Genomic DNA, 56,574 nt, shown 5'->3' with positions numbered 1-56,574 from the left:
CCCGGTGTTGTCGTTCCCGCCCATCGCCGTGAGCGTGACCACGGCCGCGGCGGTGAGACAGAACCCGAAGGAGACCATCGCGCGCGGCCCGAATCTGCGCAGCAGTTTCGCACCCGCGAGACCGGCGGCCATCGCGGCGACGGTGAGCGGCAGCAGCCGCAGCCCGGTCTGGAGCGGGGAGAGGCCGAGTACGAGCTGGAGGTACTGGGCGGCGATCAGTTCGAGGCCCACCAGGGCGAGCATGGCGAGGACGATGCAGCCCACCGACGTGCTGAAGGCCGGGCGGGCGAACAGGCGCAGGTCGACCAGGGGGTGCTCGCGCCGCCGCTGCCGCCGTACGAAGGCGGCCATCAGCACGGCGCCGATGAGCAGGGAGCCGAGAGTGAAGGCGCCGAGGGGTGCCTCGCCGCCGCCGAGGCGCTTCACGCCGAGGACGAGTCCGAAGAGGCCGGCGGCGGCCATGAGCGCCCCGACCACGTCCCAGGGGCCGTCGCGGTCGCCGTGGGACTCGGGCAGCAGCAGCCGTCCGATCGGCAGGCTGACGATCATCAGCGGGATGTTGACGAGGAAGACCGATCCCCACCAGAAGTGTTCGAGGAGGAAACCGCCGAGGAGGGGCCCGACCGCCGCGCCGACGGCGGCGACGGCGCTCCAGATGCCGATCGCGAGCGCCCGCTCGCGCCGGTCGGGGAAGACCTCGCGCAGGATCGACAGGGTGGCGGGCATGATCATCGCGCCGCCGACGCCGAGCAGGGCGCGGGCGCCTATCAGGAGCTGCGCGTTCCCGGAGAAGGCCGCGAGGCCGCTGGCGACGCCGAAGAGGGCGTATCCGAGGAGCAGGACCCGCCGTCGGCCGATCCGGTCACCGAGCGTGCCGAAGAGGATGAGGAGCGAGGCGCAGACGAGCGGATAGACGTCGACGATCCAGAGCAGTTCTATCGCGCCGGGCTTCAGGTCCTCGGTGACGGCGGGCACCGCGACATGGAGCACGGTGGCGTCGAGGGCGACCAGCAGCAGGCTGACGCACAGGACGACGAGGACGACCCAGCGGTTGGCACCGGCTCCGGTCTCCCGACGGCATCGCGTGGCGGCCGTGGTCGTCCCGGACATGTACGTACCTCCAGAGGTTCCCTCGCGTTCTGCGGATCCGCAGGGTGGGGACTCCCTGGGGCTGCGGCCCGGAGAGCGGAGTCCCGGGCCCACGCAGCAAAGGCGAGTGAGCCGTCAGCGTACGACAGTTCTCTCCCGGGACACGTGGCGGACCTCTCACGTTCGCTGACCAGGCATGTGGCGTACGCCACGCGGCCCGCATGTCGACATGCCGAACACGCCCGGCGGGTTCCGCGGTCCGCCGATAATCGAGCCCGTGACCGATCCGCAGAGTCCCGCCGAGACGCCCCGTGTGGGCGCCCTGCGCAGAGCCGCGCCCGCCCTGCTCGGGTACGCGGCGGTGCGCGCGCTGGGTCTCGTCACGCTCGCCGTGTGGAGCGCGGCGAACGACGGGAGCGCCCACCGGCTGCTGTCGGAGCGGTGGGACTCGCTCTGGTACACCCGGGTCGCCGAGCTGGGCTACGGCTACGAGGTCCGCCTCCCGAACGGTGACGTGCACGCGAATCTCGCGTTCTTCCCGCTGCTGCCCTGGCTGGAGCGGATCGTGCACGCGGTGTCACCGCTGTCGTACGCGGACGCCGGTCTGCTGGTCTCCGCGGTGGCCTCGCTCGCCGCGGCGTGGGGGATCTTCGCGGTGGCCGACCGGGTGCACGGCGGCCGCGCGGGGGTGTGCGCGGTGCTGGTGTGGGCGGTCCTGCCCGTCGGCGTCGTGCAGTCGATGGCGTACAGCGAGTCGCTGTTCACGGCGCTCGCCGCGTGGTCGCTGTACGCGGTGCTGACCGGCCGCTGGCCGACCGCCGGACTGCTCGCCGCGCTCGCGGGGCTGACGCGGCCGGTGGGGGTGGCGGTGGTGGCGGCCCTGTGGGTGGCGGCGATTACGTCGTTCGTGGGAGAACACCGGCGCGGCGGGTGCACGCCCCGGACGGAGGGCGCGCGTCCGTGGCGGCGCGCCCTGGCCATGATCATCGCGCCGCTCGGCGCCGCCGGTTACGTGCTGTGGGTGGGGCACCGCACCGGAAAGGGCCCGCTCGGCTATCTCGACGTCCAGGCGGGCTGGCGGAACGGCTTCGACGGCGGGTACGCCTTCGGACGCTTCGTGGCCGAAAAGTTCACCTCGTTCCCGTCCGCCCCGGCCGGCGCCGCCCTGATCGTCGGAGTGGTGCTGGTCCTGTGGCTCTACGTGACGTGCGTACGCCAGGGACAGCCGCCGGCGCTCCTGGTCTACACGGGGATCGTCGTCGCCCTCGCCCTGTGCGCGTCGAGCTACTTCGGCTCGAAGCCACGCCTGCTGCTGCCCGCCTTCCCGCTCCTGTTCCCTCCGGCGAGGGCCCTGGCCCGGCTGCGCCCTTCCAGGTCGGCGCTGGTGCTCGGGGGTGTGGCGGTGGCCTCGGCGCTGTACGGGGCGTTCTGGCTGAACGGCTCCGGGCCTCCCTGACCCGCCGCCCGGCACCCCGCGCCGGACCGGTGAGCGGGCAGCGAATTCCGCACCATCACCCGATGAACGAATATAAAAGTGCCATAAACTCGAAGCCTCTCGGTGATCAATGGAATTGAAGGCTCCACTGTTCCGGTATTAGCGATTCATTGGAAATGAACATGATCCTGAGAGGAATCCCACATCACATCGTCATCACAAACCGAGTGAATCGGCCTGGAACGCAGCTCACTCGCTGTAACGTCGATTGAGTGCGTACCGAACGAAACCTCACCCGTCTGGACCGGGTCTTCGCCCGGCTGGACCGTGAGCCGGAACGACCGGCCCACATCGATGTGCCGAAGATGAGTCGGCACAGGGTCGTCCTCTTCGCGGCGACCCTGGCCTTCTACCTGGCGATCGTGTGGGCCGTGGCGATCACGTCGTGGCTGGTCCGGTTCGACTGGCAGGTCATGTTCTTCCGGCCCTACCAGCAGTGGCCGGAGATCCACGCGTTCCTTGACTACTACGTGGTGCTCGGCCAGCGCGGCCCCACCGCGGTGATGGTCGCCTCGTGGCTGGGCTGGCGCTCCTGGCGCCAGCACACACTGCGTCCGCTGCTCACCCTGGGCGCGTCCCTGCTGCTGCTCAACATCACCGTCGGGGCCGCGAAGCTGGGCATGGGCCGCCTCGGTCCGCACTACGCCATCACCATCGGCTCGAACGAGATGGGCCTCGGCGGCGATATATTTCCTTCGGGCCACACCGCCAACGCCGTTGTGACCTGGGGAATCCTGGCCTATCTGGCGTCGACCCCGAGAGCCAGACGCTGGCTCTCGGCGCTGTCCGCCGTGACCTCGCTCGGCGTCGGCCTCACCACCGTGTACCTGGGTACGCACTGGCTGAGCGATGTCCTGCTGGGCTGGGCCGCCGGCCTGCTGATCCTGCTGGCGCTGCCCTGGTGCGAGCCGCTGATCGCCCGCTCCGAGGCCGGGATCTTCGCGCTGCGCGACCTGTGGCGCGACCGTCGCGGCCGCATCGCTCCCGCCCCCGCCCCCGTTCCGGTCCGCGCACCGGTCCTGTCGCCGCGGGCCGCCGCCGTGGACAGCGAGGTGCCGGCCCGCGAGCCCGTCGTGCCCCGTCCGTCCAGATCCCCCGTCCACCTGGCTCCGGGCCCGCACACCGCCCGCTCGGAACGCACTCCGGTGACACCCGCGGGCAGCCGGCGCCCGCCGCACCCGGACCGTCCCGCCCGCGCGGCGGCCGGTGCCGCGGCGGCCCGCCCGCTGACGGGCGGCTGAGCACCGCGGGGCCGGTACGCACACCCTCGCCCCGCACCACGAAGGCCCCCGGCTCGACGAGCCGGGGGCCTTCTTCGCAAGTCGTCAGGCCGCGTCACAGCGACTCACGGACCCGGCCTAGCCCTTCCAGCAGCGCGTGACCGTACCGTCCGCGACCTCGAAGTTCAGCCGCCCCACCAGGTACTCCATGGTGATGATCGCTCCGGGCGGCAGCGAGCGGACCGTCGGCCAGCCCTGCTCGCGCGCACGCTCCTGCGCACGGCTCACCTCCAGGCCGACATAGCTCTCCGGACTGTCCTGCGGTTCTGCGCGCGCGGGGGGAATGGGTGCCATGACTGCCACGGTAGGCGGCCCGCCCTGGCCGGGGAAGCCCGATCGGCGACGAAGCGTCACCTGTACCCCGCCGGTCACGCTTCTGTCACAGGATCACGACACGCGTTTCGGCGAACTGCATCACCCGTTTGCGGTCCGCTTCCGTGTTCCGCACGCCTTCGAACGTAATTCGGAGTCACCACGCGGACGCCCCCCAATAGCCCTCGGTGAAAATGTGCGCGGCGGTGCGGCGGCGCGCACTTGAGGAGCTTTTCCCTTCGGGTCCGCCCGATTCCGCCGCGTGCCCCGGAAGCTGACGCCGCATAGGAAATACACCGTTCGAACACAGAACCCCCGCACGGGTCGCGGCGGAACCCGTTCTACGGAACAGGGTCCGGGACCGGCTCTCCCCCGAGGCCCAGCCGTTCGGGCCCCGGCCGCTCCAGCGCCCGGGACAGCCGGTCCCTGGCCGTCCTGATCGTGTCGCGGAGTTCGGCGGGCTCAAGGACCTCGAACTCGAAGCCCATCATCATCACGTGGATGACCAGGACGTCGAGGCTGGCCGCCCCGGTGCGCACGACGCAGCTGCCGTCCCCCTCGGCCTCCAGGGTCCCGGCCGAGGGCGAGATCCGTGCGGCGGCCTCCTCCAGCGGCACCAGCAGCCGGACCACGGCGTTTCTCGCGTAGACGCCGGTGGAGACCCCCTTGGAGACGTACGCGGCCAGGTCGCCGGCCGGTGGCGTGCGGGGCGTGAAGCGCGGCCCGTGCGGCGGCCGGGGCGTGATGCGGTCGGCGCGGAACGTGCGCCAGTCGTCGCGGTCGACGTCCCAGGCGACCAGATACCAGCGGTGCTCGGTGCACACCAGCCTGTACGGCTCGACGCTCCGGCGGGTCGCGGAGCCCCCGTGATCGCGGTACTCGAACCGCAGCCGCTCGCTGTCACGGCAGGCGTTGGCCAGTTCGGTGAGCACGGCCGGGTCGACGGCGGAGGACAGCGGCCCGCGCAGCATCGGCACGGTGAAGGCGTTCAGCGCGCCGACCCTGCGCCGCAGCCGGCTCGGCAGGACCTGTTCCAGCTTGGCGAGCGCGCGGACGGAGGACTCACCGATGCCCTCGATGCCCTGCCCGGCCGCCGTGCGCAGCCCCACGGCCACCGCGACGGCCTCGTCGTCGTCCAGGAGCAGCGGCGGCAGTTCCGCCCCCGCTCCGAGCTGATAGCCGCCGCCCGTGCCCGGGCTGGCGTTGACGGGATAGCCCAGCTCGCGCAGCCGCTCCACATCACGGCGGACCGTGCGCGCGGTCACGCCCAGCCGCCCGGCGAGGTCCGCGCCCGACCATTCGCGGTGGGCCTGGAGCAGTGAGAGCAGGCGCAGCAGTCGTGCGGAGGTCTCCAACATGGCGCCGAGTCTGCCAGCGCTCGCGGACAGCGGCTGTCCGCAAGGGGACGGTGTTCAGGGGCGGTAGGCGATCTGCGGTACGTCGAAGCAGTTCGTGTTCATGTCGCCCTGGGTGACCCAGCCCCTGCCGTCGCGCCAGCGGGCCACCGACAGACAGGTCCGGCGTGTCCTCGGCGGCTCGGGCAGCCGCTCGTAGGTGACGGGGAGCAGCAGCCCGCCCGCGGTGTAGGCCCTGCCCCGGTTCATGAACGCGTCGACGCAGGCCCGGGTGACGCCCGAAGGGGGGCAGGACTTCGCCGCGTCGGTGAACCACCGTGCCGCGGCCCATCCCTCCAGCTGCCACTGGGAGTGGGCCGGCAGCCCCTTGGTCGCGTCACGGAACTCCCGTACGGGGGCGTCGCCGACGTCCTCGTAGTTGCGGCTGGACCCCGTGGCCCACAGCGCGTTGCGGCAACGCGGCGCGTCCTTGTAGTCCTGGGGCACGGTGGAGGTCCAGTTCTGGACGTTGGTCACCTTGGCGACGACGTGGGCGCCGACGTCGTCCATGGCCTTGCAGAGCTGGGCGTTGCCGTGGGTGTCGAGGGCGTCGAAGACGAGGTCGGCGCCCTGGGCCTTGAGGTCGGCCGCGGCGGCGCGGAAGTCGGGCAGCGCGAAGTCGACCTGTTCGGTGACGACGCGGTAGCCCTCGGTCCTGAGTCCCTGGGTGACCAGCCGGGCGTAGGCGGCGGAGGCGGACTGGTTGTAGGAGACGACGGCGGCGGTGCGGGCGCCGTGGACGCGCTTGAAGTAGCGGTAGACCTCGGTGCCGCCGTAGAGCTCGCCGTTCCAGCCGGGGGTGCCCTCGCGCGGCGCGAGGCTGCCGTAGATCCCGTACAGGTGCGGATAGGTGTCGTAGGCGGCGCCGATGGGCTGGCCGCCGATGTCGGGCACACCCGCGCGGGACACCTGGGGTGCGCCCGCGTAGTCGAGGGCGGTGGTGGCGACGAGCGCGACGACCTTGTCCTCGTCGATCAGCCGGTGCACGCACGCGCTGTTGCCGACACCGCTGCCGCCGTCGTCGCACAGCCGCACCTCGACCTGCCGTCCGCCGATGCCGCCGTGGGCGTCGAGCCGGTCGAAGAAGGCCTTCGCCCCGTCCCGCGGTCCGGTGAAGGCGGCGGCGCCGACGGGGCTGGTGGAACTGCTGATGATGCCGACGCGGATCGGCGCGGCGGACGGCCGGGGTGGGGGCGTGGCGCGGTGCTCGAAGTCGCTCTCGGGGAGCCGGCTGCCGCAGGCCGTGCCGAGCAGGAGCAGCAGGCCCGCGACGGCGGCGCCCGTCGCTGTGCGCCGCACCGCGGGTCAGCAGCCCGGGACGGGGCTGGAGGACCCGTTGCCGCTCAGCTGGACCAGCGCGCAGAGCGTGTTCACGGAGACCTTCCAGGTGCCGTTCTGCTCGACGGCCGTGCCGGAGGCGTTCGGCAGGGCGGTCGCGCCTTTCAGGGTCAGCGTGTAGGTCACGTTCGCCTCGGTGGGCGAGGTGAACTCGACCTTGTTCACGGTGGCCTTCACCTGCTGACCGCGCTGGTCGCCGTTGAAGCCCTGGAGCACCTGGGCCATCCGGTCGCCGTTCTCCAGCACGGCCTGCTTCTCCTTGGCGGAGACGGCCGGGTCGAAGAACTTCTCCCAGTTCTGCCTGATCTCGTTCCCGGCCGCCGCCGGGTCGGCCGGGGCCGTGGCCGGCGGCACACCGGTGGACTGCTGCGCCGGGGGTGTGGACGACGCGGAACTCCCGCCGCCGCCGTTGTCGCCGCATGCCGTGAGGGCCGCGGCGAGGACGAGGACCGCCGCACCCGCCATCGCCCTGACGTTCCCCCGCCTGAGGTCGCTCCCGAGAACCATCTGGCTCACCACCGGGTGTCGGTCCGGGCCGAAAGCGCCCGTCGCTTTCAGGGTCGGCTTCCAGAAGGCATAGTGCAAGCCATCGGCCGGCTTGGACAGATACCCGACGTGTGGGAGTCCGGATGCGGACAGCTCGACCGCGCAGCGTGCACCCCGCCCTGTGGGCCGGCTGGGCCGCCCTGGCCGCCGGAGCGGTGTTGTGCGTGATCGGCTGGTACGGCGTCTCGGGCGAGCGGTACGCCGAACGCCAGCTGCCCTACCTCGCGTCCTGCACGGTGCCCGGCGCGGCGCTGATCGTCGCCGGCGCGGTGCTGCTCGCCCACGGCAGGAACGCCTCGGCGACGGCCCGCGTCGAGGAGCTGTACGGGCTGCTGGTGGCCGCCGACGCCGAGGAGCCGGGGCCGGCGGCCGGTGCGCCCGTGGCCGTCGGCGGTGATCTGCTCATGGTGCCGGGCGGCACCCTGTACCACCGCGCGGACTGTCCCCTGGTGGCGGGAAAGCCGGAGGCAGTGCCGGCCGACTCGCGGGTCCTGGCGAGCGGGGACCTGGGACCGTGCCCGATCTGCGAACCCGACGGCGGGGACGGCCCCTCCGCCGGCGGGCCGCCCTCCCCCGCCCCCGGCGGCCCGCCCCTCACCGAACGCCCGGCCGCACCGGAGCACCCTGCCGTCCCGGAGCGCCCTGCCGTCCCGGAGCACCGGGCAGCTCCGGAGGGCCCGGCCGCCCCCGAGCGTCCGTCCACCGGTCCGGGCGACTGATGTCCTCGCTGACCTACGACCTCACCCTCGCCGGTCTCTCGGTCGGCGGCGCGGCGGCGCTCACCGGGATCGGGCTGATCGTCACCTACCGGGCCACCGGGGTGCTCAACTTCGCGCACGGCGCGATCGCGATGGTGTGCGCCTATCTGCTGCGCCAGTTCACGGTCGGATGGGGCTGGCCGCTCGCGCTGGGCGCCTCGGTGACGCTGCTGGTGGTGGCCCCGGCCATCGGGATGGCTCTGGAGCGCTTCGTGTTCCGGCCGCTGTCCCTCCTCGGCGGCGACCCGGCGCGGACCCTGGTCGCGAGCATCGGGGTCTTCGTCCTGCTGGTCGGCGGCGCCGCGCTCGTGTGGGGCACCGGCGCCCGCGCGGACGCGCCGACGCTGGTGTCGGCGGACCCGTGGGGCCAGCTGGCGGTGGCCGTCGCGCTGGTCGCCGGCGTGGGCGCGGTGACCCGCTGGACCCGCTTCGGCACGGAGCTGCGGGCCGTCGTCGACGACCGCCCGCTCGCGGTGCTCGGCGGCATCGACGCCGACCGGGTGGCCGCGGCGGGCTGGGCCTTCGGCTCGTTCACCGCGGGCCTGACGGGCGTGCTCCTCGCCCCGTACGTGCGGCTCGACCCGTACGGGCTGCCGCTGCTGGTCATCGAGGTGATGGCGGTCGCGGTGGCGGCCAGGATGCGCAGTCTGCCCGTCGCCGTCCTGGTCGCGCTCGGCATCGGTGTCGCCCAGAGCCAGCTGACCCGGCTGCATCCAACGGGCTGGGCGGAGCCGCTGGTCGAGGCGGTCGGCGCCAATCTGTTCGTGGTCGCGCTGCTCGTCGCCGCGCTCGTGCTGCCCGGCATCGGCGGCCGGGACGCGCTCCCGCGCGGGGCGACGGTCCGCGGGCCGGCGCCGCCGGGGGCACGGGCGGCGGCCGTCGTACTGTTCCTGCTGCCCCTGGGGTTCGCGGGCTCGGACCTGTACACGGCGGTGCAGGTGCCCGCGCTGGGTGTCGTGCTCCTCTCGCTGGTCGTGGTCACCGGCCGGGGCGGCCAGATCTCGCTGGGGCAGGCCGCGTACGCCGGTCTGGGCGCCCTGTTCACGGCGCTGCTGGCCGCTGGGCGGTTCCCGGGGCTGCCGCGGCTGCCCGAGCTGGCCGCGCTGGCGGTGGCCGTGCTGCTGGTGGCCCCGCTCGGCCTGCTGACCGGGTGGCCGGCCATCTCACGGCACGGTCTGGCGCTCGCGGTGGCCACCTTCTCGGTGGGCGTGGGCGTCAGCCGGTTCGTCTTCGAGCAGCCGTACGCGGTGGCGGGTCTGTCCCTCGGCCGCCCGGCCGGATTCGGCGGCGACCGCGCGTACTACGCGCTCGAACTCCTGCTGCTGGCGGTGGCGCTGCTCGCGGCGCACACGCTGCGCCGGGGCCGGACGGGCCGGGCCCTGGCCGCCATGCGGGACCACGAGGCGGGCGCGTCGGCCGCGGGCGTCCGCGTCCCGGCCCTGAAACTGACGGCGTTCGTCGCGGGGGCCGCGCTGGCCGCCCTGGGCGGCGGCATGCTCGGCATGGGCCTGCGCGCCTTCGACGCCACCGCGTACGACCCCGTGCGCGGTCTGCTGTGGTTCGCGGCGGTCGTCGTGCTCGGCGCCGACAGCGTGCTCGGCGCGCTCGTCGCCGCCGCCCTGCTGGTCGGGCTCGACGCGGGAGCCCGTGGCGGGGTCGCCGCCGCCCTGATCGGGCTCCTCGCCGTCCTCGTCGGCCGCTTCCCCGAGGGCCCGTACGAGGCCCTGCGCACCGCGCTGTCCCGCCTGCGCCCCGCCCGCCACGCGACCCTGACTCCCCTGGGCACCCGCACCCGCATCCATCTGCGCACCACGGCGGACACCGTCGCCACGGCATCCGCCCCCGCCCGACAGGACTTCACCCCACCGACCCCGATTCCCACCGGGCCCGGCACGAGAAGAACGGCGGTCGCCGGAACGCAGGGCGCGGGCCCGTACGGCCGGTCCGTCGGCGGGGGTGCGCAGCCGCTCGGGGCTCGGTGGCTTCGGCTCGATCACGGTGGGTTCACCGCTCTGGACGGGGTGACGCTCGACGTCCCTCCCGGGCGGGTCATCGCGGTCGTGGGGCCCAACGGGGCCGGGAAGAGCACCCTCTTCCACTGTCTCGCGGGCACACTGCGCCCCTCGGGCGGACAGGTGCTGCTGGGCGGGCGTGACATCACCCGGCTGGCCGCACACGCGCGGACGCGGCTGGGCATCGCGCGGACCTTCCAGCAGCTGGCGGTGTTCCCGTCGCTGACCGTGGCGGAGAACGTGCGCGTGGGAGCGGAACAGGGCCGGACCACCGATCCCGGGGCTGCGGAGCGGGCGTTGCGGCTGCTCGGCCTCGACGGGCCGGTGCGGTCGCTGCCCGCCGCGGGGCTGCCGACCGGGACGCTGCGGCGCGTCGAGCTGGCCAGGGCGCTCGCCGGAAGCCCCCGGATCCTGCTGCTCGACGAGCCCGCGGCCGGTCTCGACACCGGCGAGGTGGCCGCGCTGGCCCGGGTGCTGCGGGCGCTGGCCGCGGACGGCATGGCCCTCCTGGTCGTCGAGCACGATCTCGACCTGGTGGCCGGTCTGGCCCACACCGTCCACGTCATGGCGGCCGGGCGGATCGTCGCCTCGGGTCCCGCCGGTCGCGTGCTGGACACGGGGGCCGGCGGATGAGCATCGCCCTGCGCGGCGCGCGTGTGCGCTACGGCCCCCTGGAGGCCCTGCACGGCGTGAGCCTGGTCGCCCCGGGCCCCGGACTCACCGTGCTGCTGGGCCGCAACGGCTCCGGCCGTACGACGGTGCTCCGCGCCCTCGCCGGAGTCGTCCCGCTGTCCGCCGGTGCCGTCGTCTGGGACGGCGTCGAGGTGACACGCCTTCCCGCGTTCGAGCGGGCCCGGCGCGGGCTGTGTCTCGTCCCGGACCGCCGGGCCGTGTTCGGTTCGCTGACCGTGCGCGAGAACCTGGAGCTCGGGGCGGCCGACCTCCCGGCGGCGCTGGTCGCCTACCCGCAGCTGGAACCGCTCCTGCCGCGCCGCGCGGGCACCCTCTCCGGCGGCGAACAGCGGGTGCTGGCCCTCGCCCACGCCCTGTCGTCCCGGGCCCGCGTGCTGCTCGTCGACGAACCCGCGCAGGGCATGTCACCGGCGGTCGCGGCCCGGACGTACGCGCTGCTGGGCGCCCTCGACGCGTGTGTGGTGATCGCCGAGCAGCGGCTGCCGCCGGGACTGCGCGGGCGGCCGGGCCGGACGACGTACGTCCATGAACTGCGCCGGGGCGCGGTCGTGTTCAGCGGAGAGGCGGGAGAGACGGCTGTACGAAGCGTCGGGCCGCCGGGTTCAGGGGTGGCCCGAACAGGGCGGGGGCACCGGTACGGGAGGCGCCCGCCGCCTTCGGGATGACGAGCTTGAGGCCCTTGACGAGCCGGCTCGGGCTGCTGCCGATCTTCTTCCTGTTGACGTTGTAGAGCGTCTGCCAGCCGCCCTTGACCCGGTACTTGCGGGCGATCGACGCGAGCGTCTCGCCGGTCTTCACCACGTGGAAGGGACCCTGGAGTCCGTACGACCTGGAGCAGTCGGGCCAGGCTCCCCAGCCCTGCTCGGCCAGCACCTTCTCGGCGACCTTGATCTGCTGGGCGCGGGTGGCGAGATCGGCGCGCGGGGCGTAGGAGAGCCCGCCGTACCGGATCCAGGTGGGCTGCCAGAACTGGAGCCCCCCGTAATAGCCGTTGCCGGTGTTGGCGTGCCAGCGGCCGCTGCTCTCGCACTGAGCGAGACAGGTCCAGGGCCACTCGTCGTTCGCGCAGTCGTAGGCTCCCCGGAGCGCCCCGGGGCCGGGCAGCGGGGGCGAGGCGGAGGCCTGCGCGGCGCGGGGCACGAGGGCGGCCAGTACGGCGGCGAGCACGGCCGCGTACCGCACACGTCCGCTCGGCAGCCGGGACGCGGTGCGTGGGGCCGGCGCGGTCCGCCGGGTCGGCATGAGTGACATCGGGCCACGCTAAGCAGCGCGTCCGGCCGGCCCGCCCAGCCCGCGCCCGGCACGCCCAGGGCCCCACCCGGTCGGACGACCGGATGGGGCCTTGTGCCCGGGACGAGGGGGAGCGTGGCTCAGATGTCGAGCCGCTGCCCGGGCACGATCAGGTCGGGATCACCGCCGATCACGGACGTGTTGGCGGCGTAGATCTTCCGCCAGGTGGTCCCGTGCCGCGCGGCGATGGCACTCAGGGTGTCGCCTTCGCGGACGGTGTAGTCGCCGCGGGACGAGCCGCGGTTCACGTGGCCCGGCGCCCGGGACGGCGTCCTTGCCGCTTCCCGCTTCGCCGGGACGGACTTCTGGGCCGGCTTCACGGCCGGCTTCGCGCTCGCGGACCGCGTCGACTGCCCGGACCCCGAGGAGCCGGGCGCGCTGTCGTAGGCCCCGGCGCGGGCCGAACAGGTGGGCCAGGCGCCCCATCCCTGGGCGCTCTGGACCTTGGCGGCAATGGCTATCTGCCCGCTCCTGGACGCCCTGTCGGCGGTGGGCGCGTACGCCGTGCCGCCGTAGGCGCGCCAGGTGCCGGCGGAGAACTGGAGCCCTCCGTAGTAGCCGTTGCCGGTGTTGATGTGCCAGTTGCCGCCGCTCTCGCACTGGGCGATGCGGTCCCACACCCCACTGTCGGCCGCGGTGGCGTCACCGGTCGCGGCGAGCACTCCCAGCGGGGCGAGCAGTGCCGCCCCGGCGAGGACCGCCGTCGTCCGTGTCCTGTTCGCCGTACGAGTCTTCTGGCCGTTCCCGTGGGTGGTGTCGGCACATGCGGACATGTATTTCCCTCTCGAAACACCCGGGGTCCCCCAGGAAGGGGCGCGATGGCCTGCGCGTTGGACGCGGCCGTTGCGCTCCGACCCGTCCACCGGTGGCTTGCTGTGATCCGGAAAGGGATCGGCCGGCGGACGTACCCGAGCGGTGCTCGTTGCACACGGCGCAGGAATCTATGGAGCGAGGCGCCCCGATATCAACCAACTCCTTGTCATTCGAGGCCAGTTAGCGGTTACCGTAGGGAACATCGATTTTCGGCCACCCATTTCGTAGGGTGATTTCCGGATTTGTCGACCCCCGACCAGCGCGACCTGTGACTCACTTCACCCGGTCAACTTCCTCCGGCCTTCTGGAAGTTGACTGGGAGTAACCGATTCCGGGGGCGCCTTCACCCTGGGCGTCGGATGGTTCGATTCCGTTCGCTCTCGGGCGTGACTCCGGCCACAGATCACCCGTTGACATCTTCAAGAGCCGGGAACCCCCGGTTCATGGGCCGGGAGCCACCCGGCACCGCCACGCACCGCATCCCGAGGAGCCACCGTGCCGCGCATGCTCGACGTCAGCGACGACGTACGCGCCGAGATCGGCGACGAAGAAGCCGACCGGCTGCTCGCCGGAGAGAACGCCCCCGGCAGTTACGACTGCACGTCGTGCCGCACCCCGGGCGACTCGGAACAGGAGCGCACCAGCACCGTCCTGTTCATCGGCGACGAGACCGCCGTCCTCGCCTTCGCCCACGCCACCTGCCTCCCCTCTCAGGTCGTGCAGGTCACCGAGGAACAACTCCAGGGCGCCGTCCGCTCGATCCACCCCGACGGCGCGCCCGCCGACCCCGTCCCCGAGCAGGCCGTGCTCGGGGTCACCAGCGGACTCGTCCTGATCAACGGCGAGTTGCACCCGGCGCTCGTCGTCGAGCCGACCGGTCCGATCGTGCGACCGGGCTCCACGGACATCGGCGACGACTTCCTGCCCTTGCTGATCGAGCAGGGCTTCATGCCCGCGACCCAGCTGAACTCGGTGCCGCCGGTCCTGCACGGCTGGTCCGTCCTGCTCGCCGCGGGCCAGCTGCACGCCGTGCTCCAGCCGGGCACCGGCGGCGGCTCTCCGGTCGCCTGGTGGCAGGCCCACCAGGCGCTCCAGGTCACCGACAGCTGGCGCGCCGCGGCGAACAAGCTCCAGCAGGTGCTCCTGTTCGCGGCGCCGGTCGGCTCGATCGGCCGTCAGCCGCGGGAGGACCTGCTGCGTGACGCGCTCGACAAGGCGGCCGCCAACGGCCTGCTGGTCGCGGCGGCGATGCCCCTCGCCGGCACGTGAGGGCGTCCCGCCGGGCCCCGGCCCGGCGGGACGCACCGTGGACCGGACGCCGGCGGGGCCGCGGAGGACGCGGGGGCGCGACGGAGAGCCGAGGCGGCCCGGCGGCCTCGGCCGCTCAGGGGTGCCCGTGCGGCGCTCCGCGCCCCCGCGCGCGCCGCTCACCCCCGACGGACCGCGAAATGACCGTTCCGACCGCATCTGTTGGGCGGCGGGGTCGTTGGCACGTACGTGCACACCTACGACGTCCCCGGCCACCGGCCCTTCCAGCCGGTCCCTTCCTCTGGCTCCTCCCTCCGTCCGAGCAGAGAGGTGACGGCGTCGCGGCCGGTGCATGACCCTCATCATCAGGGCGGCTCATCGGCCACCCCGATCTACGACGCGCTCTACGCCGAGTGGATCAGAGCGTTCAGGACCCTGCCCGGTGACCGGCACGGTGAGGAGAACCTGGAGTTCAAGGCCTTCGGGATCCTCGGGCGGGGCTCCAACTCGTTCAGCTCGTCGGGCACGTACAGCTCGTACAGCGCGGGAGCGCAGACCGCCCGGCAGATCTCCGCGCAGCACGGGCACACCACCACGACGACGGCCGTCTGGCAGCCGGGCACCCGCCAGCACGGCTCCGGGATGCACCACATCCCGGCCGCGCTGCCGCCCGCCCCGCGCAGGGGCCTTTGAGCGGCGGTTCCGTGAGAGGTCACGCGTGAGGGGCGGCTCCCCCGGGGGAGCCGCCCCTCACGCTTCGCCCGTGGGCGTTACTTCTTCTTGTTGGCGCCGCGCTTCTCGCGCACCCGCACCGAGATGTGGATCGGGGTGCCGGTGAAGCCGAACTCCTCGCGCAGACGGCGCTCGATGAAACGGCGGTAGCCGTGCTCGATGAAGCCGGAGGCGAAGAGCACGAACCGCGGGGGCTTGGTGCCCGCCTGCGTGCCGAACAGGATGCGGGGCTGCTTGCCGCCGCGGACCGGGTGCGGGTGGGCGGCGACCAGCTCGCCGAGGAAGGCGTTCAGACGGCCGGTCGGAACGCGGGTCTCCCAGCCGTCCAGGGCCGTCTCGATGGCCGGGACGAGCTTCTCCATGTGACGGCCGGTACGGGCCGAGACGTTCACCCGGGGTGCCCAGGCCACCTGGGCGAGCTCGGTCTCGATCTCCCGCTCCAGGTAGTAGCGGCGCTCCTCGTCGAGGGTGTCCCACTTGTTGAAGGCGAGGACGATGGCACGGCCCGCGTCGACCGCCATGGTGACGATGCGCTGGTCCTGCACCGAGATGGTCTCGGACGCGTCGATCAGGATGACCGCGACCTCGGCCTTCTCGACGGCGGCCGCGGTGCGCAGCGAGGCGTAGTAGTCGGCGCCCTGCTGGAGGTGGACGCGCTTGCGGATGCCCGCCGTGTCGATGAACTTCCAGGTGATGCCGCCGAGTTCGATGAGCTCGTCGACGGGGTCACGGGTGGTGCCCGCGATCTCGTTGACGACCACGCGGTCCTCGTTGGCCACCTTGTTCAGCAGCGAGGACTTGCCGACGTTCGGGCGGCCGATGAGGGCGATGCGGCGGGGGCCGCCGACCGCGGTGCCGAAGGTCTGCGTCGGGGCCTCGGGCAGCGCCTCCAGGACGGCGTCGAGCATGTCGCCGGTGCCGCGGCCGTGCAGCGCGGAGACCGGGTGCGGCTCGCCGAGGCCGAGGGCCCACAGGTACGAGGCGTCGGACTCGCCGCTCATACCGTCGACCTTGTTGGCGCACAGGACGACGGGCTTGCCGGCCTTGCGCAGCAGCCGGACGACGGCCTCGTCGGTGTCGGTCGCGCCGACCTTGGCGTCGACGACGAAGACGACCGCGTCGGCGGCCTCGATCGCGTACTCCGCCTGGGCGGCGACGGAGGCGTCGATGCCGAGGACGTCCTGCTCCCAGCCGCCGGTGTCGACGAGCTTGAAGCGGCGGCCCGCCCACTCGGCCTCGTAGGTGACACGGTCGCGGGTGACGCCCGGCTTGTCCTCGACGACCGCCTCGCGGCGGCCGATGATGCGGTTCACCAGGGTCGACTTGCCGACGTTCGGGCGGCCGACGACGGCGAGGACGGGCAGCGGGCCGTGGCCCGCCTCCTCGATCGCGCCCTCGACGGCCTCGATGTCGAAGCCCTCTTCCGCGGCGAGCTCCATGAACTCCGCGTACTCGGCATCGCCAAGTGCCCCGTGCTCGTGTTCCGCCGAGCCGTCGGGCTGGATGTGGTCGTTCATGAAGTCCGTACCTCGTCGTTCATCGTGGTGATCGGTGGACCATCCCTTAACGGGGTGATCCACTACTAAGTGTCGCCTAACGCCCGACGGGGCGCCCGGCGTTTTCCCGGCGTCCGGTCAGATGTCTGGCGTTGTCCAGGTGGGCGCTGAGCTGCTTCTGGATGCGGCCGGTGGCCTCGTCCAGCGCCTGTCGCGTGCGCCGGCCGCTGCCGTCGCCCGCTTCGAAGGGGTCGCCGAAGACGACGTCGACCCTGCTCCGCAGCGGGGGCAGCGCCTTCGTCAACCGGCTGCCGCGCTCGGAACTTCCCAGTACCGCGACCGGGACGATCGGCGCTCCGCTGCGTACCGCGAAGTACGCGAGCCCGGCCCGCAGCGAGGCGAAGTCGCCCTCGCCCCGGGTTCCCTCGGGGAAGATCCCGAGGACTCCGCCGGACGCCAGGACGCCGAGGGCGTCGGTGATCGCGGCGCGGTCGGCGATCTCCCGGTCGACCTTCAGCTGGCCGATGCCCAGCAGGAACGGGTCGAGCGGACCGACGAACGCCTCCTTCTTGATCAGGAAGTGCGTCGGCCTGGGCGCGACGCCCATGACCATCGGCCCGTCGATGTTGTGCGCGTGGTTCACGGCCAGGATCGCCGGACCGGTCGCCGGGACCTTCCAGGCGCCGAGCACGCGCGGCTTCCACAGCCCGTACATCAGGCCGACGCCGATACGGCGCCCGACCTCGGCGCGTCTCGCGGAGGGTGCGCTCACCTGGCGGCCCGCTTCTCCTCGACGAGGGTGACGACACACTCGATGACCTGCTGGAGCGTGAGGTCGGAGGTGTCCACCTCGACCGCGTCGTCCGCCTTGGCGAGGGGGGAGGTCTTCCGGCTGGAGTCGGCCGCGTCGCGCTTGACCAGCGCCTCACGCGTCGCGTCGATGTCCGCGCCCTTGAGCTCGCCGCTGCGCCGGGCGGCGCGCGCCTCCGGGGAGGCGGTGAGGAAGATCTTCAGGTCGGCGTCGGGCAGCACGGTCGTGCCGATGTCGCGGCCCTCGACGACGATGCCGGCCGCCGCGGACCCGGCGAGCGCGCGCTGGAGCTCGGTGATGCGGGCCCGCACCTCGGGGACGGCGCTGACCGCGCTGACCTTGGAGGTGACCTCCGGCGTACGGATGGGTGCCGCGACGTCGCTCCCGTCGACCGTGATCGTCGGCTCGGCCGGGTCGGTGCCGGAGACGATCTCCGGCTTGCCCGCGGCGGCGGCGATCGCGGAGGGGTCCGTGATGTCGATGTCGTTGCTGACCATCCACCACGTGATCGCGCGGTACTGGGCCCCGGTGTCCAGGTAGCTCAGACCGAGCTTCGCGGCCACGGCCTTGGAGGTGCTCGACTTGCCCGTGCCGGAGGGGCCGTCGATGGCGACAATCACAGCCGGAGCGGTACGGGCGGCGCCGTTTTCCACGGTGGGAACACCTTCCTGGTGCGGGGTGGAGGTCTCTGCGGGGCACGAGCGCGCCCCGCACAAGGTTACCGGCCCCGCGGACCCCGTATTACTGGCCCTTCCCGGCGGCCCTCTCGGCGGCGGTACGACGGTCCTTCGCGGCGGCGGTACGACGGCCCTTCGCCGCCGGGATACCGCCCCGGCGCCGGTCTCACTGGCGCAGGGCCCAGCCCCGCTCCCGCAGGGCCGCGCCGAGTACCGGCACCGCCTTCGGCTCCACCATCAGTTGCACCAGGCCGGCCTGCTGGCCGGTCGCGTGCTCGATGCGTACGTCCTCGATGTTGACCCCGGCCATCCCCGCGTCGGCGAAGATGCGGGCGAGCTGTCCGGGCTGGTCGTCGATGAGGACGGCCACGACCTCGTAGACGCGCGGCGCGGAGCCGTGCTTGCCGGGGACGCGGACCTGGCCCGCGTTGCCGCGCCGCAGGACGTCCTCGATCCCGCCGGCGCCTTCGCGGCGCTTGGCCTCGTCCGAGGACTGGAGGGCGCGCAGGGCCTGGACCGTCTCGTCCAGGTCGGCGGAGACGTCCGCGAGGAGGTCCGCGACGGGGCCCGGGTTGGCGGAGAGGATGTCGATCCACATCCGGGGGTCGGAGGCCGCGATCCGGGTCACGTCGCGGATGCCCTGCCCGCAGAGCCGTACCGCCGTCTCCTCCGCGTGCTCCAGGCGCGCGGCGACCATGCTGGACACCAGGTGCGGCATGTGCGAGACGAGCGCCACGGCGCGGTCGTGGGCGTCCGCGTCCATCACGACGGGCACGGCACGGCAGTGCGAGACCAGTTCCAGGGCGAGGTTCAGGACCTCGGTGTCCGTGTCCCGGGTCGGGGTGAGCACCCAGGGCCGGCCCTCGAAGAGGTCGCCGCTCGCGGCCAGCGGACCCGACTTCTCGCGGCCCGACATGGGGTGCGTGCCGATGTACGCGGTGAGGTCGAGGCCGAGCGCCTCCAGCTCGCGGCGGGGACCGCCCTTGACGCTGGCGACGTCGAGGTAGCCGCGGGCGAGGCCGCGCCGCATGGCGTCCGCGAGGGTCGCGGCGACGTGCGCCGGCGGTGCGGCGACGATCGCGAGGTCGACCGGCCCCCCGGACGGCTCCTCCGTGCCGGCGCCGAGCGCGGCCGCCGTACGGGCCTGCTCAGGGTCGTGGTCGGTGAGGTGGACGACGACGCCGCGGGCGGCGAGCGCGAGGGCGGCGGACGTGCCGATCAGCCCGGTTCCGATGACGAGGGCGGTCCTCACTGGGCGATGTCCTTCCGCAGCGCGCCGGCGGCGCCCAGGTAGACGTGCACGACGTCGGCGCGCGGCCGGTCGGACTCGATGTGCGCGAGGACACGGACGACCCGGGGCATCGCGCCCTCGATGTCCAGCTCCTGCGCGCAGATCAGCGGGACGTCGACGATGCCGAGCTTGCGCGCCGCCGCGGCCGGGAAGTCGCTGTGCAGATCGGGCGTCGCCGTGAACCAGATGCTGATGAGGTCGTCCGTGGTGAGCGCGTTGCGCTCCAGGATGGCGGTGAGCAGCTCGCTGACCTGCTCGTCCATGTGCCCGGCCTCGTCCCGTTCCAGTTGGACGGCGCCCCGGACCGCTCGTACCGCCACGGTGATGCTCCTCGCTGATCTGTGCTGATCTGTGTGCGTGTCGTGTCACCCCAGCGTAGTCAGCCCCCCGGGCGCGGGTGCGCGGCGCCCGCCTGCCGAGACGGGGACCGCGTGCCCGATCCGGCGGGGAACGGCCGCCCGGCAGCATCGATGTCACCCGAATCGCCCCATTCCGTCACCGTGGGCGAGAACGCGCCCGTGCGCCTCTGGACGCGGGGGCGCTCGTCCGCTCTGATGGCAGGAGACCCGCCCCCGGGGGAGGACCGGATGAAGCGACCAGGACCCCTGCTGACCCTCCTAGCGGGGCTCGTGCTGGGCGTGATCCTGCTGGCGCTCGACACGACGACGGGGACGAAGGGCACGTCGAACCCGTACCGGCAGGCGTCGCCCGGTGTCTCGGTGTCGGCCACCGCGCCGACCGCCTCCGCCTCGCGCTCGGCGAGCCCACCGACGAGCCCCTCGCCCTCCCGCACGGCCGTCCCCAACGGCGACTACGCGGGCCGCACCGACGACGACACCTCCGCGGTCGCGGTCTCCCTGCGGGGCGGCAGGGCGATCGCGTACTTCTGCGACGGACACGACAAGGAGTCCTGGCTGAAGGGCGACGTCGCGGACGACGGCAGCCTGAAGCTCACCGGCGGCGACGGCGACGAGCTGAACGGAACCCTCCGGGACGACCGGCTGATCCGCGGCACCGCCGACGTCGGCGGGCAGCGGTACGCCTTCACGGCGGACCGGGCCGTCAAGCCCTCCGGCCTGTACCGGGCGACGGCCACCGTGCGCGGCGCGAAGGTCGACGGCGGCTGGATCGTGCTGCCCGGAGGGAAGCAGGTCGGTGTCGTGGAGCGCGACGGCGCTCCCTCGGCGGCGCCGGAGATCGACCCGCGGACCGGCGCCGTGACGATCGACGGCCAGAAGATCACCGCCCGTCCTGTCACCCCCTGACCTCCTCTGTCACAGGAGCCGTTCATGACCGTGGACCCGAACGCCGCCACTCAGGGCTTCCCTCCCCCGCCGCCCGGCCGCGACCGTCCGGGCGCGGCGCGCTATCTGGTCCCGGCCCTGGTGGCCGCGGCCGTCGCGGTGGGACTCGGTGTCTACGGAAAGGTCCACGACCCCACGGGCACGGCCTTCGACCTCGCCGGTTTCAGCAGTACCGGCGCCGTGAAGTCCTGGATGGCGACGACGGCGTTCTTCTTCGCCCTCGTCCAGCTCGTCTCGGCGCTGATGATGTACGGAAAGCTGCCGGGCCCGGGGTGGTCGGCGGCGCTGCACCGGTGGTCGGGGCGGATCGCGTTCCTGGTGGCGGTGCCCGTCGCGGTGCACTGTCTGTACGCGTTGGGCTATCAGACGTACAGCACCCGGGTCATGTGGCACTCGCTCCTGGGGTGCTTCTTCTTCGGTGCCTTCAGTGCCAAGATGCTGCTGCTCCGCTCGGAGCGCCTGCCCGGCTGGCTGCTTCCCGTCATCGGCGGCCTCGTCTTCGCCGTGCTCACCGCCATCTGGCTGACGTCCGCCTTCTGGTTCTTCCGTACGTTCGGAGTGACGACATGACCAACCGCTCGACGCGGCGCACGGTGATTCTCGCCACGGGGGCGTCCGCGCTGCTCGCCGGGTGCAGCCAGTACGACAGCGGCGGCGGCTCATCCAGCGCGTCCCCGAACACCTCGGGCGGCGGGGCACTCGCCACGACGGGCGACATCCCGGTCGGCGGCGGCACGGTCTTCGCCGACCGGAAGGTCGTGGTCACCCAGCCGACGAAGGGCGACTTCAAGGCCTTCTCGGCGATCTGCACCCATCTGGGGTGCCTGGTGAACAAGGTGGCGGACGGCACGATCGACTGCCCGTGCCACGGGAGCAAGTTCAGTGTCGAGGACGGGGCGGTCAAGGCCGGCCCCGCGCCGCGTCCGCTGCCAGCGGAGAAGATCACCGTGGAGGGAAACTCCATCCGCCTGGCGTGAGAGGGCCCGTACGCTCCGGGACATGAGCTCCGAGCCCCAGGCACACCAGGCACGGCAGGGACCCCGGACGCATCCGGCGCCGGTGTCCGTGTCATCCACACCCTCGTCCACGCCGGCGATCCCCGAGTCCGGACTCTCACTGGTGCGGGACCACACGATCTACTCCTGCGTGATGGGGTCCCGCGCCTTCGGCCTGGCCACGGAAGACAGTGACACGGACCTGCGGGGTGTGTTCGTCGCCCCGACCGCGTTGTTCTGGCGCTTCGAGAAACCGCCGACGCATGTCGAGGGCCCGGCACCGGAGCAGTTCAGCTGGGAGCTGGAGCGGCTGTGCGAACTCGCGCTGCGCGCCAACCCGAACATCCTGGAGTGCCTGCACTCCCCGCTCGTCGCGTACGTCGACGACACCGGCCGCGAACTCCTCGATCTGCGCCGGGCGTTCCTCTCCCGTCGGGCGCACGAGACCTTCACCCGCTACGCCCTGGGCCAGCGCAAGAAGCTGGAGGCCGACGTCCGTACGCACGGCGCCCCGCGCTGGAAGCACGCCATGCATCTGCTGCGTCTGCTGAGAAGCTCGCGCGATCTGCTGCGCACCGGGTCCCTGACGGTCGACGTCGGGGACCAGCGCGAGCCGCTGCTCGCGGTGAAGCGGGGCGAGGTGTCCTGGAGCGAGGTCGAGCGCCTGATGGTCCGGCTGGCGGCGGAGACCGACGAGGCGGCCGCCCGCAGCCCGCTCCCGCCCGAGCCGGACCACGCGCGCGTGCAGGACTTCCTGGTCCGGGTCCGCCGCGCCTCAGCGCTGCGGGACCCCGCCGCGGACCGGTAGCGCCTCCCCGGCCCCGTCCAGCCGGACCCTGACGACGAAGGCGTGCAGAGCGTCGTGGGCGGAGGGGGCGTCCGGCAGCGCCGAGGCCTCCTGCGCCTCGTCGAGGACGACGTGCAGCCGCTCCACGTCCTCCCGCACGCGCGGGTGGAGGACGTCGGCGGCCCCGTGCTCACGCTCCGCCTTCGCGGCGATGAGGTCCGGGAGATACGCGGGGGACGCGATCTGTCCGGCCAGCGTGGGCAGATCGGCCTGCACCTCGCCGCTGCGCATGAGGTGGATGCCGGTGAGCAGCACCCTGAACGTGTAGAGCAGCGGCTTGAGTTCGCCGCTCTTCTCGAAGAGCCGCCACTGCGTGGCCGCGAACCCCCGGTAGTGGTGGGCGTGATGGCGGGTGACGACCCCGGGGGCGAGCGAGACCAGTTCACGGTGTGCGTCGCCGGTACGCACGACCAGCGGCGAGAGCAGCTGCTCCAGGACGTAGCCGTTGCGGCGCAGCATCAGCCGTACGAACTTGCGCAGGTCGTGGGTGACCAGGTCCAGCTCGGTCCCCTCCCGCACCCACATCCTGGAGCGGGTCTCCTCCGGCTCGCGCAGTCCCACCAGATCGGCCGTCGGCAGCACATGGACACCGCGCAGGTCGACGTCGGAGTCGCGCGAGGGAAATCCGTACAGGTGCGCCCCGGAGACGGTGGCGAAGAGCACGGGGTCGGGCTCTTCGCCCACCACGCTTGCGAGGTCGGCGCCGATGCCGAGGACGTCGGTCATGGGTCAAGCATCCCAGAGGGCCCCCAGCGCCATGAGGTCGCTGTGGTACTCGATGCGGTCGGCCCACTCGTCCGGCCAGGCGTCCGAGCCGTGGTGGGCGCCCGCGAACGCGCCGGTCAGGCAGGCGATGGAGTCGGAGTCGCCCGAGGTGCAGGCGGCCCGGCGCAGCGCGGTCAGGGGCTCGTCGGCGAACATCAGGAAGCACAGCAGGCCGGTGGCGAACGCCTCCTCGGCGATCCAGCCCTCGCCGGTGGCCAGACAGGGGTCGGACTCGGGCGAGGCGGTGCGCACGGCCCGGCGGACGTTCTCCAGGGCCGCGATGCACTCGTCCCAGCCGCGCGCCATGTACTGCTCGGGTGTGGCGTCGTGGCAGAAGGTCCACAGGTCGCCGAGCCAGCGGGAGTGGTAGCGGTGCCGGTTCTCGTGCGCGTAGGAGAGCAGGAGGGTCGTCAGCTCCGCCGGCCTCGTGCCCTGGGAGAGCAGCCGCACGGTGTGGGCGGTGAGGTCGGAGGCGGCGAGCGCGGTGGGGTGGCCGTGGGTGAGCGCCGCCTGCAACTGGGCCGCCCCCGCGCGCTGTTCGTCGCTGAGTCCGCGGGCGAGTCCGACGGGCGCCACGCGCATGTTGGCGCCGCAGCCCTTGGAGCCGGTCTGGCTGGCCTCCTGCCAGCGGCGCTTCTCGTCCTTGAGGAGATCGCAGGCGACCAGGCAGGTGCGGCCGGGGGCCCGGTTGTTCTCGGGCGACTGGTACCAGTTCACGAACTCCTCGCGCACCGGCCGTTCCATCCGCTGCGGGCCGAGCAGTCCGCGGTCCATGGCGGTGCGCAGTCCGTTCGCCAGCGCCAGGGTCATCTGGGTGTCGTCGGTGACGATCGCGGGGCGGGGCAGCGCCATCTGCGGCCAGGGACCGAACTTTTCGAGGATGTCGGGCACGGGGCTGAACTCGGTGGGGGACCCGAGCGCGTCACCGAGGGCCAGGCCGATGAGGGAACCGGTCGCCGCGCGTTTGGTGAGGGTCGTGCTGGTCATCGGAGCCGTCCTTACGAGGTGGGGCGCAGCAGGGGTGGGTGCAGTGCCTTGGCGCCGCCCGCGCGGTAGAGGGCGGCGGGTTTGCCGCGTCCGCCGGTGAGGCGCGCGGCGCCGGGGACCTGTTCGACGAACCCGGGGGTGGCGAGGACCTTGCGGCGGAAGTTGGGCCGGTCGAGCGCGGTGCCCCACACCGTCTCGTAGACGTGCTGGAGCTCTCCGAGGGTGAACTCGGGCGGGCAGAAGGACGTGGCGAGACAGGAGTACTCGAGTCGGGCGCCCACACGGTCATGGGCGTCGGCGAGGATCCGGTCGTGGTCGAAGGCGAGCGGGCCGAGGTCGTCGAACGGCAGCCACATGGCCCGCGCCGCGTCGCCGCCGCCGTGCGGTTCGGGAGGGTCGGGCAGCAGGGCGGCGAAGGCGACGGAGACGACCCGCATGCGGGGGTCGCGGTCGGGTTCGCTGTAGGTGCGCAGCTGCTCCAGGTGGAGTCCCGTCAGGTCCGACAGGCCGGTCTCCTCGGCGAGTTCACGCCGGGCCGCCTCCTCGGCGGACTCGCGGGGCAGGACGAATCCGCCGGGCAGGGCCCATCGGCCCGCGTAGGGCTCGGTGCCCCGCTCGACGAGCAGGACCTGGAGGGCGCCCGCGCGGACGGTCAGGACGGCCAGGTCGACGGTGACGGCGAAGGGCTCGAAGGCGTATTTGTCGTAGCCCTCGGGTGCCGCGCCCCCGGGCGTGCGGCTCTCCCCTGTCTCCACCCCGCACCCTTTCTTTTATGGTCATCTTGACCATGGTCACTACGACTATAAAGGGAGCGGTGGCTGTCAACAAGGTTCTCGGCCGCGGAAGTTGCGCTCGGGTTGGCCGAGGCGGAAACGCGACGGCCGGCCCCGGAGAAGTTCCGGGACCGGCCGTCTCAGCGAGCTGACGGGGTCAGAGACCGACCTCGGCCATGAGCATGCCGACCTCGGTGTTCGACAGGCGGCGCAGCCAGCCCGACTTCTGGTCGCCCAGGGTGATCGGGCCGAAGGAGACGCGCACCAGCTTGTCGACCGGGAAGCCGGCCTCGGCGAGCATGCGGCGCACGATGTGCTTGCGACCCTCGTGCAGGGTCACCTCGACGAGGTAGTTCTTGCCGGTCTGCTCGACGACCCGGAAGTGGTCCGCCTTCGCGTAACCGTCCTCCAGCTGGATGCCGTCCTTGAGCCGCTTGCCCAGGTCGCGCGGGATCGGTCCCACGATGTGCGCGAGGTAGACCTTCTTCACGCCGTACTTGGGGTGGGTCAGCCGGTGCGCCAGCTCACCGTGGTTGGTGAGCAGGATGACACCCTCGGTCTCGGTGTCGAGCCGGCCCACGTGGAAGAGCCGCGTCTCGCGGTTCGTCACGTAGTCGCCGAGGCACTGGCGGCCCTCGTTGTCCTCCATGGTGGAGACGACACCGGCGGGCTTGTTCAGCGAGAAGAACTGGTACGACTGGGTCGCGACCGTCAGGCCGTCGACCTTGATCTCGTCCTTCTCCGGGTCGACGCGCAGCCCCTGCTCCAGGACGATCTGGCCGTTGACCTCGACCCTGGCCTGGTCGACCAGCTCCTCGCAGGCGCGCCGGGAGCCGTAGCCCGCTCGCGCGAGGATCTTCTGAAGGCGCTCGCCCTCCTCCTCGGCACCCGGGAAGGTCTTGGGCAGCTTGATGTCGGGCTTGCCCGCGTACCGGTCGCGGTTGCGCTCCTCGGTCCGGGTCTCGTACTCACGGGAGCGCGCGTTCTCCGTACGGCCGCCGCGCTGCTGGCCCTGCTTGGGGCCGCCCTTGGCGCCACCGCGCGCCGAGGCTCCGCGCCCGGACTTCGGGCCTTCGTGCGTGCCCCCGGGGCCTACGTCGTAGCGACGCTCCTCGGGACGGGGCTTGCTGGGACGCTTGGGCTGGTCGTCACGCCCCGTGCCCGAACCCGCCGCCGAGCTCCTCGGCTGGAAGCCGCCGCCGCCCGTACCGCGCGAGCCGCCACCGCTCCCACCGCTCCCACCACGGAAGCCGCCGCCGCTCCCACCACGGGAGCCGCCACCGCTTCCGCCGCGCGAGCCACCGCCTCCGCCGGCCCCACGGGGCGCGCCGCTGCCACGCGAACCGCCGCTCCCGCCGGTTCCGCGCGGGTTGCCGCGCCCGCTGTTACTGCCACTGCCGCTGCCACTGCTTCGCATCAAAGTTCCGTCGTCGTCGTGTCGTCTGCGTCTGCATCCGGTGCGTCCGGATCGAACGACGGGACCCCTTCCAGCGTCTCTGCCTCGATCGCGTCCGCCTCGGGGAGGAAGGGCGCGAGCTCCGGGAGCTCGTCCAGACCACGCAGGCCCATTCGCTCCAGGAAGTAGTTCGTCGTCGTGTACAGGATCGCACCTGTTTCGGGTTCCGTGCCCGCCTCGGCCACCAGACCGCGCTGGAGGAGGGTGCGCATCACGCCGTCGCAGTTGACTCCGCGGACCGCCGAGACCCTCGACCGGCTGACCGGCTGGCGGTACGCGACCACGGCGAGCGTCTCCAGGGCCGCCTGGGTGAGCCGGGCGTGCTGACCGTCCAGGACGAAGCGTTCGACGGCGCTCGCGTAGGCGGGACGCGAGTAGAAACGCCAGCCGCCCGCGATCAGCCGGAGCTCGAATCCGCGGCCCTGGACGGTGTACTCGTCGGCCAGCGCGCGCAGCGCGTCCGCGACCTGCCGCCTGGGCCGTTCCAGGATCCTGGCGAGGTGTTCCTCGGTGGCGGGCTCGTCCACGATCATGAGGACGGCCTCCAGGGCGGCCCCGAGATCGAGGTCCGCGACGGCGGGCGGGCCCGCGGGGGCGCCGGTGGTCTCCTCGCTCACGTCTTCTCCTTCTCGGTCCCGTCCTTCTCGGTGTCGTTCTTCGCGGTGCCGTTCCTAGCGGTGCCGTTCCTCGCGGTGCCGTTCCTCGCGGTGCCGCTCTTCCCGGTGCCGGCCTTACCGGTGCCGCGGGGCGCCGCGTCCTTCGCCGCTTCCGCCGGCCGGTCGAACTCGTCGGTCACCCGGGGCGTCTCCTCGCCCTCCCCGCCCGTCCAGCGCACCAGGAGGTCCCCGAGGGCCTCCTCCTGGTCCAGCGCGACGACCTTCTCCCGGTAGAGCTCCAGCAGCGCCAGGAAGCGGGCGACCACGGTGAGGGTGTCGTCGGTGTCCTCGACGAGCGAGCGGAAGCTGGCCTCGCCGAGTTCCCTCAGCCGTGCCACGACGATCCCGGCCTGTTCCTGCACGCTGACGAGCGGCGCGTGGATGTGGTCGACGTACACCTGGGGCGTGGGCCGGGGCTGCATCGCCTTCACGGCGAGTTTCGCGAAGCCCTCGGGACCGATGCTGATGACCACCTCGGGCAGCAGTTCGGCGTACCGCTCCTCCAGACCGACGGTACGGGGGTAGCGGCGGGCCTCCTCCTCCAGGCGCGCGTTGAAGATGTCGGCGATCCGTTTGTACGCGCGGTACTGGAGCAGCCGCGCGAACAGCAGGTCCCTGGCCTCCAGCAGGGCCAGGTCGGCCTCGTCCTCGACCTCCGCGGAGGGCAGCAGCCGGGCCGCCTTCAGATCGAGCAGGGTCGCCGCGACGACGAGGAACTCGGTCGTCTGGTCGAGGTCCCAGTCGGGGCCCATCGCCCGGATGTGCGCCATGAACTCGTCGGTGACCTTGGACAACGCCACCTCGGTGACGTCGAGCTTGTGCTTGGAGATCAGCTGGAGGAGCAGGTCGAAGGGCCCCTCGAAGTTCGCCAGGCGCACCTTGAAGACGCCGTCCCCGGGGCCGTCCGCAACGTCCCCGGAATCCGGGTGCGGGTCCTCGGACGCCTCAGGGGCGCCCTGGGGCGCCTTGGGGGGCTCGACCGGCACATCGGGGCGCGTGGGCGCCGCGGGGCCCTCCACGGGCGCCTCGAACGGCTCGGAGGGGGTCTGAGGGTGCTCGACGGTCCGTACGGGCCCCGTGTCCGCCGCGGCGGACACCTCCGACGGCTCCGCCGACCCGGGTTCCCCCGACGGCTCAGGGGCCACCGGCCGGCCGGACGGCTCCACGGCTTCCGGCGGCTCGTACTGCTCCGCGCCTTCCGGCGGCTCGGAATGCTCCAGGGCCTCCGGCGGCTCGGGGGGAGCCGATGGCGTCCCGGGGCCGCGTCCCAGCACACGCCGACGACCGCCGGAGGCGGCTGACGGAGGCGGGACGTTCGCGGTCATAGCCGTCGAAGGCTACCGCTACCGCCCGCGCAGTCGCCGTACGAGAATGCTCGCCTCGCCGCGCGATTCCAGGTCCGCGAGGACCACGGCGACCGCCTCGCGGACGATCCGCCCGCGGTCGACGGCGAGACCGTGCTCACCGCGGAGCACCAGGCGCGCGTGTTCGAGGTCCATCAGCTCCTCGGCGGACACGTACACCGTGATCTTCTCGTCGTGCCGTTCCCGCCCGCTGGGCCGGCGGTTCGCGGCGCGCGCCCGCTTGCGGGACGACTGCACGGAGGCCGACGTGCCGGCAGAACCTTCCTGCGGCGGCCGGACGCGCCCCGAACGGTCCGGGGCGCCTCCCCTGCTGCGCGACTCCCCCGCGCCGGACGGCTCGGCGGCGACATGTTCGTCGCCCTCGCCGTCACCGCCCTGGACGGGCACCGACTGGGGAGTGTCCTCCCCGGCCGACGCGTCGCCCTCGCCGGCCGGAGCCGGCACACGGGCCTCGCCGTTGGTCCGGCGGTTGGGGGTGGATGCCTGGAGCGCCATGCCCCCGGTGGTACGGAACAGTTCGTCGGCCCCCGGCAGACTCACTCGGCGTGACACCGGGCGAGCACCTCCCTGGCGAGCTGGCGATAGGCGGCGGCACCGACGGAGTTGGAGGCGTACGTGGTGATCGGCTCACCGGCGACCGTGGTCTCCGGGAAGCGGACGGTCCGGCCGATCACGGTGTGGTAGACGTGATCGTCGAAGGCCTCGACGACGCGAGCGAGCACCTCACGGCTGTGCACCGTGCGGGAGTCGTACATCGTGGCGAGGATGCCGTCGAGCTCCAGCTCGGGGTTGAGCCGTTCCTGGACCTTCTCGATCGTCTCGGTGAGCAGCGCGACACCGCGCAGCGCGAAGAACTCGCACTCCAGCGGCACGATCACCTTGTGGGCGGCCGTCAGCGCGTTCACGGTCAGCAGGCCGAGCGAGGGCTGGCAGTCGATCACGATGTAGTCGTAGTCGGCCATCAGCGGCTTCAGGGCGCGCTGGAGCGTGGACTCGCGGGCGACCTCGCTCACCAGCTGAACCTCGGCGGCGGACAGGTCGATGTTGCTGGGCAGCAGGTCCATGTTCGGGACCGCCGTCTTCAGGAGCACCTCGTCGGCCGCCATGCCCCGCTCCATGAGCAGGTTGTAGACGGTGAGGTCGAGCTCCATCGGGTTGACGCCGAGTCCCACGGACAGCGCGCCCTGCGGGTCGAAGTCGACGAGCAGCACCCGGCGTCCGTACTCCGCGAGCGCGGCACCCAGGTTGATGGTCGACGTGGTCTTGCCCACGCCGCCCTTCTGGTTGCACATCGCGATGATCGTCGCGGGGCCGTGACTGGTCAGCGGACCCGGGATCGGGAAGTAGGGCAGCGGGCGCCCCGTCGGGCCGATGCGCTCACGGCGCTGACGGGCCGCGTCGGGCGCGAGCGTGGCCGCGTACTCCGGATCGGGCTCGTACTCGGCGTCGGGGTCGTAGAAGTGCCCCTCGGGCAGTTCGTCGTAGTCGGCGAAGTGGGTGTGGTTCCCGCCACTTCCGTTGCCGGCCATGGCGTTCACGTGATGGCCATCCATGCTCGGGTGTGCTGTCTGAGTCGTCCGGGGACTCTGATGGGCTGCGAAGGTGCGGACAGCGACGGAGCCGACAGCCTCGAGCCCCGTGGGGTCCTGGCCCCGCGCCGGCATTCCTGGTTGACCACCCCCGGGAGTAAATGTCGACTCATTCACAAGTCGTCTTACCTCCTTGGTGACCAGGAAACTTCTCGATAGGTCAGCGTGGCACCATGCCGACGGTTGGCGACTCTATGGCGTGTCACCGCTCCGCAGCAACACAATCCGCCGGACCCGACCCGATGTGTCGGCAACCGAACATCCCTCTGTCAAGGGCGTAAGCCCGTCGCACGGCAGGTTTCACCGGGGTGCGAATCGGTTGAAGAGTTACGTTCGTGGCGAGTTGAACGAGTGTCGCAAAGTGACCCGACACACACCCGGCCGGACCTTGTCGGGCAAGGTCCGGCCTGGTGAGCGGTGTTGACGACCCGTGTTGACGTATCGCCTTTTGTCGGCGCGGAGTCGACCGAAAATGTCGACTCATGGAGCCATCGGCAAAGTCAGCCGAGCAGGCTCTCCAGCGCGACGTGCTCCAGCCCGTGGGCCTCGGCGACCTCGCGGTAAACAACCTTGCCGTCATGGGTGTTGAGACCCTTGGCCAGCGCGTTGTCACGTCGCAGCGCCTCGGTCCAGCCGCGGTCGGCGAGCTCGACGATGTACGGCAGCGTGGCGTTGGTCAGCGCGTACGTCGAGGTGTTGGGGACCGCGCCGGGCATGTTGGCGACGCAGTAGAAGACCGAGTTGTGGACCGGGAAGGTCGGCTCGGCGTGCGTGGTGGGGCGGGAGTCCTCGAAGCAGCCGCCCTGGTCGATCGCGATGTCGACAAGGACACTGCCCGGCTTCATCCGGGAGACGAGCTCGTTGGTGACCAGCTTCGGCGCCTTGGCACCGGGGATCAGCACGGCGCCGATCACGAGGTCGGCCTCCAGGCAGGCCTTCTCCAGCTCGAAGGAGTTGGACATGACGGCCTTGATCTTCGTGCCGAAGATCTTGTCGGCCTCGCGCAGCTTGTTGATGTCGCGGTCGAGCAGCGTCACGTCGAAGCCCATGCCGATGGCGATCTGCGCGGCGTTCCAGCCGGAGACACCACCGCCGATGACGACGGCCTTGGCGGGCAGCACGCCCGGGACACCGCCGGGCAGGACACCGCGGCCGCCGTTGGCGCGCATCAGGTGGTAGGCGCCGACCTGCGGGGCGAGACGGCCCGCGACCTCGGACATCGGGGCGAGCAGCGGCAGGGCGCGGCTCGGCAGCTCGACGGTCTCGTAGGCGATGGCCGTGGTGCCGGACTCCAGGAGGGCGTCCGTGCACTCGCGGGAGGCGGCCAGGTGCAGGTAGGTGAAGAGCGTCTGGTCCTTGCGGAGGCGGTGATACTCCTCGGCGATGGGCTCCTTGACCTTCAGCAGCAGGTCGGCGGTGGCCCAGACCTCGTCGGCGGTGGGCAGGATCTGCGCGCCGGCGGAGACGTACTCCTCGTCCGTGATCGAGGAGCCGACACCGGCGTTCTGCTCGACGAAGACCTGGTGGCCGTGGCGCACGAGCTCGTGCACACCAGCGGGGGTGATGGCCACCCGGAACTCGTTGTTCTTGACCTCGCGGGGGATGCCGACCTTCACGTCGATCACGGTCCTTGACTCAGAGGGCTCTGGGGCTATGCATGCCGAGGCGATGCAAGCCAGGCAATGCATGTCATACCCGACGTACGGGAGCACACCGGGAGACACCACGGAAGAACGCGGCGGAGCCAGTCTAATGAAGGGATTCCCTCTGTCTAGCCTTTCAATGCATCAATCTTCAGCGGATGCACTGCGGATTTCGTAGGCGTTAGCGTCGTGTTCCATGCCGGATGTGCTCTCCAGGAGCTCATCTCCCAGCATGCGCTCGGCCGCCGCTCGGTGCAGCCCGGCGGCTGCCGGGTCGCCCAGCCGCTCCAGGGTGTCGGCCAGCCTGACCTGGAGCGCGGCCTGAAGCCGTACGTCGTCCGCGCGGCGCGCCCACTCGACGGCCTCCTGGCAGGTGCGCAGCGACTCCTCGGGGCGTCCGGCGTACTCCTGGACACGGGCCATCTCGCTCAACGCCCTTGCCTGGGAGGCGACATCACCGTTCTTGCGGTGCCAGGCGACCGCGGCGCGCCAGTTGACCTGCGCCTCGCCGTAGCGGCCCGCGTAGGTGTGCGCCGTGGCGATGCGCCCGTAGAGCCGGGCGGCGTCCACCCGCTCGTCGCGCGCCAGCCGCTGGGCGAGCGCTCTGCCGTACCAGTCGGCGGCCCGGTCGTGGTCCCCGAGTTCCTGGTGGGCGCCGCCTACGGATTCCATCGCGCGGCCGGTCGCGTAGGGATCGTTCGCCTCGCGTCCGGCGTCGAGCGCGGCCCGGTAGCGGGCGAGGGCGCCGGTCCTGCGGCCCGTCTGCGCGTCCAGATCGGCGAGATTGAGCAGCGCCGCCGCCTTCTCGCGGGGCAGGTCGCGGCGTTCGGCGACGTCCAGGACGAGCCGGTGGATGCCGTACAGGTCGGGCGCCGCTGCCCGGGTGCCGAAGTGCGCGGCCATCGCCCGCACCAGGGCGGCCATCAGGCGCCGGGCCAGGGTGTCCAGTTCCCCGTCGGCGACGGCCAGCCGGGCCGAGGCGAGCAGCGCGGGCCTGCGCACGCGCAGCCAGTCCTCGGCGGCCCGGGGACCGGCGAAGCGCAGGGCGCGCGGCATCCCGGCCAGCCGCTCCCGGGCCGGGGAGCTGTCGGTCTCGGTGATGGCGCGGCAGGACACGAGGAGCCGTACGGTCCGCTCCAGCATCCGGGCGCGGGCCAGCTGGACCTCGGCGGGCCGGTCGTGGGTGTCGACGAGCGCGCGGAGCCCGGACTGGAGGCAGCCGGGGACCTCGTACTGCGGCAGCTGCGAGGGGACCGCCCGCAGCAGGCCGAGGGCGACGAACTCGTCCAGCATGGTGTGCGCCGACTGGACCGAGCAGCCGGCCAGCGCGGAGGCGGTGTGCGGGTCGACGAGACCCGCGGGGGCCAGGGAGAGCAGGCGCAGCATCCGCGCGGCGCTGCCCGGCAGGGAGGCGTACGAGAGTCGCAGGACGCGCTCCATCGGGGTGCCGTCCACGCCCTCGGTGCGCAGCTGTTTGGCGAGGTCGGCGACGGCGACGGCGGGGCGGGCGGCGAGCCAGCCGCCGGCCAGCACCAGGGCGGTCGCCTGGCCCGCGCACAGTTCGACCAGTCCTTCGGCGGCGAGCGGGTCGACGGTGATGCGCACCGAGCCGGTGAAGTGGCCGAGGAGTTCGAGGGCGGACTTGGTGTCGAGGCCGCCGAGGGTGCACGGGCGGACGTCCGCGATCCCGGTCAGCGGCCCGCCGGAGACGGCGACGACCAGGCAGTCCGGGGAGTCGGGCAGCAGCGCGTCGACCTGCTCGGCGTCGGCCGCGTCGTCGAGCAGCAGCACCGCCCGGCGGATCGCGAGGGCCTCGCGCAGCCGCTCGCAGAGTTCGTCGGCGCCGGCTCCGGGGGGTGCGGACACCCCGAGGGCGTCGAGCAGGTCCCGCGCGGTGGCCTCGGTGGGCACCGGTGTGCCGTCGGGTTCGGTGAGCCGGGCGCTCAGGATGCCGTCGGGGTAACTCTCGGCGACCTGTGCGGCGAGCTGGGCGGCGAGCGCGGTACGGCCCGAGCCGGGCTTGCCGGCGATGAGGAGCACCCGCGCCCGGGGGGCCTTGCGGCCGGCGATGGTGTCGAGGCCTGCCCGCTCGATGTCCGCCCGGAGTTCCTTCAACTCTCTTGTACGGCCCAGGAACTGACTCTCCGTAGGAGCGGACCCGGCAGCCGGGCGCTGCCCCTTGGGCGTCACCTTGGTGCCGCCTTCGTCCACCGCCTGATCCGCCACGGGCCACGCTCCCGTTCCACTGCACGCGCAAGCCCGCCGGGACTCCGGTACGGGCGTTTTCCAGAGCCTAGTTCACGCTCTGCGACGATCCGGACGGAGCGCGACGGATACGTCCCCCGATCGGATCAGGCGATCGTAGGACCGGTGACTCCGGACGGGCGTATACGACCGTCCGGGGCGGGGCGATGGGAGGGCCCGGCCGTCCCGGAGCCGGGGTCAGGCCTCGAAGGGGCGCGCGGGCCACGGCGCCCCGGCCGGACGCAGGGCCTCCGGTCCGGCGCCCTGCCGCGCGGCGACGAGCGAGAGGACGCCCACGACCAGGCAGTTGTTGTGCAGATCACCGGCGAGCACTCCGGCGACGAGTTCGCCGAGGGGGACGCGGGCCAGCTCCATGTCGGCCTCCTCGTCCTCGACCTCGAACCGCTCGCCCTCCGCCTGGGAGAGATCGCGGGCCAGGAAGATCCGGATGGCCTCGTCGCAGCCGCCGGGCGTGGTGTAGACGTCGGTCAGCACCCGCCAGGTCTCCGCCTTGACGTGCGCCTCCTCGTAGAGCTCGCGCTGAGCGGCGTGCAGCGGGTTCTCGCCGGGGACGTCGAGCAGGCCCGCCGGGATCTCCCACAGCTTCTGGCGCACCGGGTGGCGGTACTGGCGCAGGACCAGGACCCGGTCCTCCTCGTCCAGGGCGAGCACGGCCACGGAGCCCGGGTGGACCTGGTAGTCGCGACGGACGACGGAGCCGCCGGGCATGACCACGTCGTCGGTGCGCACCGAGGTCTTGTTGCCCTTGAAGGGGGTCTCGGTCGCCCGGACCTCCCACTCCTCGGGGGTGTCCTTGATCGTCATGGCCTGTCCTCCCACGCGCGCAAAAGAAGCCGGTCCGGTCACGGGACCGGGGTGCGCGTCCGGCGGGAACACCCGCGGACCCGCACCCCGGTCACCGTACAACCCTGGTACTACTTGCCCGTCTTGCGCGCCACCGCGGCCTTGACCAGGCCCGCGAAGAGCGGGTGCGGCCGGGTCGGACGGGAGCGCAGCTCGGGGTGCGCCTGGGTCGCGACCAGGTACGGGTGGACGTCGCGCGGGTACTCGACGTACTCGACGAGCTTGCCGTCCGGGGAGGTGCCGGAGAACTGGAGGCCGGCCTTCTTCTCCAGCTCGGCGCGGTAGGCGTTGTTCACCTCGTAGCGGTGACGGTGGCGCTCCTCGACGTACTCCTTGCCGTCGTACACCTCGCGCACGATCGAGCCCTCGGCGAGCTTGGCCGGGTACATGCCCAGGCGCATGGTGCCGCCCATGTCGCCCTCGCCCGCCACGATGTCGAGCTGCTCGGCCATCGTGGAGATGACCGGGTGGCCGGTGCCGGAGTCGAACTCGGTGGAGTTGGCGTCCGGGATGTCCGCCAGGTTCCGCGCGGCCTCGATCACGATGCACTGGAGGCCGAGGCACAGGCCGAGCAGCGGGATGCGGTTCTCGCGGGCGTACTGGATCGCGCCGACCTTGCCGGAGACACCGCGGTCGCCGAAGCCGCCGGGGATGCAGATCGCGTCGACGTCGCCGAGCTGCTTGGCCGCGCCCGCCGGGGTCTTGCAGTCGTCCGAGGCGACCCACTTGATCTTGACGCGGGCCTTGTTGGCGAAACCGCCGGCGCGCAGCGCCTCGGTGACCGAGAGGTAGGCGTCGGGCAGGTCGATGTACTTGCCGACGAGCGCCATGGTGATCTCGTGGACCGGGTTGTGGACGCGGTCCAGCAGGTCGTCCCAGGTCGCCCAGTCCACGTCACGGAAGGGCAGGTCCAGCTTGCGGACGACGTAGGCGTCGAGGCCCTCGGTGTGCAGGACCTTCGGGATGTCGTAGATCGACTTGGCGTCGATCGCGGCGACCACGGCGGCCTCGTCGACGTCGCACATCAGCGAGATCTTGCGCTTGATGGCGGTGGGGACCTCGCGGTCGGCCCGCAGCACGATCGCGTCGGGCTGGATACCGATGTTGCGCAGCGCCGCGACCGAGTGCTGGGTCGGCTTGGTCTTCAGCTCGCCGGACGGGCCGATGTAGGGCAGCAGCGAGATGTGCACGACGAAGACGTTGTCGCGGCCGACCTCGTGGCGGACCTGGCGGACCGTCTCCAGGAAGGGCAGGGACTCGATGTCGCCGACCGTGCCGCCGACCTCGGTGATGACGACGTCGACGTCGTCGGTCGCCATACGGCGGATGCGGTGCTTGATCTCGTTGGTGATGTGCGGGATCACCTGGACGGTGTCACCGAGGTACTCGCCGCGCCGCTCCTTGGCGATGACGGTGGAGTACACCTGACCGGTGGTCACGTTGGCCGAGCCGTCCAGGTCCACGTCGAGGAAGCGCTCGTAGTGCCCGATGTCCAGGTCCGTCTCGGCGCCGTCGTTGGTGACGAACACCTCGCCGTGCTGGAACGGGTTCATGGTGCCCGGGTCGACGTTCAGGTACGGGTCGAGCTTCTGCATCGTGACGCGCAGACCCCGTGCCTTGAGCAGCGCGCCCAGGCTGGAGGCGGTCAGGCCCTTGCCGAGGGAGGACGCGACACCCCCGGTGACGAAGATGTGCTTGGTCGTCGTGGCTGTGCTGTTTCGAAAAGCACTGGGCGGCATGGCCAAGAGGGGGCTCCCGTGGTCGGTCTGGGGTGCGTGCCGGCGTGGGGCCCGGGGATTTCCGGGGGTTGCCGTCGCTGCGGTTCGGGGGTTTCTTGCCCACCGGTCCACGGGCTACCAGGGTATCAGCGACCGGACGAGGCCGCTTCCGGCCACGCTCCGCGCACACCCGGGCACCCCGCCGGGCACACGGCCCACACACCGCTCACTCGATCGGCTCAGCCGGGTTGCCCGGAGCGGCACGCGGATCTTCCACGTGCGTCGTATCCTGCTCGGACACTCGCTGCCGAGTCCCTCCGGCACACGGCACCATCCCGCACGTAACCGGAACAAAGAGGGCCTGTCAGTTCGTTTCGAGACGACAATCGCATCGCTCATCGCATCGACAACTGACGTTGCGCGGCGACGCACGACGGACGTCCCCCATCATCGACGTTCCGCAGATTCCGCATCCCATTGCCTACTGTTTCGCAGCACCTACGTTCCCTTTGACCGCAAGAGCGACCGCCCCGCGCAGGGGCGCCGTGGCCGTTCGACTGGAGATGCACGTGGCCGGGCGCATCGAGGACTACGCACTCATCGGAGACATGCAGACAGCCGCGCTGGTCTGCCGGGACGGCACAGTCGACTGGCTGTGCCTGCCCCGCTTCGACTCCCATGCCATCTTCGCGGGACTGCTCGGCACGGAGGATCACGGCTTCTGGCGGCTGGGTCCCGCGCACGCCGCCGACGAGCAGCCGGCCGCGGCCTCGCGCCGCCGGTACCGCGGCGACTCACTGATCCTCGAATCCGAGTGGGACACACCGCGCGGCACGGTCCGGGTGACCGATTTCATGCCCCCGCGCGACGGCGCGCCGCAGCTGATCCGGATCGTCGAGGGCGTCAGCGGCCGGGTGCCGATGCGCTCCACGCTGCGCATGCGGTTCTCCTACGGCCGTGTCGTGCCCTGGGTGCGCCGGCACGAGGGGCGCACGGTCGCGGTCGCCGGACCCGACTCGGTCTGGTTCGACACGGACTGTCAGACCTACGGCAAGGACCTGACCACCTACGCCGACTTCACGGTGGCGCCGGGCGAGCGGGTCGCCTTCACCGTGTCCTGGGAGCCCTCGCACAAGCAGCCGCCGGCACTGCCCGAACCCGAGCAGTCGCTGGAGGCGACCGAGGAGTTCTGGCGCGACTGGGTCGACCAGTGCACGTACCACGGCCCCTACCGCGAGGCCGTCGTCCGCTCACTGATCACCCTCAAGGCCCTGACGTACGCGCCCACGGGCGGCATCGTCGCCGCGCCCACCACCTCCCTGCCGGAGGAGATCGGCGGCGTACGCAACTGGGACTACCGCTACACCTGGCTGCGCGACGCGGCCATCACCCTCTCCTCGCTGCTGCGCACCGGCTACCGCGAGGAGGCCCGCGCCTGGCGCGAGTGGCTGCTGCGCGCGGTCGCCGGCGACCCGGAGAACCTCCAGATCATGTACGGCATCGCGGGGGAACGGGAGTTGGGCGAGGCGGAGCTCGACTGGCTTCCCGGGTACGAGGGTTCGGCCCCCGTCCGGGTCGGCAACGGCGCCGCGCACCAGCTCCAGCTCGACGTGTACGGCGAGGTCACCGAGGCCCTGCACCTGGCCCATATGACGGGCCTGTCCCGCAACGACTACGCCTCGCTGCTCCAGTTGAAGCTGATCCGCTACCTGGAGACCCACTGGGACCAGCCGGACGAGGGCATCTGGGAAGTCCGGGGCCCACGCAGGCACTTCGTGCACTCGAAGGTGATGGCCTGGGTCGCCGTCGACCGCACGATCAAGCTCATCGAGTCCGGGGACGCGGACGGCCCGCTGGAGAAGTGGCGCGAACTGCGCGACGACATCCACCGGGACGTGTGCGAGAAGGGCTACGACCAGGAGCGCAACACCTTCACGCAGTCCTACGGCTCGAAGGAGCTCGACGCCTCGCTGCTGCTCATCCCGCAGATGGGCTTCCTGCCGCCGGACGACAAGCGCGTGATCGGCACCATCGAGGCGATCCAGCGCGAACTGTCCACCTCCGACGGCTTCATCCTGCGCTACCCCACCTCCGGTGAGCACGCGGGCGTGGACGGCCTGGAGGGCGACGAGGGCGCCTTCCTCGCCTGCTCGTTCTGGATGGCCGACGACCTCGCGATGATCGGCCGGGTCGACGAGGCCCGCAAACTGTTCGAGCGGCTGCTGGCCCTGCGCAACGACCTCGGTCTGCTGGCCGAGGAGTGGGACCCGCGGCTTCAGCGCCAGGTCGGGAACTTCCCGCAGGCCTTCAGCCACGTCCCGCTGATCGACACGGCCCTGCGGCTGACGGCGAGCGGGGCGTACGGCGGCTGAGCCGGTCCCCGTGGGGCGCGGGGGAGGCTCCCCGACGCGCCCCGCGGGTCGTACCCGCCTAGCCTGGAAGGAGTCCTGTCCCCTCATGGAAGGGGGCGGCTTCCATGGCTCCCCTTTCGAAGGCCGGCGCGGCCCTGGCCGCGCTCCGCGCGGGTCTGACCGGTGATGTGTTCACCCCGGACGATCCGGGGTACGACGAGGCCCGGACGATCTTCAACGCGATGATCGACCGGCGGCCCGCCGTGATCACGCGGTGCGAGAGCGAGGCCGACGTGACCCGCGCGGTGCGCTTCGCGCGGGATCTCGATCTGCCGATCGCCGTACGCGGAGGCGGTCACAGCGTCTCCGGCATGTCGCTGAACGACGGCGGTCTCGTCGTCGATCTCAGCCGTATGCACGGGGTCACCGTCCACCCAGGGTCCGAGACCGTCCGGGTCGAGGGCGGGGCCCTGATGACCCATCTCGACCGGGCGACCCAGCCCTACGGCCTCGCGACCACCGGCGGCCGCGCCTCGACGACCGGCGTCGGCGGCTACGTCCTCGGCGGCGGCAGCGGCTGGCTCGACCGGTCCTTCGGCCTGGCCGTCGACAACCTGCTCGGGGTCGAGCTCGTGACCGCCGACGGTACGCCCGTACGCGCCACCGACCAGGAGAACCCGGAGCTGTTCTGGGCCCTGCACGGCGGCGGCGGGAACTTCGGGGTCGCCACCGCGCTGACCCTCAAGCTGCATCCGCTGCCCGAGTTCTCCATGGCCCTGGTCATGTACCTGCCGGAGAACGGTCCCGAGGTCGTCCGCGTCTACCGCGAGATCATCGAGAACGGGCCCCCGGAGGCGAGCGGCGGCGTCCTCTATCTGACCGCCCCGCCCGAGGAGTTCGTGCCCGAGCACCTGGTCGGCACGCGGCTGTGCGGCGCGCTCGTCGCGTACGCGGGCGGCGAGGACGACATGCGCAAGATCGCCCAGCCGTTGCTGGCGCTGCCGCACGAGGTCGAGATCGTCACCGCCCTGCCCTACGCCGATCTCCAGTGCATGATCGACGACCCGCCCGGATGGCGCAACTACTGGTCGGCGGAGTATCTGAGCGGCGCGCCCGACGAGTTCGTGGACGTCTTCTGCGCCCTCGGCGACGCCATGCCGATCCCCACCGGCACCCAGCACGCGCTGTTCCCGCAGGGCGGCGCCATCGCCTCCGGACCGTCCCGGTTCCCGGTCCCCTACCGCGACGCGCCCTGGGCCGTTCACCCCTTCGGGATCTGGGAGGACCCGGCCGACGACGAGCGGTGCGTGGACTGGGTCAGGAAGGTCCGCGCGGACGTCCGGCCGTGGAGCACCGGCGCGGTCTATCTGAACTTCATCGGCGACGAGGGCACCGAACGCGTGACGGCCGGCCTGGGCGAGGACAACCTCCGGCGGCTGGCCGCGGTGAAGGCCGAGTACGACCCCGACAACGTGTTCCGCTTCAACCACAACATCGCCCCGGTCCCGTCCGCCGCCTGACCCCGGAGCTCACCGTCCCGCCCGGCGTCCGACCCGGAGCTCACTGTCCCGGCCCCCGGAACCCTGCCGGACGGGCTCCCGCGGCGGCTGCCTCCGTCGCCCGTTCCGGCCCGGAGATGCCCTCGGAAGCCGTCCGCGGGTAGCGTCCGCTGCATGGACAGCCGTTACGACACCCAAGGCGCCGGAATCACCGTGCAGCGGGCCCTTGAGCTGCCCGGACTGCGCAGCGGGCTGCCGGAGATCATCGCGGGGGCCGACCGGCTGCACCGGACCGTGCGCTGGGTGCACGCGGGCGAGGTGCCGAACATCGCCTCGCTGCTCAAGGGCGGCGAACTGCTGCTGACCACCGGATACGGCCTCGGCACCCGCCCCGCCGACCAGCGCGCGTTCGTCCGCACCCTCGCCGAGCGGGGGATCGCGGCACTCGTCGTCGAGCTGGGCCCTCGCTTCACCCGGCTCCCGGCCGCACTGGTGGAGACGGCCCGCTCCACGGGCCTGCCGCTGGTCCAGCTGCACCGCGAGGTGCCCTTCGTGACGGTCACGGAGGAGATCCACACCGAGATCGTCAACGGCCACTACGCCCTGCTCCAGCAGGCCGAGGAGGTCCACAGGCGCTGCACCGAGGCGCTGCTCGGCGGGGGCGGGGTGCCCCAGGTCCTGAGCATCCTCGCCGACTTCAGCGGCAACCCGGTCTTCCTGGAGAGCGCCGACGGCCAGCTGCTGTACGCCGCCGGTGCCGGCTCCGCGGGCGCCGACCCGCTCCAGGTCTGGGAGGGCCTGCGCGGCCAGCACAAGGAGGACCCGCCCGCCGGGACGACGCTGGTGGACGTGCCGGGCGGCGGCCCGGGCACCGGCTCCGTCCGGGCCCGCCTGGTGCTCCTGCCCGTCGGCGCGCCGGTCGCCCCGGTGCACCGGATCGCCGCCGAACGGGCCGCCGGCATCCTGGCCGTCGTGCTGATGCAGGCCCGCCAGGAGGAGGAACTGGCGGCGCGGGGGCGCGGGGACTTCCTGACCGACCTCGCCGAGGGCCGGATCGAGGCCGAGGACGCGCCCGCGCAGGCCCGGGTGCTCGGCTTCAAGCCCGGCACCGGCCCACTGCTGCCGGTCGTGATGCGACTGGCCGACGGCCTCGCGCCCGGCGGCGGCTGGGCGGTCCTGGCCCGCGCCGTCGCCGAGGAACTGGCCTCGGTGGGCGTCCCGGTGCTGCTCGGCGTGCGTCCCGTCGAGGGCCGGGTCCCGCTGCTGCTCGGCCTGCGTTCGGAGTCGGAGCGGGCGGCCGTCGCGGACCGTGTCGCCGCGGCACTGCGCGCCGGGGTGGAGCGCGCGGGCATGCAGCGGCCCGGGGCGCAGCCGCCGGTGGTGGTGGTCGGGGTCGCGGGGGGCTGGGCGGCCGCGTCGGCGGGCCTGCGGCACGCGGCGGAGACGGCCACGGCGGCCCAGGGCCTGTCGGACCGCCCCTGGTACGACGCCCGCCGGCTGGACATCGACCTGCTGCTGTGGCGACTGCGCGAGCACCCCGATCTGGCCGCGTTCGTGGAGCGCGCGATCGGGCCGCTCCGCGACCACGACGTCCGCTCCAAGCCGCCTCTTCTCCCCACCCTCCAGACGTACTTGGCGCACGCGGGCCGCAAGGCCGAGACCGCCCGCGAACTGCACCTCAACCGGCAGACCCTCTACAACCGCCTCGCCCGGATAGGTGAGTTGCTGGGCATGGACCTGGACGACCCGCAGACGGTACTGGCGTTGAGCCTGGCGCTGCGCGCCCGCAGACACGTTCCCTGAGAGCCGGGACCCGGGCCCGGCCGGCGGCCGGTGGGCTCAGACCAGCGGCCGGAACCGGGTGAACTCGTCGTAGACGCTGAGCACTTGAGCCACCGTCTCGTCCTCGGTCGGCCAGCTCGCCGCCTGCCGGGCGCCCTTCTCCCGCAGGACCTCACGGCGCGCCGGATCGGCGAGCAGGCGTACGACGGCGTCGGCCAGCGCCTTCGCGTTCCCGTACGGGACGAGTTCGGCCGCGTCGCCGACCGTCTCGGGAATGCCCCCGACGGCCGTGGCGACGAGCGGCACGCGCGCGTGAAGGGCCTCCTGCGCAAGCAGCGAGCGCGACTCCCATCGGCTGGGCAGGAGCACGAGGTCGGCGGCGGCCAGCAGTTCCGCGACGTCCTCGCGCTTCCCGATGAGCCGGACCGGCAGTTCCTCGTCCTCGATCCGGCGCTGGAGAACGGCGCGCAGCGGCCCCTCCCCCGCGATCACCAGCAGCGGCACGGGGTCGAGGCGGCACCAGGCGCGCGAGGCGTCGAGCAGGGTGTGGTAGCCGCGGTGCCGGTCGAGGGAGCCGACCGCGATGAGCAACGAGCGGCCGGTCGCGCCGAGTTCGGCCCGCGCCTTGTGCCGGGACGGGTCGGGGTCCAGCGATTCGGCGGGCGGGCGCGGTGCCGGGAGCGCCACGGCGGCGAGCCGCGCGTCCCTGGCACCCCTTCTGCGGGCCCGGTCCACCAGGTCGGACGAGGTACCGAGCACCACGGCAGCGGCCCTGGCGACCCGGCGCTCCAGGAGACGCAGCACAGGGGCCCGGGCTCCGTCGGCCTCGGAGCGTGTGTGCCAGGTGACGACCAGGGGGACGCGCCGCCCGCTGAGCGCGAGCACCGCCCGCAGCGCCGCGTGGATCCCGTGCGCGTGCACGAGATCGGCGTCCGCGCAGGCCGCCCGCAGCGCGGACACCGAGGCGGGGTCGCTGCTGCGGGGCACGGCGACGTGATGCGCGCCGGCCCCGGTGAAGTCGTACGCGAGGTCGGCCTCGGCGGGAGCGCAGACGGTGACCCGGACCCCTCGGGCGACGAGGCCTGCCGCCAGCGACCGCACATGCGCGCTGCTGCCCGCGCTTCCGCCGCCGAGCACCTGCACGGTGCGCAGCGGCGACTGGCCGTGCGGTGAGTGGCTGCTCACGTGGCTCACGTGGCCGGGGCTCCTGGTTCGGCGTCGGACGGTCACGAGGAAACGTACAGAAGGATCGTGCGGAGGAAGGGATACCGCACGTCGTGCACCTCGTACTACGCCAAGGATGCCAGGCCGCCCGGGCGTTCCGGCACCGCCATCACGACGAGGGCACGTCAGACGGGGCAACCCGGCGACGACGGTCACCCGCACGAGTGATGAATGGTCCGTTCCGGAGAGAGAGGGCCCTGGCGGAACGCGTGCGGCGCCCGTGACGTCCCGCGTCCCGTGGGCCGACCCGAGCCGAACGGGCTTCCGCGTGTCCTTCGCCACGCCGTGCCGAGGGTGCACCCGCGCACCGAAAGGCGCACCCCACCCCCACGCGGCGCATCCGGGAGCCCGCACTCCCCCGCGGCCCCGCGTCCTTCCGGCGTTCGAGGAGCGGAGTCGGGGGAAGCCCGGAGCGGCGCCGCCGGCTAGGCGTCGGCGCGGGCCGTGGCCAGCAGTTCCTCGGCGTGGGCCCTGGCCGTCTCGGAGTCCTCCTGGCCGGCCAGCATCCGGGACAGTTCGCGGACCCGGTCCTCACCCTCCAGCACCTTCACACCGGACCGCGTCACCGAACCGTCGTTCGTCTTCTCGACCAGCAGCTGCCGGTCGGCGAACGCGGCCACCTGCGGCAGATGGGTCACGACCACGACCTGCGCGGTCCGGGCGAGCCTCGCCAGCCGCCGCCCGATCTCGACCGCGGCCTTGCCGCCGACACCCGCGTCGACCTCGTCGAAGAGATAGGTCGGCACGGGGTCGGTGCCCGCGAACACGACCTCGACCGCGAGCATCACGCGGGAGAGCTCACCGCCGGAGGCGCCCTTGGCGATGGGCCGCGGCGGTGCCCCGGGGTGCGGGGCGAGCAGGAGTTCCACCTCGTCGACGCCGGCCGGGCCGTAGGCCACCGGGCGTCCGCCGACCTCCACCCCCTCCGGGTCGTCGGTCTGCCGGAGCTCGAAGGACACACGGGCGTGCGGCATCGCCAGCGAGGCCAGCTCGGCGGTCACGGCGGCGGCGAACCGCTCGGCGGCCTCCGCGCGGGCGTCCGTCAGCGCCTGGGCGAGGCCGCCCAGTTCGCCGCGCAACGCGTCCCGCTCGGCGGTCAGCTCCTCCAGGCGGTCGTCGTCCCCGTCGAGTTCGGTGAGCCGCTCGGCACCGCGCTCGGCCCAGGCGAGCACGGCGTCGATGTCCGCGCCGTACTTGCGGGTCAGCTGGGTGAGCGTGGCCCTGCGCTCCTCGACGGCCGACAGCCGCAGCGGGTCGGCGTCGAGGTCGTCGGCGTAGCCCGCGAGTTCGCCCGCGACGTCGCCGAGCAGGATGGCGATCTCCCCGATCCGCCCGGACAGCGTGGCGAGGGCCGAGTCGTGGGACCGAACGGCCTCCAGTGCCCGGTGGGCGCCCGCGACGAGCGTGGCCGCGTCGATGCCCTCCGGGTCCTCGGGATCGCCCGCCAGCGCGGCGTGCGCGGCGGTGGCGGCCGAGGCCAGCGCCTCCGCGTGCCCGAGCCGTTCCGCCTCCGCCGCCAGCTCCGCGTCCTCGCCCGCGCGCGGCTCCACGGCCGCGATCTCGTCGAGCCCGAAGCGCAGCATGTCGGCTTCCTGGGCCCGTTCGCGGGCGCGGGTCGTGATCTCGTCCAGCTCGGCCGAGATCGCCCGCAGCCGGCGGTAGGCGCCCGCGTACTTGGCGAGCGGCACGGCGACCGCGTCACCCGCGTACCGGTCCAGGGCCTGCCGCTGCCGGGACAGCTTGAGCAGCCCCTGCTGGTCGGTCTGGCCGTGCACCGCGACGAGTTCGTCGGCGAGTTCGGCGAGCACGCCCACCGGGACCGAACGCCCGCCCAGATGCGCGCGTGAACGCCCCTCGGCCGAAACGGTACGGCTGATGAGCAGCACGCCCTCGTCGAGCTCGGCGCCCGCCTCCTCGGCCCGTACGACGGCCGTCCCGCCCGGGGGCACGCTGATCCGCCCCTCCACGACCGCGCTCTTGGCGCCGATCCGTACGAGGGCCGGGTCGGCTCGCCCGCCCAGCAGCAGCCCGAGACTGGTGACCACCATCGTCTTGCCCGCGCCGGTCTCACCGGTCACGGCGGTGAAACCGGGTGACAGCTCGACGACCGCGTCGTCGATGACTCCGAGCGACCGTATCCGCATCTCCTCCAACACGTCCCCGACCATACGAGGTTTTCCCGCCACCGTGCGACGCCGCCCCCCGCAAAGAGAACCGAGCGTTACTTTCGAGGGGGCCGTGTCGTTCGGCGGCGGACCGCGCGAAGGGGCCCGGCACCCGGGCGGAACCCGGGTGCCGGGGTCATGTTCCTGGTGGGGCGCTCCGCGGTTCCTAGTGCGGTGCCCCACGCCACCCGGCGACCGGGAGGGCGAACTTGGCGACGAGGCGGTCGGTGAAGGACGCGTGGTGCAGCCGGGCGAGCCGCACCGGCACGGCTCCGCGCCGCACCTCCACCCGCGCGCCGGGCGGCAGCTCGACCGTCCGCCGTCCGTCGCACCACAGCACACCCGGCGGGACGTGCGGCAGCACCTCCACGGCGAGCACCGAGTCCGGCGAGGTCACCAGCGGCTTGGCGAACAGGGCGTGCGCGCTGATCGGCACCATCAGCAGTGCCTCGACCTCCGGCCAGACCACCGGCCCGCCCGCGGAGAAGGCGTACGCGGTCGACCCGGTCGGGGTCGCGCAGACGATCCCGTCGCAGCCGAACCCGGTGACGGGCCGCCCGTCGATCTCCAGCACCACTTCGAGGAGCTTCTCGGCGGACACCTTCTGCACGGCCGCCTCGTTGAGCGCCCAGTCGGTGTGCACGATGTCGCCGTTGCGGTGCACGACGACGTCGACCGTCATGCGTTCCTCGACCTCGTAGGCCTTGGTGACGACCCGGTCGACGACCTTGTCCAGGTCGTCGCGCTCGGCCTCGGCGAGGAAGCCGACCCGGCCGAGGTTGACGCCCAGCATCGGCACGCCCGAGGCACGGGCGAACTCGGCGCCGCGCAGCAGCGTGCCGTCACCGCCGAGGACGATGAGCAGCTCGCAGCCGTCGAGGCACTGCGGAGTGGCCTCCTGGACCAGCTCCACCTCGTGCGGCAGCGGCAGATCGGCGGCCTCGGCCGCGAGGACCCGCACGCCGATCCCGGAGCGCAGCAGCCCCTGGACGACCAGCTCGGCGCTTCGGATGGCTGCCGGCCGCCCGGTGTGGGCCAGCAGGAAAACAGTACGAGCTCGGCTCTGTGTCAACGCGGCCCCTCCGCCACTGCACGGTCAACGTCGGCCGGGTCGAGTTCGGGTGCCCCGGCCCGCAGCCACAGAAAGTACTCGACGTTGCCCGACGGTCCGGGCAACGGGCTCGCGGTCACGCCCTTCACTCCGAGCCCCAGCTCCTGGGCCCGCCCCGCCACGCCGCGCACCGTTTCGGCGCGCAACTCCGGACTGCGCACGACACCGCCGCTGCCCAGCCGGTCCTTCCCCACCTCGAACTGCGGCTTGACCATCATCACCAGGTCGGCATCCGGCGCCGTGCACCGCGCGAGCGCGGGCAGCACCAGTCCGAGCGGGATGAAGGACAGATCCCCGACAACAAGGTCCACGGGCTCCCCATCGATCGCCTCCAACGTCAACTCGCGTACGTTCGTACGGTCCTTGACGGTGACGCGTTCATCGCTCTGGAGAGACCAGGCGAGTTGTCCGTATCCGACGTCCACGGCGACGACATGGGCGGCGCCCGCGCGCAGCAGGACGTCGGTGAAGCCTCCGGTGGACGCGCCGGCGTCCAGCGCCCGGCGCCCCTCGACCTTCAGACCCTGCGGACCGAAGACGGCGAGCGCGCCGGCGAGCTTGTGTCCGCCGCGCGAGACGTAGTCGGGGTCGCTGTCGTCCTTGCTGACCACGATGGCCGCGGCGGTCTCCACCTGGGTGGCGGGCTTGGTCGCGAGGGTCTTGCCCACGCTGACCCGGCCCGCGGCGATCAGCTGTCCGGCGTGCTCGCGCGAGCGGGCGAGCTTCCTGCGGACCAGCTCGGCGTCGAGGCGGCGGCGTGCCACTCCTGCCACGTTCGGTTCAGCTCCTGCGGTCGTACGGCGATGGAAAGGGGTGCCCGGGGGTTTCTCCGGGTGTCCCGAAGGATCTCATTGCGGGGCGCCGGCCGGGCGGCCGGCCGGAACCGGACCTCCCGGGCGGACGTCGAGCGCGGTGAGCGCGTCCCGCAGTCCCCGGTGGACATCCTCGTACACCTCCAGGTGTCCGTCCGTGGCGAGGTGGTCGGCGTCGGCCAGCCGGTCGAGCCCGGCGTCGACACCGGGGTCGCCCGTCGGGACCCGCGGGACGTGCAGCGGAGCCGGTGCGGCGGGGTCGTACACGGGTTCCGGTGCCGCCTCCACGGGCGGACCGGGCTCCCCCGGGGCCATGGCCTCGGGGAGCTCGCCCTCGGGGACTGAGTCGTTCATGCCCCGACGCTACCGCGAAGGGCTGCGGTACCGTCGATCACGATGGCGACGATGGAGGAGTGCCGTACCGCACTCGACAGACTTTCGGACAACATGGCGGGCGCCGACGGCGACGTCCGGGCCGCCGCGGCCCTGGACCGCTCGCTGAGCTGCCGTATCACCGACCTGGACATCACCTTCGTCGGCCGCCTCACGGGCGGCCGTATCCAGGTGCTGGACACGCTCCAGGGCCCGCCCCCCGAGCGGGCCCAGATCCGCCTGACGATGAAGGGCGACGACCTGGTGGCGATGGTGAACGGCGAGCTGAACTTCGCCAAGGCCTGGGGCTCGGGCCGGGTGAAGCTGGAGGCGGGCCTGCGCGACCTGCTCCGGCTCAGGACGCTTCTGTAGCGGCCACGGCGGCACGGACCCTGGCCCTGCGGGCCGCGGGCACCACGAGGGGCGTGCCGGTCTCGGGATCGTCGATGACCTGGCAGCGCAGCCCGAAGACCTCCTCGACCAGTCCGGCCGTGACGATGTCGCCGGGGGCGCCCTCGGCGATGACCTCACCGCCGCGCAGCGCGATCAGGTGGGTGGCGTAGCGGGCCGCGTGGTTGAGGTCGTGCAGGACGGCGACCAGGGTGCGGCCCTGCGTCTCGTGGAGCTCGGCGCACAGGTCGAGGACGTCGATCTGGTGCTGGATGTCGAGATACGTCGTCGGCTCGTCCAGCAGGAGCAGCGGGGTCTGCTGCGCGAGCGCCATCGCGATCCACACCCGCTGCCGCTGGCCACCGGACAGTTCGTCGACATAGCGGTCGGCGAGCTCGGCGACCCCGGTCGAGGCCATCGACTCCTGGACCACGCGCTCGTCCTCCGCCGACCACTGACGCAGCAGGCCCTGGTGCGGATAGCGGCCCCGGCCGACGAGGTCGCCGACCGTGATCCCGTCCGGCGCGATCGACGACTGGGGCAGCAGCCCGAGGGTGCGCGCCACCTTCTTGGCGGGCATCGACTGGATCGCCTGCCCGTCGAGCAGCACCCGCCCGGACGACGGCTTCAGCATGCGGGAGAGGGCGCGCAGCAGGGTGGACTTGCCGCAGGCGTTCGGGCCGACGATCACCGTGAAGGAGTGGTCGGGAATCTCCACCGACAGCTTCTCCGCGATGACGCGCTGGTCGTAGCCGAGGGTGACGTCGTCGGCGGACAGGCGGTTCACAGTGCTCCTTGGGGTGTTCTCGTCCGCGGTCACGGGGGTGGTCCTCACCGGGCCGCTCATATCCGGCCCGCCTTGCGCTCGGTGACCAGCAGCCACAGCAGATAGAGGCCGCCGAGGACACCGGTGACCACGCCGACGGGCAACTGGTCGGCGCCGAAGGCCCGCTGGGAGGCCCAGTCCGCGACGATGAGCAGGGTCGCGCCCATGCACATCGAGGGCAGCAGGTTCGGTCCCGGTGACCGGGTGAGCCGCCGGGCCAGCTGGGGCGCGGTGAGGGCGACGAACCCGACCGGGCCCGCGGCGGCGGTGGCACCGGCGGTGAGCAGCACGGCGGCCACCATCAGCAGCAGCCGCGTCCGCTCGACGCTCACACCGAGGGCGTACGACACGTCGTCGCCCATCTCCATCATCCGCAGCCCGCGCGCGTTGCCGAGGACGAGGGGGACGAGGACGGCGCACATGATGAGCAGGGGCCAGACCTGCGCCCAGTCCCTGCCGTTGAGGGAGCCGGTCATCCAGACGACGGCGCGGGCCGCGTCGACGAGGTCGGCCTTGGTCAGGAGATAGCCGTTGACCGCCGTGACGATCGCGGAGACACCGATGCCGACCAGGACCAGGCGATAGCCGTGCACGCCCCGCTTCCAGGCGAGCAGATAGATGGCGAGTCCGGTCAGCAGTCCGCCGACGAGCGCCCCGAGGGCGACCTCGGTCGCGCTGCCCGAATAGAGGACGATCATGATGAGCGCGCCGGCCGTGGAACCCTGGCCGAGGCCGAGCACGTCGGGGCTGCCCAGCGGGTTGCGGGAGACGGACTGGAAGAGCGCTCCGGCGAGACCGAGCGAGGCCCCCACCAGCAGGCCGACGAGTACGCGGGGCAGCCGCAGGTCGTTGACGATGAACTCCTGGCCGGGGGTGCCGTCGCCGAGGAGGGTCCTGAGCACGTCACCGGCCGGGATCGGGAAGTCGCCGGTGCCGATGAGCACCACGCTCGCCACGGCCGCGGCCAGCAGCAGCAGGACGACCACGGTGAACGCGCGGAGGTCGAACCGGAGGGACAGCCCGCCGGCGGTGCGCAGGGCCCGGACGCGGCGCGCGGGAGATCCCGGGGCGCGCCGGGCGAGGGCGCCCCGGACGCCTGGGACACGTGGGGTCGTCACAGCTGCGCCGTCCTTCGTCGCCGTACGAGAAAGATGAAGACCGGACCGCCGAGCACCGCGGTGACGATGCCGACCTGGAGCTCCGCGGGCCGGGCGACCATCCGGCCCAGGACGTCGGCGCCGAGCAGCAGCACGGGCGACAGGACGGTGGCGTACGGCAGGATCCAGCGCAGATCGGGGCCGGTGAAGGAGCGGACGGCGTGCGGGACCATGAGTCCGACGAACACGATCGGTCCGCAGGCGGCGGTCGCGGCGCCGCAGAGCACGGTCGCGGCCGCCATGGACAGCGCGCGGGTGCGGTTCAGGTTGGCGCCGAGCGCGCGGGCGGTGTCGTCGCCCATGGCCACCGCGTTCAGCGGCCGGGCGAGGCCCAGCGCGAGAACGGTGCCGACGGCGAGGAACGGGGCCACCTGCGCGATCGTCGCGTCGGTCGCCGAGGCGAGGGAACCGACCGTCCAGAAGCGCATCTTGCCGAGGGCCGCGTCGTCCATGATCATCACGGCTTGCAGATAGCCGTACAGCGCGGCGCTGATGGCGGTTCCGGCGAGCGCGAGCCGCACCGGGGTCGCGCCCCGGCTGCCGCCCAGGAACCACACCAGCGCTCCGACCGCGGCCGCGCCGAGGAAGGCGAACCAGACGTAGCCGGTCAGCGAGGTGACGCCGAAGTAGGTGATCGCGGTGACGACGGCGGCGGACGCGCCCGCGTTGATCCCGAGCAGACCGGGGTCGGCCAGGGGATTGCGGGTGAGCGCCTGGAGGACGGCGCCGGACAGTCCGAGCGCGGCGCCGACCAGCAGCCCGAGCACGGTCCGCGAGATCCGGTCACCGACCACGACGTCCGCGTACGTCCCCGAGTCGTGGAACAGGCCGTGCCACACCTGGGCCGGCGGCAGCGATTTCGCGCCGATCGCGATACTCGCCAGCGCGACCAGCAGCAGGAGGCCCACGGAGACGAGGAGACCAAGGGTCCGTATCGCCCGGCGGGTTGGGGGCGCGGGGGCGGTTTCCGCGCGCTGTTCAGGAGGACTGTCGACCAACACGAGGTTAGGTTAGCCTACCCTCGCATCGCCTTTCGAGGGGCCCGCGCTCCCGCCCCGCACCGAGGCCCAGGTCAGCGGCCACACCCCACTCGGGCGCGACGGCCGACCCGGGTGCCCGGGACGCGTTTCCGAAGCCCCGGCCGACCCGGGTCCCAGGGGCCTGCTCCAAAGCCCCGGCCGGTCCAGGTGCCGGGGCGGGTTCTAGAGCCCCAGTCGTGCCAGCGCCTTCCCCCCGTTCAGCTCGCACGTCCCCTCGCCCGCGGCCGTCCACGCCGCCGCGCACAGGGCCCGCAGTCCGTCGAGTGCCTCGCCCTCGCCCGTCAGCTCCAGTTCCTCACTGCCCGCCGTCGCCGTCCAGCCGCCGCAGCGGAAGCCGTCGCCCGCCTCGACGACCTCGGGCTGCCCGGTGAGCATGCCGCGCAGATCGGCGTCGACATACGTGGGACGGTGCCTCGGCGGCGCGGCGAGCAGCTGCGCTCCGTCCGCGACACCGGTCAGGACGAGCAGCGAGTCCACCTCTCCGTTGAACGCGCCCTCGATGTCCGTGTCCAGCCGGTCCCCGACCACCAGCGGCCGCTCGGCCCCCGTCCGCAGAATCGTCTCGCGGTGCATCGGGGGCAGCGGCTTGCCCGCCACCTGCGGCTCGACACCCGTGGCGATCCGGACGACCTCCACCGCCGCGCCGTTGCCGGGACCGATCCCGCGCGCGCCCGGAATCGTCAGATCCGTGTTCGAGGCGAACCAGGTGGCGCCGCTCGCGATGGCGTAACACGCCTCCGCGAAGCGGGACCAGACCAGATCGGGACCGCCGTACCCCTGGACGACCGCGACGGGCTCGTCCTCCGCCGAGTCGACCGGCTCAAGCCCGCGCTCGCGCAGCGCGACCCGCAGACCCTCGCCGCCGATCACCAGGACGCGCGCGCCCGCCGGAACCTGCTCGCTGATGAGCCGGGCCACGGCCTGCGCCGAGGTGATGACGTCCGAGGCCACCGTCGGTATGCCCAGCTCCGTGAGGTGCCCGGCGACGGCGTCCGGGGTACGCAGCGCGTTGTTCGTGACGTACGCGAGGTGCATTCCGCCCGCGCGCGCCGTGGCCAGCGAATCCACCGCGTGGGCGATGGCGTCACCGCCCGCATACACCACACCGTCCAGGTCAAGCAGCGCGGTGTCGTACGCCTCGCTCAGCGCCTGCCCACTGCCCTCGGGCCGCGTCCTGACGGTCTGGCTCATTGCGCATCGCTCCTCGTTAGATCCCTTTCCCCCGATCATCGCTCATGCCACCGACACACTTACGATGCCCCAATGAACTATGCAGGTCCCGAGGAGGGGACACCCGCCGGGAGCGGCCTGGAACTCACCCCGTTCCGAGGCCTGCGCTACGACCCCGACCGGGTCGGCAGTCTGGCCGCCGTGACGTCGCCGCCGTACGACGTGATCGTGCGGCCCGACGGACTCCTCGAACTCGAATCGGCCGACCCGTACAACATCGTCCGGCTGATCCTCCCGCAGGACGGCACCCCCGCCGCCCGCAACCAGCAGGCCGCCGACACGCTGCGCAGCTGGCTGTCGGAGGGCGTCCTGGCCGCCGATCCCGAGCCCGGTCTGTACGTGTACGAACAGCGCGACGGCGACCTGCTGCAACGGGGCGTGATCGGCAATCTGCGCCTGTCCGATCCCGCCGACGGTGTGGTGCTCCCGCACGAGGACGTGATGCCGCACGTCATCGCGGACCGCGCGGCCCTGATGCGCGCCACGTCCGCCAATCTCGAACCCCTGCTGCTGACCTATCGCGGCAACGGTTACGGACACGGCGCCGGCGCCGTCATCGAGCGTACGGCCGCCCTGCCGCCGCTGCTGTCCACGACCACGGAGGACGGCATCAGCCATCGTCTGTGGGCGGTCACGGACCCCGCGGAGCTCGCGGAGATCCGCACGGACCTCGGCCGGCACCAGGCCCTGATCGCCGACGGACATCACCGCTGGGCGACGTATCTGCGTCTACGCGCGGAGCACCCCTCCCCGAGCCCCTGGGACTACGGTCTGGTCCTCCTGGTGGACACCGCCCGTTACCCGCTGCGCGTCCGGGCGATCCACCGTCTGCTGCACCGCCTGCCGGTCGCCGACGCGCTGACCGCCCTCGGGGACTCCTTCCGCGTACGTCACCTCGACGTGCCCCTCGCCGAGGCGCTGGAGGCCCTCGCGTCGGCGGCGGCCGGGGGAAACGCCTTCCTGCTCGCGGGCGACGGCACCTTCCACCTCGTCGACCGCCCCTCGCCGGACCTCCTCGCCCGTACGATCCCGGCCGGGCACCCGGAGGCCTGGCGCGCGCTGGACGCCACGGTGCTGCACGCCACCCTCCTCGACCATGTGTGGGGCATCCCTGAGGACTCCCCCGCGGACATCGCGTACATCCACGACACGACCGCCACGGTCGAGAAGGCGGAACGCGACGGAGGCACGGCCGTCCTGATGCACCCGGTCCACGAGGAGGTCGTACGCGAACTCGCTCGCCAGGGGGTCACGATGCCGCGCAAGTCGACGTCCTTCGGGCCGAAGCCGGCGTCCGGTCTCGTCCTGCGGGCGCTCACTCCCTGAGGAGCTCGGCCTCCGGGACGCCCCCGGAAACGCCACGTGGGCGGCAGGACACCTTCCGGTGTCCTGCCGCCCACGTGTTGGTGCCGGTGTCCGGCGTCAGCTCTGCGGACGGTGAGGAGCGTCGTCCTCGTCGCCGTCCGCTTCCTCGTCCTCGTCCTCGTCATCCAGGTCGTCGACGTCGTCCGTGATCGCGTCCGTGGTCGCGGGCTCGATCTCGTCGTCCTCGTCGTCCTCGTCCTGGACGTGGATCTCCGGCTCGGCCTCGGTCGCGGTCCCGCTCACGGCCTCGTCGTCCTCGCCGAGGGCGTCGACGAACTCGACACCGTCCATCTCGGCGAGCCGGTCGGAGGCGTCCGTGCTGCCGTCCTTGTCGGACTCGACGGTCTTGGCGAACCACTCGCGTGCCTCGCCCTCACGTCCGGCGGCCAGGAGCGCGTCGGCGTAGGCGTACCGCAGCCGCGCGGTCCAGGGCTGGACGGAGTTGGAGGCGAGCTCGGGGCTCTGGAGGGTGACGATGGCGGCGTCCAGCTGATCCATGTCACGCCGGGCGCCTGCCGCCACGAGCCGCATCTCGACCTGGCTCGCCTTGTCCAGCTTCTGGACCTCGGGCGCCCCGGCCATCTCCAGCGCCTTCTCGGGCCGGCCCATGCCACGCTCGCAGTCCGCCATCACGGGCCACAGATCCACGCCGCCGGTCATCCGGCGCGCGGCGCGGAACTCGGCGAGCGCCTCGCTGAACTTCTGGTTCGCGTACGCGGCGAAGCCGGCCGCCTCGCGCACGGCGGCGACACGTGAGGCCAGTCGCAGCGCGATCCTCGAGTACGCGTAGGCGGTCTCGGGGTCCTCGTCGATGAGCCGGGCGACCATCACCAGGTTGCGGGAGACCTCCTCGGCGAGGCCCTTGGGCAGGCTGAGGAGCTCCTGTCGCACGTCCTTGTCGATCTCCTCACCCGTGACGTCGTCCGGGATCGGCAGCCGCTTGATCGGCTCGCGGTCCCGGTCGCGCTCGTCGCGGTAACCGCCGCCACCGCGCCGGTCGTCGCCCCCGCGGTCGTCACGGCCGCGGAAACCGCCGGGGCGCCCGCCCCGGTCGTCACGGCGCGGTCCACCATGGCCGCGGTCGTCACGGCCTCGGTAGCCGCCGGCACTGCCACCACGGTTGTCGTCACGGCGGAAGCCACCGCGGTCGTCGTCGCGACGGGGGGTGCTGGGACGCTCGTCGCGACGGAAGCCACCACGGTCGCCACGGTCGTCACGGCGGAAGGGCGGGCGGTCCCCGTCCCTGCGCTCGTCGCGGCGGAAGTCGCTGCCACCGCGGTTGTCGTCACGACGGAAACCGCCGCGGTCGTCATCACGACGGGGGGTGCTGGGACGCTCGTCACGACGCTCGTCACGGCGGAAGGACGGACGGTTGTCGTCACGACGGAAGCCACCACGGTCGTCGTCGCGACGGGGGGTGCTGGGACGCTCGTCACGACGCTCGTCACGGCGGAAGTCGCCGCCACCACGGTTGTCGTCACGACGGAAACCGCCACCGCTGCTGCCGCGGTCGTCATCACGACGGGGGCTGCTGGGACGCTCGTCACGACGGAAACCGCCGCGGTCCTCGTCGCGACGGGGGGTGCTGGGACGCTCGTCACGGCGGAAGGACGGACGGTCCGGGTCGCGGCGGAAGCCACCACGGTCGCCGCCGCCACGGTTGTCGTCACGACGGTCATCGCGCCGGAAGTCACTACGGTCGTCGCGGCGGAAGCCACCACCACTGCCGCCACCGCGGTTGTCGTCACGGCGGAACCCGCCGCCGGCACTGCCGCCACGGTTGTCGTCGCGGCGGAAGCCACCGCCGGCACTGCCGCCACGGTTGTCGTCACGGCGGAAGCCACCGCCGGCACTGCCGCCACGGTTGTCGTCACGGCGGAAGCCACCGCCGGCACTGCCGCCACGGTTGTCGTCACGGCGGAAACCGCCACCGCTGCTGCCGCGGTCGTCACGACGGAAACCGCCGCCGGTACCTCCGCCACGGTTGTCGTCACGGCGGAAGCCGCCACGGTCACCGCCACCACGGTTGTCGTCACGACGGTCGTCACGACGGAAGCCGCCGCGGTCGTCGTCGCGGCGCGGGCTGCTGGGCCGGTCGTCGCGGTTGAAGGCGGGGCGGTCCCCGTCCCGGCGGAAGCCGCCGCCGCTGCCACTGCCACCGCGGTCGTCGCGGCGCGGGCCGGCCGGACGGTCGTCGCGGCGGAAGGGCGGCCGGCCACCCCGATCGCCCTCGCGACGGTCGTCGCGGCCACGGTAGCCACCGCTACTGCTGCCGCCACTGCTGCTGCCGCCGCTGCCACGGTTGTCGTCGCGGCGGAAGCCGCCACGGTCACCGCCACCACGGTTGTCGTCACGGCGGTTGTCGTCACGGCGGCCGGAGCCGCCACGGTCACCGCCACCACGGTTGTCGTCACGGCGGTTGTCGTCACGGCGGCCGGAGCCGCCACGGTCGTTGTCTCGGCGCGGGCCGCCGCGGTAGTCACCGCGGTCACCACTGTCACGACGGCGCTGATCGCGCTCCGGTCGCTCGTCGGGAGAGTTGGTGGACATGGGTGACTCCTGTCTTCGGTACCGCAAGTCATTCTCGCGCAGCCGGGTACCCGGCGCGCTTCGGAAAAACAAAAAAGGACCCCTGGCCCCAGCGAGTCGCTGAGGCCAAGGGCCCTCCAAATTTAGTTCGGCGGCGTCCTACTCTCCCACAGGGTCCCCCCTGCAGTACCATCGGCGCTGTGAGGCTTAGCTTCCGGGTTCGGAATGTAACCGGGCGTTT

The 56,574-nt window shown here is 72.5% G+C and carries 49 protein-coding genes, 1 rRNA gene and 2 pseudogenes (1 of these 52 only partly in view); 16 read left to right on the top strand and 36 right to left on the bottom strand.

Annotation, left to right across the window (positions count from 1 at the left end):
- Window positions 1-1,110: the 5' portion of an MFS transporter gene (locus tag ACZ4AA_RS18260; protein WP_467602596.1), read on the bottom strand. The gene continues 678 nt to the left of window position 1, outside the view; only the first 1,110 of its 1,788 coding nucleotides appear in the window; the start codon lies at window positions 1,108-1,110; its stop codon lies beyond the left edge, outside the window.
- A 256-nt stretch (window positions 1,111-1,366) separates the two neighbouring features.
- Between ACZ4AA_RS18260 and ACZ4AA_RS18255 the strand changes: the two genes are divergently transcribed.
- Complete coding sequence (locus ACZ4AA_RS18255; RefSeq protein WP_467602593.1) at window positions 1,367-2,545, top strand: glycosyltransferase family 39 protein; 1,179 nt, start codon at window positions 1,367-1,369, stop codon at window positions 2,543-2,545.
- 251 nt (window positions 2,546-2,796) lie between these two features.
- Window positions 2,797-3,825, top strand: coding sequence for a phosphatase PAP2 family protein (locus ACZ4AA_RS18250; protein WP_467602590.1), 1,029 nt, complete (start codon window positions 2,797-2,799; stop codon window positions 3,823-3,825).
- Window positions 3,826-3,942: 117 nt separating this feature from the next.
- Here the strand turns inward: ACZ4AA_RS18250 and ACZ4AA_RS18245 are convergent, their stop codons facing one another.
- The 4 genes from ACZ4AA_RS18245 to ACZ4AA_RS18230 form a co-directional block, all read right to left on the bottom strand.
- Window positions 3,943-4,158 (bottom strand): I78 family peptidase inhibitor, encoded by a 216-nt coding sequence (locus ACZ4AA_RS18245; RefSeq protein ID WP_467602588.1) that lies wholly within the window; start codon window positions 4,156-4,158, stop codon window positions 3,943-3,945.
- Window positions 4,159-4,517: 359 nt separating this feature from the next.
- Window positions 4,518-5,534: a helix-turn-helix transcriptional regulator gene (locus ACZ4AA_RS18240; RefSeq protein ID WP_467602586.1), complete on the bottom strand. Its 1,017-nt coding sequence runs from the start codon at window positions 5,532-5,534 to the stop codon at window positions 4,518-4,520.
- A gap of 54 nt (window positions 5,535-5,588) precedes the next feature.
- Complete coding sequence (locus ACZ4AA_RS18235) at window positions 5,589-6,869, bottom strand: ABC transporter substrate-binding protein (protein ID WP_467602584.1); 1,281 nt, start codon at window positions 6,867-6,869, stop codon at window positions 5,589-5,591.
- Between the two features lie 6 nt (window positions 6,870-6,875).
- Complete coding sequence (locus tag ACZ4AA_RS18230) at window positions 6,876-7,415, bottom strand: MTB12 C-terminal domain-containing protein (protein WP_467602582.1); 540 nt, start codon at window positions 7,413-7,415, stop codon at window positions 6,876-6,878.
- A 122-nt stretch (window positions 7,416-7,537) separates the two neighbouring features.
- On the opposite strand from ACZ4AA_RS18230, the pseudogene ACZ4AA_RS18225 reads away from it, so the two are divergent.
- The 3 genes and pseudogenes from ACZ4AA_RS18225 to ACZ4AA_RS18215 all read left to right on the top strand — a co-directional run.
- Window positions 7,538-7,999, top strand: a pseudogene (locus tag ACZ4AA_RS18225) (hypothetical protein); the annotation flags it as partial.
- Between the two features lie 173 nt (window positions 8,000-8,172).
- A complete protein-coding gene (locus ACZ4AA_RS18220) occupies window positions 8,173-10,857 on the top strand; it encodes an ABC transporter permease subunit (RefSeq protein ID WP_467602579.1) in 2,685 nt (894 codons plus the stop codon).
- On the top strand, window positions 10,854-11,582 hold the full coding sequence (locus ACZ4AA_RS18215; RefSeq protein ID WP_467602576.1) for an ATP-binding cassette domain-containing protein: 729 nt from the start codon (window positions 10,854-10,856) through the stop codon (window positions 11,580-11,582). Before ACZ4AA_RS18220 ends, ACZ4AA_RS18215 begins: the two co-directional genes overlap by 4 nt.
- Here the strand turns inward: ACZ4AA_RS18215 and ACZ4AA_RS18210 are convergent.
- Both ACZ4AA_RS18210 and ACZ4AA_RS18205 read right to left on the bottom strand, forming a co-directional pair.
- Window positions 11,470-12,168, bottom strand: coding sequence for a LysM peptidoglycan-binding domain-containing protein (locus tag ACZ4AA_RS18210; RefSeq protein ID WP_467602574.1), 699 nt, complete (start codon window positions 12,166-12,168; stop codon window positions 11,470-11,472). The genes ACZ4AA_RS18215 and ACZ4AA_RS18210 overlap by 113 nt on opposite strands.
- Before the next feature lie 119 nt (window positions 12,169-12,287).
- The gene (locus ACZ4AA_RS18205) at window positions 12,288-12,980 is read right to left on the bottom strand and encodes a transglycosylase family protein (RefSeq protein WP_467602572.1); all 693 of its coding nucleotides are present in this window, start codon (window positions 12,978-12,980) and stop codon (window positions 12,288-12,290) included.
- A 535-nt stretch (window positions 12,981-13,515) separates the two neighbouring features.
- Here ACZ4AA_RS18205 and ACZ4AA_RS18200 point away from each other — a divergent pair.
- Window positions 13,516-14,289: a hypothetical protein gene (locus ACZ4AA_RS18200; protein WP_467602570.1), complete on the top strand. Its 774-nt coding sequence runs from the start codon at window positions 13,516-13,518 to the stop codon at window positions 14,287-14,289.
- 327 nt (window positions 14,290-14,616) lie between these two features.
- Window positions 14,617-14,961, top strand: coding sequence for a hypothetical protein (locus tag ACZ4AA_RS18195; RefSeq protein WP_467602568.1), 345 nt, complete (start codon window positions 14,617-14,619; stop codon window positions 14,959-14,961).
- Window positions 14,962-15,038: 77 nt separating this feature from the next.
- Here the strand turns inward: ACZ4AA_RS18195 and der are convergent, their stop codons facing one another.
- The 5 genes from der to aroH form a co-directional block, all read right to left on the bottom strand.
- On the bottom strand, window positions 15,039-16,517 hold the full coding sequence (gene der / locus ACZ4AA_RS18190; RefSeq protein WP_467602566.1) for a ribosome biogenesis GTPase Der: 1,479 nt from the start codon (window positions 16,515-16,517) through the stop codon (window positions 15,039-15,041).
- Window positions 16,518-16,593: 76 nt separating this feature from the next.
- Entirely contained in the window at window positions 16,594-17,211 is a 618-nt protein-coding gene (locus ACZ4AA_RS18185) for a lysophospholipid acyltransferase family protein (protein WP_467603308.1), read from the bottom strand.
- A 53-nt stretch (window positions 17,212-17,264) separates the two neighbouring features.
- Window positions 17,265-17,960, bottom strand: a complete 696-nt coding sequence (cmk, locus tag ACZ4AA_RS18180; RefSeq protein ID WP_467602564.1) for a (d)CMP kinase — start codon at window positions 17,958-17,960, stop codon at window positions 17,265-17,267.
- Between the two features lie 190 nt (window positions 17,961-18,150).
- On the bottom strand, window positions 18,151-19,236 hold the full coding sequence (locus ACZ4AA_RS18175; protein ID WP_467602561.1) for a prephenate dehydrogenase: 1,086 nt from the start codon (window positions 19,234-19,236) through the stop codon (window positions 18,151-18,153).
- Entirely contained in the window at window positions 19,233-19,595 is a 363-nt protein-coding gene (aroH, locus tag ACZ4AA_RS18170; protein WP_037628600.1) for a chorismate mutase, read from the bottom strand. The genes ACZ4AA_RS18175 and aroH overlap by 4 nt, the downstream gene beginning before the upstream one ends.
- A gap of 267 nt (window positions 19,596-19,862) precedes the next feature.
- On the opposite strand from aroH, the gene ACZ4AA_RS18165 reads away from it, so the two are divergent.
- The 4 genes from ACZ4AA_RS18165 to ACZ4AA_RS18150 are packed head-to-tail and all read left to right on the top strand — an operon-like array spanning window position 19,863 to window position 22,382.
- Window positions 19,863-20,540, top strand: a complete 678-nt coding sequence (locus tag ACZ4AA_RS18165; protein ID WP_467602559.1) for a hypothetical protein — start codon at window positions 19,863-19,865, stop codon at window positions 20,538-20,540.
- A 24-nt stretch (window positions 20,541-20,564) separates the two neighbouring features.
- Window positions 20,565-21,149: a DUF6529 family protein gene (locus ACZ4AA_RS18160; protein ID WP_467602557.1), complete on the top strand. Its 585-nt coding sequence runs from the start codon at window positions 20,565-20,567 to the stop codon at window positions 21,147-21,149.
- On the top strand, window positions 21,146-21,556 hold the full coding sequence (locus ACZ4AA_RS18155) for a Rieske (2Fe-2S) protein (protein WP_467602555.1): 411 nt from the start codon (window positions 21,146-21,148) through the stop codon (window positions 21,554-21,556). The genes ACZ4AA_RS18160 and ACZ4AA_RS18155 overlap by 4 nt, the downstream gene beginning before the upstream one ends.
- A 22-nt stretch (window positions 21,557-21,578) precedes the next feature.
- Window positions 21,579-22,382 (top strand): nucleotidyltransferase domain-containing protein, encoded by an 804-nt coding sequence (locus tag ACZ4AA_RS18150; RefSeq protein ID WP_467602553.1) that lies wholly within the window; start codon window positions 21,579-21,581, stop codon window positions 22,380-22,382.
- Here ACZ4AA_RS18150 and ACZ4AA_RS18145 read toward each other — a convergent pair.
- The 12 genes from ACZ4AA_RS18145 to ACZ4AA_RS18090 all read right to left on the bottom strand — a co-directional run bounded on the left by ACZ4AA_RS18145 (window position 22,350) and on the right by ACZ4AA_RS18090 (window position 36,501).
- Entirely contained in the window at window positions 22,350-23,147 is a 798-nt protein-coding gene (locus tag ACZ4AA_RS18145) for a nucleotidyltransferase domain-containing protein (protein WP_467602551.1), read from the bottom strand. The genes ACZ4AA_RS18150 and ACZ4AA_RS18145 overlap by 33 nt on opposite strands.
- Before the next feature lie 3 nt (window positions 23,148-23,150).
- Complete coding sequence (locus ACZ4AA_RS18140) at window positions 23,151-24,173, bottom strand: ADP-ribosylglycohydrolase family protein (RefSeq protein ID WP_467602549.1); 1,023 nt, start codon at window positions 24,171-24,173, stop codon at window positions 23,151-23,153.
- A gap of 11 nt (window positions 24,174-24,184) precedes the next feature.
- Window positions 24,185-24,928, bottom strand: a complete 744-nt coding sequence (locus tag ACZ4AA_RS18135; protein WP_467602547.1) for an NUDIX hydrolase — start codon at window positions 24,926-24,928, stop codon at window positions 24,185-24,187.
- A gap of 175 nt (window positions 24,929-25,103) precedes the next feature.
- On the bottom strand, window positions 25,104-26,363 hold the full coding sequence (locus ACZ4AA_RS18130) for a pseudouridine synthase (protein WP_467602545.1): 1,260 nt from the start codon (window positions 26,361-26,363) through the stop codon (window positions 25,104-25,106).
- Entirely contained in the window at window positions 26,363-27,019 is a 657-nt protein-coding gene (gene scpB / locus ACZ4AA_RS18125; protein WP_467602543.1) for an SMC-Scp complex subunit ScpB, read from the bottom strand. Before scpB ends, ACZ4AA_RS18130 begins: the two co-directional genes overlap by 1 nt.
- Window positions 27,016-28,383 carry a segregation and condensation protein A gene (locus ACZ4AA_RS18120; RefSeq protein ID WP_467602541.1) on the bottom strand — a complete coding sequence of 456 codons (1,368 nt, stop codon included), beginning with the start codon at window positions 28,381-28,383 and terminating at the stop codon, window positions 27,016-27,018. The genes scpB and ACZ4AA_RS18120 overlap by 4 nt, the downstream gene beginning before the upstream one ends.
- An 18-nt stretch (window positions 28,384-28,401) precedes the next feature.
- Complete coding sequence (locus ACZ4AA_RS18115; protein ID WP_467602539.1) at window positions 28,402-28,974, bottom strand: hypothetical protein; 573 nt, start codon at window positions 28,972-28,974, stop codon at window positions 28,402-28,404.
- On the bottom strand, window positions 28,959-30,086 hold the full coding sequence (locus ACZ4AA_RS18110; RefSeq protein ID WP_467602536.1) for a ParA family protein: 1,128 nt from the start codon (window positions 30,084-30,086) through the stop codon (window positions 28,959-28,961). The genes ACZ4AA_RS18115 and ACZ4AA_RS18110 overlap by 16 nt, the downstream gene beginning before the upstream one ends.
- Before the next feature lie 425 nt (window positions 30,087-30,511).
- Window positions 30,512-31,636, bottom strand: coding sequence for an alanine dehydrogenase (gene ald, locus ACZ4AA_RS18105; protein WP_467602534.1), 1,125 nt, complete (start codon window positions 31,634-31,636; stop codon window positions 30,512-30,514).
- 162 nt (window positions 31,637-31,798) lie between these two features.
- Window positions 31,799-33,880, bottom strand: a complete 2,082-nt coding sequence (locus tag ACZ4AA_RS18100; protein WP_467602532.1) for a tetratricopeptide repeat protein — start codon at window positions 33,878-33,880, stop codon at window positions 31,799-31,801.
- 216 nt (window positions 33,881-34,096) lie between these two features.
- A complete protein-coding gene (locus ACZ4AA_RS18095) occupies window positions 34,097-34,723 on the bottom strand; it encodes an NUDIX domain-containing protein (RefSeq protein WP_467602530.1) in 627 nt (208 codons plus the stop codon).
- A 110-nt stretch (window positions 34,724-34,833) separates the two neighbouring features.
- Entirely contained in the window at window positions 34,834-36,501 is a 1,668-nt protein-coding gene (locus tag ACZ4AA_RS18090; RefSeq protein ID WP_387302809.1) for a CTP synthase, read from the bottom strand.
- 548 nt (window positions 36,502-37,049) lie between these two features.
- Here ACZ4AA_RS18090 and ACZ4AA_RS18085 point away from each other — a divergent pair.
- From ACZ4AA_RS18085 to ACZ4AA_RS18075, 3 genes are all read left to right on the top strand, one after another.
- Window positions 37,050-38,852 (top strand): glycoside hydrolase family 15 protein, encoded by a 1,803-nt coding sequence (locus ACZ4AA_RS18085; RefSeq protein WP_467603304.1) that lies wholly within the window; start codon window positions 37,050-37,052, stop codon window positions 38,850-38,852.
- 104 nt (window positions 38,853-38,956) lie between these two features.
- The gene (locus ACZ4AA_RS18080; protein WP_467602528.1) at window positions 38,957-40,351 is read left to right on the top strand and encodes an FAD-binding oxidoreductase; all 1,395 of its coding nucleotides are present in this window, start codon (window positions 38,957-38,959) and stop codon (window positions 40,349-40,351) included.
- A gap of 153 nt (window positions 40,352-40,504) precedes the next feature.
- A complete protein-coding gene (locus ACZ4AA_RS18075) occupies window positions 40,505-42,133 on the top strand; it encodes a PucR family transcriptional regulator (protein WP_467602525.1) in 1,629 nt (542 codons plus the stop codon).
- 36 nt (window positions 42,134-42,169) lie between these two features.
- On the opposite strand, the gene ACZ4AA_RS18070 is transcribed toward ACZ4AA_RS18075, so the two are convergent.
- The 5 genes from ACZ4AA_RS18070 to ACZ4AA_RS18050 all read right to left on the bottom strand — a co-directional run bounded on the left by ACZ4AA_RS18070 (window position 42,170) and on the right by ACZ4AA_RS18050 (window position 47,778).
- Window positions 42,170-43,306 (bottom strand): glycosyltransferase family 4 protein, encoded by a 1,137-nt coding sequence (locus ACZ4AA_RS18070; RefSeq protein WP_467602522.1) that lies wholly within the window; start codon window positions 43,304-43,306, stop codon window positions 42,170-42,172.
- A 455-nt stretch (window positions 43,307-43,761) separates the two neighbouring features.
- On the bottom strand, window positions 43,762-45,504 hold the full coding sequence (recN, locus tag ACZ4AA_RS18065; protein WP_467602520.1) for a DNA repair protein RecN: 1,743 nt from the start codon (window positions 45,502-45,504) through the stop codon (window positions 43,762-43,764).
- Window positions 45,505-45,667: 163 nt separating this feature from the next.
- Window positions 45,668-46,573, bottom strand: a complete 906-nt coding sequence (locus tag ACZ4AA_RS18060) for an NAD kinase (protein ID WP_467602518.1) — start codon at window positions 46,571-46,573, stop codon at window positions 45,668-45,670.
- Window positions 46,570-47,385 (bottom strand): TlyA family RNA methyltransferase, encoded by an 816-nt coding sequence (locus ACZ4AA_RS18055; RefSeq protein WP_398402203.1) that lies wholly within the window; start codon window positions 47,383-47,385, stop codon window positions 46,570-46,572. Before ACZ4AA_RS18055 ends, ACZ4AA_RS18060 begins: the two co-directional genes overlap by 4 nt.
- A gap of 75 nt (window positions 47,386-47,460) precedes the next feature.
- Window positions 47,461-47,778 (bottom strand): hypothetical protein, encoded by a 318-nt coding sequence (locus ACZ4AA_RS18050; protein ID WP_467602514.1) that lies wholly within the window; start codon window positions 47,776-47,778, stop codon window positions 47,461-47,463.
- Window positions 47,779-47,820: 42 nt separating this feature from the next.
- Between ACZ4AA_RS18050 and ACZ4AA_RS18045 the strand changes: the two genes are divergently transcribed.
- Complete coding sequence (locus ACZ4AA_RS18045; protein ID WP_467602512.1) at window positions 47,821-48,168, top strand: SCP2 sterol-binding domain-containing protein; 348 nt, start codon at window positions 47,821-47,823, stop codon at window positions 48,166-48,168.
- Here ACZ4AA_RS18045 and ACZ4AA_RS18040 read toward each other — a convergent pair.
- The 4 genes from ACZ4AA_RS18040 to ACZ4AA_RS18025 all read right to left on the bottom strand — a co-directional run bounded on the left by ACZ4AA_RS18040 (window position 48,152) and on the right by ACZ4AA_RS18025 (window position 52,400).
- Window positions 48,152-49,033 carry an ABC transporter ATP-binding protein gene (locus ACZ4AA_RS18040; RefSeq protein ID WP_467602510.1) on the bottom strand — a complete coding sequence of 294 codons (882 nt, stop codon included), beginning with the start codon at window positions 49,031-49,033 and terminating at the stop codon, window positions 48,152-48,154. The genes ACZ4AA_RS18045 and ACZ4AA_RS18040 overlap by 17 nt on opposite strands.
- A complete protein-coding gene (locus tag ACZ4AA_RS18035; protein WP_467603301.1) occupies window positions 49,030-50,049 on the bottom strand; it encodes a FecCD family ABC transporter permease in 1,020 nt (339 codons plus the stop codon). The genes ACZ4AA_RS18040 and ACZ4AA_RS18035 overlap by 4 nt, the downstream gene beginning before the upstream one ends.
- 77 nt (window positions 50,050-50,126) lie before the next feature.
- Entirely contained in the window at window positions 50,127-51,170 is a 1,044-nt protein-coding gene (locus ACZ4AA_RS18030; protein WP_467602508.1) for a FecCD family ABC transporter permease, read from the bottom strand.
- Between the two features lie 201 nt (window positions 51,171-51,371).
- On the bottom strand, window positions 51,372-52,400 hold the full coding sequence (locus tag ACZ4AA_RS18025; RefSeq protein ID WP_467602506.1) for an HAD hydrolase-like protein: 1,029 nt from the start codon (window positions 52,398-52,400) through the stop codon (window positions 51,372-51,374).
- 72 nt (window positions 52,401-52,472) lie between these two features.
- Between ACZ4AA_RS18025 and ACZ4AA_RS18020 the strand changes: the two genes are divergently transcribed.
- Complete coding sequence (locus ACZ4AA_RS18020) at window positions 52,473-53,765, top strand: DUF1015 domain-containing protein (RefSeq protein WP_467602504.1); 1,293 nt, start codon at window positions 52,473-52,475, stop codon at window positions 53,763-53,765.
- A gap of 96 nt (window positions 53,766-53,861) precedes the next feature.
- Here ACZ4AA_RS18020 and ACZ4AA_RS18015 read toward each other — a convergent pair whose 3' ends face one another.
- From ACZ4AA_RS18015 to rrf, 3 genes and pseudogenes are all read right to left on the bottom strand, one after another.
- Entirely contained in the window at window positions 53,862-54,695 is an 834-nt protein-coding gene (locus ACZ4AA_RS18015; RefSeq protein WP_467603297.1) for a tetratricopeptide repeat protein, read from the bottom strand.
- A 528-nt stretch (window positions 54,696-55,223) separates the two neighbouring features.
- A pseudogene (locus ACZ4AA_RS18010) lies at window positions 55,224-56,138 on the bottom strand (tetratricopeptide repeat protein); the annotation flags it as partial.
- A gap of 341 nt (window positions 56,139-56,479) precedes the next feature.
- A 5S ribosomal RNA gene (rrf, locus tag ACZ4AA_RS18005) occupies window positions 56,480-56,574 on the bottom strand; the annotation flags it as partial.

Source organism: Streptomyces sp. NPDC024698 (genome assembly GCF_055559015.1).
The sequence above is the reverse complement of the archived record's forward strand: the minus strand, read 5'-3'. Positions and strand labels throughout refer to the sequence as shown.

Excerpts from the sequence above, each read along its gene's own strand:
- ACZ4AA_RS18245 (WP_467602588.1), bottom strand. The coding sequence starts at position 4,158 with ATGGCACCCATTCCCCCCGCGCGCGCAGAACCGCAGGACAGTCCGGAG.
- ACZ4AA_RS18240 (WP_467602586.1), bottom strand. The coding sequence starts at position 5,534 with ATGTTGGAGACCTCCGCACGACTGCTGCGCCTGCTCTCACTGCTCCAG.
- ACZ4AA_RS18230 (WP_467602582.1), bottom strand. The coding sequence starts at position 7,415 with ATGGTTCTCGGGAGCGACCTCAGGCGGGGGAACGTCAGGGCGATGGCG.
- ACZ4AA_RS18220 (WP_467602579.1), top strand. The coding sequence starts at position 8,173 with ATGTCCTCGCTGACCTACGACCTCACCCTCGCCGGTCTCTCGGTCGGC.
- ACZ4AA_RS18215 (WP_467602576.1), top strand. The coding sequence starts at position 10,854 with ATGAGCATCGCCCTGCGCGGCGCGCGTGTGCGCTACGGCCCCCTGGAG.
- ACZ4AA_RS18210 (WP_467602574.1), bottom strand. The coding sequence starts at position 12,168 with ATGTCACTCATGCCGACCCGGCGGACCGCGCCGGCCCCACGCACCGCG.
- ACZ4AA_RS18205 (WP_467602572.1), bottom strand. The coding sequence starts at position 12,980 with ATGTCCGCATGTGCCGACACCACCCACGGGAACGGCCAGAAGACTCGT.
- der (WP_467602566.1), bottom strand. The coding sequence starts at position 16,517 with ATGAACGACCACATCCAGCCCGACGGCTCGGCGGAACACGAGCACGGG.
- ACZ4AA_RS18185 (WP_467603308.1), bottom strand. The coding sequence starts at position 17,211 with ATGTACGGGCTGTGGAAGCCGCGCGTGCTCGGCGCCTGGAAGGTCCCG.
- ACZ4AA_RS18165 (WP_467602559.1), top strand. The coding sequence starts at position 19,863 with ATGAAGCGACCAGGACCCCTGCTGACCCTCCTAGCGGGGCTCGTGCTG.
- ACZ4AA_RS18160 (WP_467602557.1), top strand. The coding sequence starts at position 20,565 with ATGACCGTGGACCCGAACGCCGCCACTCAGGGCTTCCCTCCCCCGCCG.
- ACZ4AA_RS18155 (WP_467602555.1), top strand. The coding sequence starts at position 21,146 with ATGACCAACCGCTCGACGCGGCGCACGGTGATTCTCGCCACGGGGGCG.
- ACZ4AA_RS18150 (WP_467602553.1), top strand. The coding sequence starts at position 21,579 with ATGAGCTCCGAGCCCCAGGCACACCAGGCACGGCAGGGACCCCGGACG.
- ACZ4AA_RS18145 (WP_467602551.1), bottom strand. The coding sequence starts at position 23,147 with ATGACCGACGTCCTCGGCATCGGCGCCGACCTCGCAAGCGTGGTGGGC.
- ACZ4AA_RS18140 (WP_467602549.1), bottom strand. The coding sequence starts at position 24,173 with ATGACCAGCACGACCCTCACCAAACGCGCGGCGACCGGTTCCCTCATC.
- ACZ4AA_RS18130 (WP_467602545.1), bottom strand. The coding sequence starts at position 26,363 with ATGCGAAGCAGTGGCAGCGGCAGTGGCAGTAACAGCGGGCGCGGCAAC.
- ACZ4AA_RS18120 (WP_467602541.1), bottom strand. The coding sequence starts at position 28,383 with ATGACCGCGAACGTCCCGCCTCCGTCAGCCGCCTCCGGCGGTCGTCGG.
- ACZ4AA_RS18110 (WP_467602536.1), bottom strand. The coding sequence starts at position 30,086 with ATGCCGGCGCGGGGCCAGGACCCCACGGGGCTCGAGGCTGTCGGCTCC.
- ACZ4AA_RS18095 (WP_467602530.1), bottom strand. The coding sequence starts at position 34,723 with ATGACGATCAAGGACACCCCCGAGGAGTGGGAGGTCCGGGCGACCGAG.
- ACZ4AA_RS18090 (WP_387302809.1), bottom strand. The coding sequence starts at position 36,501 with ATGCCGCCCAGTGCTTTTCGAAACAGCACAGCCACGACGACCAAGCAC.
- ACZ4AA_RS18080 (WP_467602528.1), top strand. The coding sequence starts at position 38,957 with ATGGCTCCCCTTTCGAAGGCCGGCGCGGCCCTGGCCGCGCTCCGCGCG.
- ACZ4AA_RS18075 (WP_467602525.1), top strand. The coding sequence starts at position 40,505 with ATGGACAGCCGTTACGACACCCAAGGCGCCGGAATCACCGTGCAGCGG.
- recN (WP_467602520.1), bottom strand. The coding sequence starts at position 45,504 with ATGGTCGGGGACGTGTTGGAGGAGATGCGGATACGGTCGCTCGGAGTC.
- ACZ4AA_RS18050 (WP_467602514.1), bottom strand. The coding sequence starts at position 47,778 with ATGAACGACTCAGTCCCCGAGGGCGAGCTCCCCGAGGCCATGGCCCCG.
- ACZ4AA_RS18045 (WP_467602512.1), top strand. The coding sequence starts at position 47,821 with ATGGCGACGATGGAGGAGTGCCGTACCGCACTCGACAGACTTTCGGAC.
- ACZ4AA_RS18040 (WP_467602510.1), bottom strand. The coding sequence starts at position 49,033 with ATGAGCGGCCCGGTGAGGACCACCCCCGTGACCGCGGACGAGAACACC.
- ACZ4AA_RS18025 (WP_467602506.1), bottom strand. The coding sequence starts at position 52,400 with ATGAGCCAGACCGTCAGGACGCGGCCCGAGGGCAGTGGGCAGGCGCTG.
- ACZ4AA_RS18020 (WP_467602504.1), top strand. The coding sequence starts at position 52,473 with ATGAACTATGCAGGTCCCGAGGAGGGGACACCCGCCGGGAGCGGCCTG.